This is a genomic window from Faecalibacterium sp. An122 (genome assembly GCF_002160895.1).
Classification (GTDB): domain Bacteria; phylum Bacillota; class Clostridia; order Oscillospirales; family Ruminococcaceae; genus Faecalibacterium.
This window is the reverse complement of record NZ_NFLL01000024.1, coordinates 1-43,412: the sequence shown is the minus strand read 5'-3', so window position 1 is coordinate 43,412 and position 43,412 is coordinate 1. Positions and strand designations below refer to the sequence as shown.

The window sequence follows — 43,412 nt, the reverse complement described above, 5'->3', positions numbered from 1 at the left end:
TATTGTCCTGTGAGCTTCCCAACGCTGGCTTTTGACCAGTGCAGGTCACAGTAGGGTTACTCCAAATGGATAGAGCAGCGTTTACACGCAATACATTACGCGACTTCGTGTCGCACCTCGGCCTCCGGGTCGCAGATAATGACATCATCCGAAGTCAGCAGGAAGCAGTTGGCGATCTCGCGCTTGGCCGAAAAGCTCTTGCCGGAACCGGGCGTACCCAGAATCAGGCCGTTGGGGTTTTTCAGCAGCTTGCGGTCCACCATGATGAGGTTATTGGACAGGGCGTTGATGCCGTAGTACAGCGCCTCTTTTCCGTTCTGAAAAAGCTCTTGGGTGGTGAACGGCACGAAGATGGCGGTAGAGCTGGTAGTCAGCCCCCGCTGAATTTCCACCTGGTTCAGCCCCAGCGGCAGAGAGGACATCAAGCCTTCCTCCTGCTGGAAGTCCAGCCGGGTCAGCTGGCAGTTGTACTTCTGTGCGATGGAACTGGCCTGGAAGATGTTGTTGCCCAGCTGGCGGGGATTGTCGGCGGTGTTCAGCACCAGGAACGTCACCAGGAACATCCGCTCGTTGCGGCTTTGCAGGTCCTGCAACAGCTTCTTGGCCTCGGCCCCGTAGGTGGCAAGGTCGGACGGGATGATGTCCATGTCATACCCGGCGCGGACGGCCTTTTTCTGGTGGAGTAGGGAGACACCGCCTTACCATCTTGCGATAGCAGGTTTGCATCACCCTCTCCGGGAACCGCACGTACCCCTCTCGGAGTATACGGCTCTGTCATTGTTTGTTCAGCGTAAACTCATTGGTTGTGAATCAGATGGTGGCACCGTTCACAAACCACAAGCGTCTTCCGGCGTTTGGCCAACATTGCGATTTCCCACGGTTCCTTCCCTTTGAGGTTTTTCAGCTTATTGATATGGTGGATTTCGTAATGTTCGCTTTCCGTCGTGCCGCATAGTTCACAGACCCTTGCTTTCAAGCGTTTCTCAAGTGTTGTCACCGACTGACCATAAATAATGGCTGCATTGCTGATCTGGTCTGTTGGATTTTTTGCATTTTTACAGTCCATATAATTGGCGAAATAACGGCGTTTGGATTTCTTTTTTGTTTCGTATGGGATGCCCCATTCGCCGGTTCCGTCCTTATACATGGCGACAACTTTTGAGATTTTGCTTTTATGCTTTGCTGCCAGTGTTTTCAAGCAACTGTATTCCATGAGGTAAGACAGATACTTCAATTTACAGAAGTTGCTGGCTATCCCATAGTAGTTGCAAATGCCCCGCAGCTCGTCATTGTAAACTGTGACAATCTCAAGATCTGTGGCTCGCAGCAAAGAATTCCTGTGAACGGGAAACAGTTTCCCGTCCTTTTTCTGTATCGCTATCTTTTTCGAGAAAATAAAATCGTGGATTTTATCGTCGAATGGGACGAGAAGTTCCACATGGTTATTGAGCGTCCGCATTTTGGCGCCTTTCTTGTTGCGCTTCACCTTCTCACATCTTCTGACACGGACATCAAAACCCAGAAACCTGGCACATTGGCTGCTGTGGGTGATAAGCGTTTTTTCTTCACTGAGTTCCATTTTCAGTGTTTGTCCAATGAACTCGGCGAGTTTGCTCTTAATCCACTGGCAATCCTCTTTACTGCCCTTTACACCGATGATAAAATCATCTGCATAGCGGATATATTTGAGCTTTTTATCCGTCTGCGCCGTACAGGGAGTTTTCAGGAGTTGTTTGCGGAGCACTTTGCACTCAGCTATCATACGCTCCTTTTCCACCCCCTGTTTTCGGTCAATGTGGTAGCAAAGATTTTTGATTTTGTTGTGCAGTGCACGATATTCCGGGGTAATTTGCCCTTTTTCCGGTGTCTCAAATTCATCCTTTAATTTCATGACGAATTGATCCAGCTCGTTCAGATAGATGTTTGCCAGCAGCGGCGAGAGAATCCCGCCCTGCGGAGTGCCGCTGTAGGTTTTGTGGTAAACCCAGTCCTCCAAATATCCTGCCTTCAGGAACTTGTAGACCAGCTTCACAATACGCGCATCTTTGATTTTGTTGCCGATGAATCCCACCAGTGCCTCGTGGTTGATATTGTCAAAGCACCCTTTGATATCTCCTTCGACAAACCAGCGCACACCGCCGAATTGGTACTTTAATTTTTCCAAGGCCGTGTGACAGCTTCGCTTCGGTCGAAATCCATGGGAGCAATCCAGAAAAAGCGGCTCATAAATCGCCTCCAGTATCATGCGGAGCGCTTCCTGAACCAACTTATCCGTGAAGGTTGGAATCCCCAGTGGACGCTTCTTTTTCGGATTGTTTTTCTTTGCAATATAAGTCCGCCTTACTGGCGTAGGCTGATAAGTTTCGTCCGCCAAAGATTGAATGATTTTTTCAATTTTGGCTTCGCTGAAACCGTCTGCCGTATCCTGGTTGGCACCTTTTGTGGATGCGCCCTTATTCGTATACAGGCGCTGATACGCCTGATAGTAAATGTCGGGACGCAGCAAATAGCGATACAGTCTTGTAAAGACTTCTTCCTTATGGGTCAATGAGTTTTTGCTGATTCTTTCTAAAATTTCAGTTGTTGGCTGCAATGAGGTTTTCCTCCCTAATCAACGTTCCATTTTAGTACACAATAACTGCGCTCCTTCGCCATGTGGACGGCATTACCGCCTCAAACTACTACGAGCGCTCCGTACCCTTGCAGGATTTTCAGGCTCTACAGCCATAGCCCTTTCAGGCATTCCTGTGTAGGGTATCCCCAGTTAACATTGTGTGTAGGGAAATGCGGATTGTCGGTATGCGCTTTCGTTTCCTTGCCATAGGTTCTCCTACAGATTTCATGAACATTGAGATAACCAATGGATGGAAGAACATCATCCATTGCGTTCATGACAGAGGTTTCAGACATTTTCCTCCGCCTGAAGATAACAGAAATTAGAAACTTGCGTATCAGTAAACCCAACTTCATCCTCGTATCCGCTTAACATGGCGGTTCAGTCGCACCATACTGTCTTTCGGTGACTTACCGCTTTCCTGCCGTGCTCTGTTCCCGTTTCAGCTTTCGCCTTTCGGTTAGGCAGGTTGTTTCCCGCGTTATCTTACGGGGTAGTCCCTTACGCTACACTACACAATGCCCTATCTGGGCGCACTTCCTCGATCTTGCTGCGGTCCAGGTCGGTGATTTTCCGCTTTACCGTCTTGATGGCCTTCACCTGATCCACCGACTGGATGTGCAGATTCACAATGAGGGAACTTTCCATATCGAGAAAGTCCGCCAGCATACGGTCATTCAGCTCCGGGGCCAGAATCTGCACGAAGCTGACGGCCCCGTACTTCTTTCCCATGCGGAACTGCTTGCCGGTACGGAACTCGAAGCCGGACGGCGCGATAAAGTCCTTGGTGGAAAGGCCGCTGGGAGCCAGCCAGTCCCACTCGAACTGGAAGGGCGCCTGCTCGTCCATGTGGAAGATGGCGTGAAGCTGGGCCAGCCGGGCTTTGCCGTCCAGAACCTCGGCGGCCACGCCCAACCGCTTAAAGTTGTTCAGCACATCGGTCTCGATGCGCTCCAGACGGGGCTTGGCGGAGCGGATGCTGTCGGCCTCGATGGAAAAGGTCAGGTACTTGGTCTTGATAAGGCCGTTGTTGCCCCGCGCCAGCTGGTTTTGCAGCATCTGCGTGTACTCCACCCGGATGGGGTCAAAGTCATCCCCCTGGGCCGGGATGGTAATGCTGTTGGCGAAGGTCTCCTGGGACGCCGCCAGGTTCAAAAAGGACAACTGGAAACGGATGGAGCTGTCGAAGTAGTTGAGGAAATCGCACCAGCCTTCAAAGATGGCGGTCTTGTCCTCGTTCTGGCTGAGCTGGTAGTTGATGTCCTGGAACTGAATGGTCTTGGTGTAGCGGCCATCCGCCACCTTGCAGATGCCGTCCGGCCACATCCGCTCATAGGGGATGCTGTCCTGGGCGGACCGCTCCTTTTTGCCCGTGCGGTTGGCGCGGGCAATCGCTGCCTCGATTTGTTTGCGTTCGGCGCGGGTCAGCTTACGCCGGGGTTTGGTCTGCGGCTCTGCCGGTTCGGCCTGCCGCTTTGTCTTTGCCGCGAACAATGTCATACACCTCCTTGTCGAGATTTGCCTGCCGCTCCAACACGGCATAGAAGTTGTTGGTGCGGTAGGGGCGCTGCTTGGGCCGGATGACGGCCACCTTGAGGATGTTGCCGATGATCTTTTCCAGGGGCTGGCCGTGTTTTTCATACATCGCCAGCATGAAAAAGGGCAGCATGACGAGCATCATGCACATGGCCGCCACGCTGTTGCCAGCAGGCCCCCGGAGCAAAAAGAAAAGCGGCACGCCGATGAGCGCCCCGCAGCCGAAGCAGACAAGCTGCCTCTTGGTTAAGTTGAACGCGACCTTGGTTTTGACTTTCGTCAGGTCTTTGGGTACGGGTACATAAGCCATTGGTAAATTCCCTCCCTCCGGGTCAATGTGCGTTGAATACGGCTTTGGACAGGCTGCCGGTCTTGAACAGCGTAAAGCAAAGCAGCACGGTGTAGCCCACGCAGCTCCAGATTGCCATGATGATGTCCTCCTCGGTGGCGATGTTCTGCACCAGCACGGCGTAGATCGCCACGCAGACGATAATCAAAAACGCCTGGAAGCCCAGGGCCAGCAGGCTGCGCAGGTAGTTCTGGCCCATGCCGCCCCATTCCTTGCCCATCATGGTCGCCATCGGGATGGGGGCCACCGACGTGACAAGGTAAATTTCGATCGTACGGCCATAAATCACGATGAAAATGCAGATATACAGCGCCCACATGGTAATGCCGATAAAGAGCGACTGGAACCACAGGCCGAACAGCGGCCCCAGGTCCATATCCATCAGCCGGGACTCCATATCGGTCATAACAGCGGAGATGTCGATGGAAGCGTCCGAGCCGATGATGCCGGACGCCTGGGCCACCACGCTTTGGGCCATATCGAACACGGCCATGACGAGGTTCCAGGTGTTGGTGACGAGCAAAATCGCGGCGGCGGACTTGAACACCCATTTGAAGATCATCCAGGTGTCCACATCATGCAGGTTGTTGCGGTCGGTAATCATCTGGATCAGCTCCAGCGTCATCACGATGGCCAGGATCACGCCAGCAATCGGCACCATGATGGAGTTGGAAAGGTTCTGGATCATACTGAAAATGCTGCCGTTCCACCCCTGCGGGGTCTGGCCCACCTGCGTGGCGATGTCCGCGACCTGCTGGTTCACACTGTCGAACATCCCCGTTAAGTTTCCCATGATGCCGCCCACCAGCATCTCTTTCAGCCAGTTGGTCAGGGCATCCAATAAGAAATCCATACGGTGTCAAACCTCCTTTCAGCCCCTCCCGCTGTGCGCGGGAGGGGACGAGGATTTCAGCGGGGTACGATCAGACGGTGAACAGGCCGGACAGCAGCGGTACGAGGACCATGCCAACGATGGCGACGCCCGCGCCGGCCATCAGCTGTTTCATGCCCTGGCTTTTCGCACCGGGGTTGTCGTTGCCGTAACCTTCCAGCAGGTTGATGACACCCCAGATGCCGAGACCAGCGCCCAGAGCGATAACGAGGGTCTGAAGAACGGTGATAGCCTGATTGAAAAATGCCATAAATTATAGTTAGCCGGAATCATTTGAAAAGTTTGATTTAGTCATTCATAGGCATACAAAAGCCGGAACAATCGGCACCCGGTTTCCGGGGCCTGATTCCGGCTGTCCTCCTTTTTTCATTATTTTTTGGTGATTGTCCGCTTTGTACGCCGATGGCCCCATCCGGGGCGGTTGAGGCGGGTAGATAAGATCACTCCTTTCACAGCGGAACAGATTTACACGCCCTCTGCGTCTACTTCATACACATCGTAGACCTCGTTGGGCTTGAGCTTGAGCCGGGTGGACAGGAACGCCTCGATGTCAAAGGCGTTCTTGGGGTCCGCGTCGGCGGTGTACGGGTAATTGGGGTGCTTGGTGATGTCGTACTTGTCCGAGAGGAAAGGCCGCACACCGCGCAGCTGGAGGATACACTTGCCGCCGTCCATGACGGCCAGTTCATCCTGGCTCATAAGCTCTTTACCACAATGTCAAGTGATGAATTCAAAAAAGGGCAAAAAAAAACCCTCCTCATTTAGAGAAGGGGGAAATACATAGAATATTTATTGAAAAATCGCCACAAATAAAGGTGCTTTAAATAATTAAGGAAAAATTTTTCTACCTAAGGCTTTTTGAGCAAGCCTCTTTCTCGTAACTCTAAAGCCAATGTTTCTTTCATATTTTTTTCAATCGGTATTTTTTCGGCCGAAAAGTACGCAGTATATATCTTTTCCTCCTTTGAAAAGTCAATAACACTTATGCTGGGATTATTTTGAAAAGCAGGGATAACAAATTTAGAACATTGTGTTTCTCTATCAGAAACAATAGGAATGAGGATGGAAAAATTAAAAAAGTCCAATCTAAAAAGTAATTTTGTATACTCGCAGGGAGCTTTTTCATTCCTTTGATACAAAAATGCAGACACTCCGTTCAGGGGGTTAATTCCCGGAAATTGTGCTAGTATTCCTTTATTTGGCAAACCGTTTATATATTTTTCTGATTCAGTATTATTGTCAAACGGATGTTCATTTCTTACATATAATCCCAAAGATGTAATACCTATCACATATTCATCCCACAAATCAATAGGAAGCAAACTGTATCCCATTTTTAGCAATGCAGCATACACCAAGCGTGGATTATATCTGTTCCTCGGAATCTCAATTGCAAATCCTTCTTCTGTTTCTCGGAAAATTCCTCTTCCACTTTTTTCAATAATATAGTCCTGTGGGAAGTAATTTTTATCCGAATCACTACCACTTCCTCTTTCTAGTCGATAAGTTTTATACGATAACTCTTTATCTTCTGGCATGTCTTTAATAGTAATAGTCCCATTTTTCCCCTTTATCTGAGAAACGAACTTGAATGGAGCAATATATTTACCAAATGCGTCCTCTAATTTTTGTCCAAATGCAGAATTACATTTATCACACTCGAAATGATTAAATAATGTTTTATTACCTATAGATTCCGAAACTGCATGAGCAATTTTGGAAAATTTAACATCTGGATATGATTGAGCACAAAACATGCAGGTTCGTTCATTCTTAGCTATCTGCAATCCATGACATTCACGCCGTACACCCGTGACATCAATTTTTTCAAATTTTATTAGTGGATCATATATTTCATTGAAAATCACTTTGTTCACCAGCCTAACCTGAATCTTAGCACCATTTTTGACCATTACTCTAACGTGATGTTAAATGAAACTTTAGCAATTAAAAAATTTCTCCAATAAAGTTGTAAATGATCCTGACCTCTTGAACTTTCTGACCATCAACCTTCTTGACTTCACCCACCAGAATACGGTTAATCAGGCGGTTCAGTACGGTTTCATCCAGCTCCTGAATGGTGGCATACCGCCGAATTTCCCGGATAAAGGTACAGACTTCACTTTCCTGAGCATCAGACTGCTGAAGCATTCGCATCAGTTCCTGCAACCGGCTCTGATTTTCTTCCTGCTCCTGCTCCATAGCGGTGGTCAACTTCATAAACCGCTGCTCAGAGAGCACACCCTTGGCCTTGTCCGTGTAAAGACTCAGGAACATATCGTCAATTTCCCGGTTTCTGGCTTCCAGGCGTTCACGCTCTTTCTGCATCTCGGAAGCATCCGCCATATACCGGCGCTCCATCCGGCTGCTCAACCGCTGATAAAAGGCATCTGCATCTTTGAACGCCATCGCTGCCAGTTCCTGAATGTCCTTCAGGACAAGATTATACAAATCCCTGGCTTCGATCTTGTGACTGGTGCAGGCGTTTTTACCCAGCCGGTTGTAGGTCTGGCAGATATAATACGCCTTGTCAATCGGTTCCCGCATCTCGCCGGTAAAGCGGTTTTTTCCAGTTCTGCCGACCTTTTCATACCGTACCTGCATGGATTTCCCACAGGTGGCGCAGTAGATAATGCCGTGGAACAAGTTGTAGAAGGGGCAGGCATTGCCTTTCATAATAGGGGGCCTGCGATCCACGATTGCCTGCACCTGTTCCCATTCCTCCGGTGTCACAATCGCCTCATGACAGTCCTCAATGATTTCCCAGTCCTCACGGGGAATAATGTCATAGGTGTTGGAGCGAATCCCTTTCTGGTGTGTCCGGCAAACCAGATGAGCGCCTTTATAAAAGGGGTTACGCAGGATATGGCTGATTCTTGCGCCGCCCCACGCATAGTAGTTAACATCGCAGGCGGTATTTCCTTTTACTCTGGTGATGGGAACCTTGTCCTCCATCAGCTGCTTGGCAATCCGCATACAGCCCCAGCCATCCAGTGCCAGGTCATAGATTTTGCGAATCACCGGCGCAGTTTCCGGGTCAAGGATCAAATGCCCCCGATCCTCCGGGTCACGCATTAGCCCCAAGGGAGGCTGTCCACCACAGAACTTTCCCTGTCGGGAACGGGTCATACGCCCCGCCAGCACCTTCTTGGAAATATCCCGGCTATACATATCGTTCAGGATATTCTTGAAGGGCGTGATGTCCATTTCCTGACGGGTCAAACTATCCACGCCATCCGTAATGGCGATATAGCGGACATTGTGTTTAGGGAAGAAGATTTCAATATAGCTGCCGGCTTCTATATAATTTCTTCCCAGTCTGGACAGGTCTTTGGTAATGACACAACCGATTTTACCGGCCTCAATATCGGCAATCATACGCTGAAAAGCTGGGCGATTAAAATTACGGCCTGTGTAACCATCGTCCACATAATACTCATACTGGAACATCCCGTTTTTTTCGGCAAAGTCCCGGAGCATAAGTTTCTGGTTGCTGATACTCATACTCTCGTTATCGCCGCCATCGTCCAGAGAAATACGGCAATAGAGAGCTGTGATTTTCTGATTGACTTGTTTTTTCCTGCTCATAGCAATCTCCTTCTATGAACAGGGACACGATATACATATTATACCATGCCCCTGTTTTTTCTTCAACAAATACCCTCAGCTTGCCTTGCGTTCCAGCCATTCTTCAAAGTGTTCGCAGGTTTGCCGTTCAATGAGCTGTTCGAAGGCTTCCTGCATGGTTTTCTCACCGGAAAACTCCCGCACCACGATAAACTTTACTTTTTTGCTCTGCTTGTTTTCTTGTTTTTGGGTTTTCTCCATAGGCTACCTCCATAGATCAGAAAAGCCAGACAAAGGGCATCCGGCAACGAAGTCCGGCAACGGACTCCGAAAAACCTGCAACCTATCGTCTGGCCATCGTTTCTTACTTTTCAAATTTTCTTGTGAAATCTCGTTGCTTTCGTTGTCAGAGAACAGATACCCACCAAAAAGCCTTGCTTAATGGGCATTTATCGTGTCCATACCCCCATTTTTACGGCAACAAAGTCAGCAACCAACCGACAACCAACCGGGCAACAAGCCCTGTAAATCAGGCAATCCACTCCTTTGGCAGTTCCAGCTGATGGACTTCTTCCTCACTCAGCTCCACAAATCCACTTTCGTTGTCGGGCAGTTCGTTGTCGGAAATCTCCCGTTCCCAGCCACGCTGCCGCCCATAGCCCGGAAACATCCTGGGATTGGAGAAAGGCTTCCAGCCCGTCACCACCGTGTTCATGATCTCATTGATGTTATGCAGCTGCCAACGCTTCGGCTCCTCAAAGGCGTGTCCCAACGCTTCCTTGAACAGCTGCTTGGAGCAGACCACATTGCCGGTGTAGTGTTCCAGAAAGCCCTGAATCTGCCCGGCCTCGGTGTCCTCTGGCATGAAATCCTTTTGAACTTCCACCAGCTGCTTCTGAATCTCCTTTGAAAACTTCATGGAATACTCTCCGCTGCGGTAAATGGTCATAGCCTCCGCCCACACCTGCAACAGATATTTTCTGGAAGCGGCTTCGTCCTCCAAAATGTGAACTTCCGCTTTCTCCGGGTAAATCATCACTGGCAGGAACCGGCGATTTCCGGCCCGGTCAAGGGGGAGGAAGTCCAGCGTGTTGGATGAACCACCAAACACACACTGCCTCAGCCGGTCTTTGGGCTGAGTCTCATAGGGGGTGCGGTAGGTTTCCTTTTGGCGGCTGATAAAGGAGCGAATTTCCTCGATGCTCTTGGCGTTGCTGGTGGCCAGCATCTCCGACATCTCGATGATCCAGTGGCCTTGCAGCTTGGCAAACACCTTGTCATCATCCAGCTTTTTTAGGTCATCAGAGAACCACTCATCCTGTATAGCCAGGAATCGAAAGAAGGTGGACTTTCCAGCTCCCTGGCCGCCCACCAGACAGAGCAGCTCCTCATACTTGGAACCTGGATGGAACACCCGGCGGATACCTCCCAACAGAAAGTGTTTGAGCATTTCTTCCACATAGTCGCTCTCGTCTGCCCCCAGAAAGTGATGCAGGCAGGAGCGTATCCAGGGCTTTCCGTCCCACACCAGACTGTTCAGCACATCCTGAATGGGGTGATAGCAGTTTTCGTTTGCCACAATGGAGAGAGCCGCCATCAGCTTCTTTTCACTGGTCAAACCGTAGTTCTGCTCAAAATAAAGAAGCAGATATTTGACATCGGTATCGGTTAAGGCACTGGTGCTTCTGCGCCAGCCCAGATTCCGTACAATGTCTACACGGTCGGTCAGCAGATTTAGCCGGATTGCGCCCCGCAAAAGCGGATCTTGGCAAAACACCGTGCGGCAATTCCCAATGGTGTTGGCCGGTTGTCCTTTTTCTGTTGTGGAAAGGCTTTCCCGCACTTCATCAACGGTCAATTCCTCACTTTCGGCCTGCTGGGTTGCAGGCACTAAACTCTGCGATTCGCTGTTCAATGTTTCTCACCTCCTCAAGAGAAAAGCATCTGATTTATTCGCAAAATCAGATGCCTTAAAGCTCCATATCCTGTTTTTCCTGCTGCTTTTTCCGGTTGGATTCTCTCTGTGCGCTATCCTGCTTGGCTTTTTTCAGGAAAGCAAGAATGGATTCCTTGGCCTTTTCCTGAATCTGCTGTTTACCAGCCTGCTTGACCTCCGGCTGCATCAGCTTCTTCTGGATTTTTGACAGGGCTGACTGCATGGCGTTTTTGATTTTTGAAATCACCCCATCCAACCGGGCGGCGGCATACTCACGCTCTTTTTGCGGCGCTTTCCGTTCTGGCGAGAGTACCCAGTTTTTCGTTTCCTCCACCAGTCGGAGATCCTCCTTGTGGGTTTCCAGTCGGACAGTATCGGTGACAACCTCCACCGCCTTGTCATAGGCAATATCCGAAACCTCCTCCACCAGTGTTTCCACATCTTCGATTTTCAGGGTCAGCTCCTCCAGCTTCTGTTCCTGGGCAGCCAACTGCTCCTTTTGCTTCATCAGAATGTAGTCCTGCTTCTCCAGATACGCCCGCCCACCATAGGACGGCTCCTGCTCCAGATGCACCCCATGTTTGCGGCTGATGTCAAAGAGCAGCGTCCGGCATACTGCATCAAAGGTCTGCTTGCGGTTGTTGTGTTTGCCCTTGGGCTTACTCGGATCAGGCAATTCAAAGCCCAGTTCCTCCAGCGCCTTTTCCTGCTGGGGACACAACTCCCCATACCGGTTTTTGCAGTCAAACACATGGCGCTCGTGGATGTGAGGCGTACCCTCATCCAGATGCAGCGCCCAGTCCAGAATGTGGATATGGGAACCAAAGCACCGTTCAAACTCCTCGTAAAATTCGCTGACAATGAGTGCCAGAGTACCCGGTGGAATGGATTCTTCCATGGTGCCAATCTGGTAGATGCTTTCCTCCGGGCAGGTCTTATTGTTTTTCAGCAAGTCCTCCACGGTGCGGTTGCGCTCGGTGTGTCGTGTTTTCTCGTTTCGGGCATTCTGGGCATCCACATGGTCGGAATAATGCTCGTAGTAATACATCCGCTCAATTTCTTCAAAGCTGAAATCTGGCTGTTCCGAGCTCTCCCGAAGTTCTGAGGTAGTAAAACCACGGTAGCAGTCCCAATACACATTTTTCTTAGCTCGCTGGGCATCAATGTGTTCGCTGTTTTCCACATCAAACCGGCGGTCATTGTGCCGGGGATTATAGGTGCCATGCTTGCCAGAGCGTCCGTTATGCCGAGTCAGTTTCAATTTTCATCCCTCCAATCTCTGCTGATTTTTCTCGAAGGGGAGCAGCGGCGAAGCCGCCAAACCTGCGGATTTCTGCGTCAGGTAATACCCAGTACGAGTTGACGCAAGGCATCAACTCTCCCTGGGCAAGGCGTTTCACCCTTGACCCGATGGGGCGGCTGCCCTCAACCCGCCAATGGGCCTTGCCCCTTGACCCCAACAGGGCGCTGCGCCCCTGTACCCAGCACAAAGGGATTGCATCCCTCTGTACTCCTGCCCGGAGAAGCTGACTTCCACCGCTTGTGCGGTTTCTGTCAGCTCCTCCGGCTCTGAATGCTCCTTTTGTCGCTTTTCCCGGCGGGGAGGATACCGGGGTATCACAATACCAATTCACCGCAAAAATACCGGGTGCAGACCCGCTGTTTTCCCGTGAATTGACCTGATTTCAGGCGCTCTCCTTGTCCGTCCGCAAGACCTGAAATCCGTGCTGTTTGGCGTATTCTCTGGCAGCGGCCAGCCGCTCCTCACTGTACGGCGGCACCAGACGGATGGACAGCCGGGACTTGTCCATCACATAGGTCACGCTGCCCTCCGGGGTGCTGCGCTCCAACCGGCACAGCTGGGGATACTTCCGGCTGAACTCGGCCAGTCTGCGCTTCAGATCGGCGTTGAAGGTGTAGATACTGGCGGTATCCTCCGCCTCGTTCCAATTGATAATGGTTTCTTTCTCATACTTAGACAGCTTCGTCATACAGATCCTCCTCATACTCGTTGTTTTCCTTTACCAAACGCAGGCGGCGTTTGGCACGGTAATACTCGTCCATCTCTACACGGAGTTGATGATAAAAGCCGGTGTACCAGCTTTCTTCCATCTCCGTTTCCATCTTCCGGGCCAGTTCCAGCATCCGGTGCTTGGCCTGCGGATCAACGGTCAGGGCGGTCAGCCATTTCAGCCGTGTCACCGTGTTGTGGTGGTTGGGACAGGCAAAGTCGTACAGTACTTTCTTTTCTCGGATACTCAACTTCATAAAAATCAACCTCCTAAAAAGAATGATGTTTATTTGTGTTAGTTGCCGGGCTATTCTGGTGTCGTTCCTCTGCCGAATCTCACAGCAGCGTATTGTTCCCGTTGGTACGCTCGTTCCGGTCAGTTGCCGGAAGTCTTGGCGCTACATCCCCAGGGAGCATATCCCACGCAGACCGGTCATTCAATTTTCAAAGTTCTGTGTCTCCTGACAAAACTCATTTTACCGAAAAAACAGGCCCCCTCCCGTATGTCCAAAACGATGGAAAATGGCTTGAAAGCAGCATATTTCCACGCTTATGGAATTCATGGTATAATGGTCATAAACGGCAGGATTTTCCTGATGAGAGGGGGAGTTTAGATGCGCACAAAATTGTCTATCCCGGAACGATTAAAGGATTTGCGGGTGGTGGATAAGCACCTGACGCTGGAGCAGCTGGCCGAGCAGACCGGGCTTTCCAAATCTGCTCTCAGCAAATACGAAAGCGACGATTATAAGGACATCAGCCCCTTTGCCATCGCTACGCTGGCGGAATTTTATGGGGTGTCAACCGATTACCTGATGGGGTTATCGGAAAATAAGAATCACCCAAACACAGAGCTTCAGGCCCTGCATTTGAGTGATGATATGGTTACATTATTGAGCAGTGGAAAAATCAACAACCGGCTGCTGTGTGAGATTGCCACACATGAGAATTTTCAGCGGCTGATGACGGATATTGAGATTTTCGTTGACCGGATCGCCGATATGCGGATTGCCCAGATGAATCTGGTGCTGGAGGCCACCCGGCAGGAAGTAATCCGCAGCCATGCGCCAGGGGATAACGACCTTTATGTCCGCACGCTGGAGCTGGGACAGGTGCAGGAGAGTGACTTTTTCAGCCACACGATCCATGATGATCTGGACAGTATCGTTCAGGATATTCGTCAGGCCCATGTCACCGACCGCACTACCGCTGATCCGCAGCCAACTTTCACGGAGGTCAAGGAAAAATTTGACCGTGCCATGCAGCTGGGCAGTAATGAGGAACGGGTAATCCACGAGTTCTGTGACCAGATGCAGATTCCCTTTGACAAGATTGCGTCCGAGGATTTCTCGGCGTTTATGCGGATACTGAGCCTGTCCAGGCTGCTGAAAAATCCCAACAACATGAGGGGGAAAGCCCGACTACAATCACCCCATCGAATAAAAAGCAAAAAGAGAAAATAACTTCGTTTTTACAACAAAACCGACTGCCATAAAGATAGCAGTCGGTTTTGTTGTAAAAGATGGCAGCATATCGAATATGCTTATTAGTTTTCCAATCACACGGGCGTGCAAACATGAACAAGAGTTTTCTCTTCAGGCAGAATCGTCAATGGAAATTTATCTGGAAACGATGTTAGTTCGCAAGAACTTACAGTTTGTGCCGTGCGATAAAAATTTTTCATGACAAACGAAATAAATTGATATGGGGATATAGCTGATGAAACGGGTATCCGGCAGTTTTCGTATTGACCAAGAGTCAAATGTGACATGGGATGCTCTACCGGTACAAATGCATCACCAGAGTCAAAATCAAACCTTAATGGCACTGTAACTATTCTTTTGTCCAGAAATTCAAGATATAGCTCATCTTGCATATAAAGCTCAGGTTCATTCTGAAACACTTCCAGATTGGGGGCAGGGAAAAATGATAAACGGTGTGCAATCAAATTTTCATTTTGAAAGCGGTATAGCAATGTAATTAATGCACCATCTATCATTTTCAGATTGTAGTGTTTCCTACTTAAAAGCTCTGCGTACATTTCAGCATACGAAATATTTTTTAAAAATATAGAATTTTCGGCTGAGCTAATTCCGATTTCAGTAATTCCGCCTGTACTCTGCGTTGAGGAAGGAAAATTTTGTGCATCACAAAGTCCAGACTCAATCATGTCAATAGTTAGCTGCTGAATTTGCTTGAGAACATCCTTTGCGTTTAGCACCCACTATTCCTCCTTGCCTTTAAGGAGGGCAAGAAGACGCTCAACTTTATCTTCGCCCAAATCCTCAAGAAAAACACTGCCACTTTCCAGTTCTTCAATTAGACTGGCAATATTCCCTTTGCTCTTTTTAATTTTAACTTTTTCGGCATCACTCATATCGCGGTTAACAATATTCATATGATCCCGCTGTGGTTTAGTCGGATAAATAAAGTCCAAGGTGAAATTATGCTGTTTTACTTGTTGATACTCAGCAATAAGTCCATCCATCTGAGGTCCAACACCTAATACTCTGACCCATGCTTTGCTTCGAGTAATAGCTGTAAAAAGCTGATTACGCAGTTTTGCTAAATCGAAATATGAATCAAAGCACGATTGCGCATTTACAATATAAACCATAGCAGCCTCATTGCCTTTGGCTCTATATATGCCTGTAAATGCTACTGAATCATTATTTTCAGAAAAGAAAACATCGGGGGCAGTATCTACTCCAGCAGTATGTGATTGTATTCCTTGCTGAAACAAAAGTGAGCGAATAGGTGCAACCACTCGTTTAGTTGTTAACGGATCTGGATTTATTACAATAATATCATCGGGCCGCAACTCGTCTTCGTTGATGTTTTTCTTAATCTCCATAGCAACCCAAGCATCTTGTTCTTCTTGTGTTTTAAAACTTTTGAACACAATCAAATCATCAATGTCAGAATGATTTTCCAAAAAAGCTGGGCTACTTTGGTTCGTTCTCCTTAAAACGACTCTTTCTCCATCCTCAAGAGCTCCGTCAGCTACCTCATATCCTATATCATGCCACAAACTGCTTTGATCAAACATTTGTACTATCCCGGATTCTTTTGGCGCAGGTGGGTTACGATATATACCAAATCCTAAAGCATGTGCTGTGACCAACGCCGGTCGAGAATTTCTATAACATTTCTCTAAAATGATATCTTGCTGAGGCTGTCCTTCTTCAAATGGTTTGAATCTTACTTTGGGCGTTCCGTCTTCGGCCAAACCAAAAATTTCTTCAGGCGACGGCAACGATTGAGACCGGAGATTTTGAAGTTCATCATAAGCATACACTAATCGCTTAGGTGGCTGAAGCATCTCGTAACAAAGCCTTAAAAAAGAAGGTGAAAAATCCTGAGCTTCATCTACAAGAATAGCATCGTATTGTGGCAAAAACTTTTGTGCATCAGATAACGCTTTATTACAAGCCTCTCCAAAAGGATCGCTTGAGCCAAACTTGTTTCTTGCGGCCATAAAATCATAGTATTCAACATTGTTTATCCCACAAAACATATAATACATACCATTTCTTTCACCGCCACCAGGTGCGCCCCAAGCATGTATTATATTAATATTTTCCCAATCAGGTTCCTCACTTGTTTGCTCAATATAAAATGTGTTTATTAACTGCCGCAACTGTCCCTTTAAAGAACGAGTATTAAATGTAACGGCAATTTTCCAATCTGGATGTTGAGCATGTAGATATGCTGCTTTTAGAGCCAATACAATTGTCTTTCCAGATCCGGCTAAACCACGAATTCGTTGTACGCCATCTACAGTTTCAATAACGGCTCGACTTTGCTGATTGTCCAGATTTGCTATCGAGTCTTCTAAATTCCTTAACTTTGCACCTCTGGACTCTGGATTTGTAGTTTCTCTGCGTTTTTTTCCTTTTCGTATACTAGAGATTGCTTGCAGAACAGAAACCAATTTTTCGTAATAGCTATCATTTTCCCATGTTAGGGTGTCAATATATTCTTCAAGCTCTTTATCGTTTATACATAGCGGATAGAATTCATCTTCTGTGTCGTTTTTCCTCAAGGCAGGGGCATAGGTAACAACATTGGGAACAACACACAATGTTCTTTTTTGCATTAATTGCCTATAGCCTTTAAGTTTGGCTTCGATTTTATTAGCACAGTCATCCTGCTCATCTTGGTAATTTTCAACATCTTTGCCTTCGATTAAATTGAAGACTACGAGACCTTTATTAGGAGAAATCCATAACCCATCAATTGGATAAGCTCCATCTACTGTGCCGATAATCGGATATCCTATATAAAGATAGCCTTCAAGTTCTGTATGAACTTGAAAAAAGGATTTCAATGACTCACTAGCTATTGGCTTTTTTGTTGTGCCGGTAATGATTGTTACCATAAGCTGTCCTCCTCTTTACGATATGATTCCTTAGGAAACTAGGAGTTTCAAGTTTTCAGAAATTATAGGTTTGTGTTCGATAATCACTATATAATTTTACCGCCCTTTTAATTTGGGAACGCACCGACACAGATAAGGCCTTGTACTCAGCTTTTCTCTCCAAATAGAACAAATATATATCATCATCCTGCCAAGCAAGAATTCCATCTGCACGCTTAATTCGTGATACTGTGTCACTAATAACAGCATTTGAATAGCTGGTATTTTCTTTCAACCAACATTTGAATTGATCTATTTCAATCACGACTGTCTTCCTCCACAGCCAACTTTACCGTTTCAGCAACAAAACTCGCCAAATTAACAGGCACAGCATTTCCGATCATTTGTTCAACATCAGTTTTGCTGCCAATCCAAATATAATCTTTGGGGAAGGTCTGAATCCACGCCCTCTCTTGTGTAGAAAGCACATGAAGCGATTCATTTACAGGACAAGCATCATTCGGATGTCCTGGATAACCTTTAGGAACAGGTCGGTTTACTCCTCGCATTGTTGGTGCGGGTTCATCAATTGAAAAAACTGCTCGCCTATTATAATTTCGTGGATGCCTATAATAAAATTCAAATCCCAAAGTATTGCCGAAATAATCTCGCAACGTCATCGGCTTTTGTGAAATCCTCTTGTCAAAAAGGGTTTGTGCAAATCCATCAGGCTGGTTTTGCATACCAAAACAGATGAATCGTTTCCGCTTTTGAGGAGTACCACACCGACTTGCATCAAGCACAATTTCTGTAAGGCCATAACCTGCATTTTTAAAAATATTTCGAGCACTAGAATAGGCATTGCTATTTCTTGCACGATCTACATTTTCCATAACAAAGCATTTAGGCCTAATCACAGACACTATTTCAGCGAAGCTATCTGTTAAACTTGCCCTACCTGCTTCAATTCTTTTTCCTGCATGAGAAAAATCCTGACATGGCGGCCCGCCAATAATTATGTCTGGGGCAAAAGGTTTTATTGCTTCAACGGCTTTTGATACATCAGATAAGTCAATTTGGAAAACTGGGTGTGAAAAATTTGCCTCATAGCATTTTACTGCTGCATCCCACCATTCAAAAGCAGCTAATATATCAAATCCTTGCTTTTGAAACCCGAGCGACAATCCACCACATCCGGAAAATAAATCTACTGTTCTCATGGTGACCCCTTTCGTTTACAGCCGAATTATGGTATAATTAAAAATTAATAATACCGAGATGTCGACTATTCTTTTATTATAATTAAATTACATCTTGACGTCAAGTATTTGACGTCTTTTTACAAAAAGTCAGGAGGGAAAATATGGCATCTGGACTATTTGGAATTGAACATTCAAATCGTACTGTTGACGATCACTGGGGGAAAAACTGTTTTAATTCAAGCTATCCAACCGCAACAGCTTGTTATATGCTGGCCAATAACATTCCGGCTATTTATATTCGATTAGATTATATTAACGGAAGATTATGTGTTGTTGCGGATGAAATACCTATTCAACAAGTATTTAACTGTGGCAACAAGAACCCTGGCGATTTGCACTTCAATTTTGAATCTGTTTTCGAGCCTTACCAGCAATACTCCTTTGATGCTATTGATGGGATTGATTTGGTTGTGAAGGACACTAACGGAAATTATTTATCTCCGTTAGAAGTAAAACTTACCGTCTTACCAACAGATCAAACCAGTCGTCAACCAGAAGAAAAGTGGGGATGTGAACTTGTCATTCGTTCTGCCACCACATCTTATTGTGCATTAGGTATGTTTGACTCTGTTAAAGAGCATGCCTACCACATAAGGGAAATTTTCGAAGAATCCTGCTCCTCAATACAAATGTGGGATAATGATTATGAAATGACTCACAAAATGCCAATGCTGTGTCGTAGTATCGATGCGTTTCAAAAAGAGTATTATCATCATCAAAAACCACTACTTATGCAAACCATCTGGAAAACACAAGGAAAGTCTCCGCTCTTAGCCGATCAAGCGTTTGATATTGTTGTATGGAGTGACTATGCTTTTTCACGCTTGTTCATTGATGGTTCTGGGGCTGAAGCAACTACGATGAGTCGACCAATGCGTGCAACTGCACGTTTGGCAAGATGCATTTGGGAACTCAGTAAATCTGGAAAAATCCGTGTAGTAGATATTTATCGTCAAATGGCTTTTGGAAATCAAACGGATAAAGAGTTTGCAATTGGCGGTTCAAAATGGCGCCAGTACGTAACATCGGATAGAATTGTTCGTCCAATTTTGCCTAAAAATGTTGTTAATGAAATTATTGAACCAGGCTACATACAGCGTCTTAGCCCCGAAAGAAGATTTGACCAAACTTTATATTTTACTGTCCTAAATTAATTTAAGAAAAGGAAAAGGAACAACTATATTGTTACTTTTCCTTTTTCTTTTATAGTGAAATTCTGTGAACTAATCGTTCATATGATCCAATATATTCAACAACCTCCACTCTTTTATAAAGCCCAGAATCATCATTATTGAATAATCTTGTGTGATATAAAGCGTCTTCTTCCTGTAAATAATAGTACAATTCATCGATCGACTCATCGTTTCTGACAAATCTAACAAGATACATTAAACGCCTCCATTTTCTAAAGTCTAATTTTTTCGGGGATACTCATCCAACAGTGTATGTACTTCTTTCATAAGCATCATTCCCAAAGAGAACCCATACTGAAAGTGTGCTTCTAACTCCATACAGTGAACATCAATCACATGAGTGTGAAACTGGTTGACCAGCTCCATCTGCTCTTCAGAAAGTTTTTCCTCTAACTCGGTAAGCAGCTCTCCGGTGTACCTATGTAGCTTGCGGTATTTTTTTTCATGGGGAACTACCTGTTCTGCGGGGGAGATATTACCACAATATAAGTCATCTAACACCATCTCACAGCCCCTCCTTTGCATCATAGATCAGTTCGTGACGAACAATTTCCTCTGCACGGCTGCGGATACTGTTCATGGCTCTGACCCATGCAATCTGATCTTGGGCTTTCAATTCCTCTGTGATTCCCTCAGCTTCTTTCATCTGGGCAATGATACAATCCAGCCGGTTCTGTGCCTGCTCGTTCAAATCGCTCAAATATCTCCAGAGTTTGCCGGTCAAGATCAGGTCATTATACCGGACTGGATAGCACTGCTCCAGATAAGCCTTGTGCATACGCCCCCAAATCCCAATGGGGCGGCTTTCCTCCGGCAACTGTAAGTCGGGAATATAATAGTCACCGACAAGCGTATAGCCGATGCCGTTTTGACAGGTTTTCTTCGGCAATTGTTTCATAAGCGACCTCCTGTATTCGATTTTTCTCCAAATCCAGCTGATCGTGTCCCTGTTCATGTAAAATTCAAGGCAGCTGAACTCTTCACCAACAAGTATGGCATATCTTTGCCGAGCTTTTGGTAGTTAAGAGAATGGGATGTCTCGCGGCCCCGGCTCTCGCCGGTGTTGTAGGTGTCGATGGTCTCCTTGCCCAGCACGGCGGCCAGCTCCTTGAGGGTTGTCGGCTCTTTGCCGCCCAGGAAGATGGAGGTATCCATGTTGCCGATGATGGTATCGGCGTTGTCCTTGTAGATAGCTTTGAGCTGGGACTGTGCTTGCAGCACCAGGCAGGCGGAAATCTCACGGCTTCGGATGGTGGCAACCAGCTTTTCCAGCCGAGGGATCTGTCCAATATTGGCGGCCTCGTCAATGAGGCACCGCACATGGACCGGCAGCCGCCCGCCGTACACATCGTCCGCTTTTTCGCAGAGCAGATTGAACAGCTGGGTGTAGCACATGGAGATCAGGAAGTTAAAGCTATCGTCCGTGTCGCTCATAATCAAGAACAAGGCGGTTTTCCGGTCTCCCAGGGTATCCAGCTCCAGCTCGTCGTAGGCCGTGACCTCCCGCAGCTCCGCGATGTCGAACACGGCAAGGCGCGCACCGCAGGAAATCAGGATGGATTTTGCGGTTTTGCCAGTAACTGAATGTCAACAGTAATTTAATACTTTCTACGAATCAAACAGAAATTTCAGCATTTTGCACATCAGCACGTAACATTCTTTTGACTTTTTCCTGTGCGCTTTCACGGCACCCGTCCTGAAAATGAATGAGCACCGTAAATTCCTGGCCGTTGATGGTACGTTTAATGAATGGGACATTCTGGTTGTTGGATCGGTTTAAATTTTCCATTTGATCGCTCCTTTTATAATTTTATTTTGTATTGAGGCATTCGCTTAATGGATTAGCACCATATTTTCCCTGTATACGTTTTATCAAGAATTCTTGCTAGCTCAGAAATGATTTTCCCCTTTTCTATTTTATATAATCAAGTAAAAAGGCACCTGATTTGTTTTCAAATCAGGTGCCTTTCTTTTGACTTGCTTAGAGTAAAAAACTGGTACTATTAACGAGAAAAACATTTCCTTGAACACATCTTTTCAATTCGTTATAATGGAATAAATTCTCAGCATAAAACAAAAACAGCACTGGAATCCAGTGCTGTCGTATTTTCCAAACGGTGGATTATTAGGGATACCACCATACCCTGCGGCGTAAAGCCTTATCTTAGAACTTCTGATGGATATTGATAAACCGATACGGTATCAATGCTGTTTACTCTGATGGATATTGATAAGCTGATACAAACGAAATGCTTTCGACGTGGAGCAAGGAGTTTTGGTTCTCTGATGGATATTGATAAGCTGATACAATGATGGAGTACAAGTCCGAACTGCCGTCGTTTTGGTTCTCTGATGGATATTGATAAGCTGATACCCAAACAGGCCACCGTTGCGACAAAAGATGTTTTGGTTCTCTGATGGATATTGATAAGCTGATACGAGGTGATGGGAAGTGATTATCACGCTCAAGTTTTGGTTCTCTGATGGATATTGATAAGCTGATACTGGCTGTAATATGTGTAGGTGTACACCATGTTTTGGTTCTCTGATGGATATTGATAAACCGACCCACTCTATTTTTAAAGAAAGAAATCCCGTTTACGCGCCAGAATGGTTGGCAGTATAAACGGGATTTTTTATTTTGTTCTCTCCTTCTGTTTCGGATCGTTCTGTTTTTCTTTTGTGCGCCCTTTTGTTTCTTCCCTGCTCTCATAAATTTTACCGATCACCGATTGTTTTGACCGCAGCTCAGCTTCTTTTTTCACCCCAACAACCTGACCGACCCAGTAGCGGACCTCGTTCAGCGGTTTCAGCTCCGCCTGCACCTGTTCCAGCTGCCGGGCAAAGACTGCGTGATCTGCTTGCAGCTTGCTGTACTCCGCTTCCAGGGCATCCAAATTCACGTTCAGGTCAACGTGCTGCGCCTTCAAGTAGCGATAGGCTTTGTTATAGGCTTTCAGTTCCTCCTGGTGACTCTCGGCATAGGCAGCCTGCCGCTTCTTCCAGCCGATCTTCAGGTACTTGTCATGGACGGTTTTGTGCTCCTGGCAAACCGCAACGGCATTCTGAATCCCGGCAATATCCTTCATCCGCTTCTCGGCCTTTCTCATGCCGGTACTGGCCTGGCTGGCTTTTTGTTTCACATCTGAGAGAGCGGCGTTCAGCTGTTCCAGCGTGGAAATCTTATTCTTTTGCAAATAGAATACTGCCTGCGATACGCTCTTTAAGTCCCTGACTGCGCCCTTCTGCTGCCCTGACCAAGACCACTCGCTCCGTTCCGCCTTTCGCTTATCAAGGTAATCGTTAAGAAGCGAAGCAAGGTCTGTGGAAGCAGCTTCTTTCAGCAGCTCTTTTTCTGACTGAACCAGTTCTTCAATCCAGTCCAGCAACCCCCGAATGGTTTTACGGATCGCGGACAGCATCTGATTGGCTGCTTTAATATCTCGGTTCAGATTGCCGATGTTGGTCTGGATGCCACGCCGCTCCATCTTGGTCACCGCAGGCCCCATGTGAACGGTGGGAATCACATCCAGGCCCTGCCGCCCATAAGAGCGTAGGTCGAGTCGTTCCTCTCGGCCTGCTGCTTCCAGGTAGCGGTTGACCGTGTCGGCCCATCCCTGCCGCCAGATCTCCGCATACTTCTGGTCGTTCCAGTCTACAGTATCCTCCTTGTGGCTTTTCCAGTTGCCAGACGGCAAACGGATGCGTTCACCGTTCTCATCCAAGTCGTAAACCTTCCGAGTTTTGGGGAGCCACTTCCCATGCTCGTCCATAGCTCTGAGGGTCAGCATCACATGGCAGTGAACATTGTGTCCGGGCGGGGCTGGGTCATGGATGGCAAAGTCAGCAATCATCCCCTTGGAAACAAACTGCTTTTCGCAGTAGTCCCGAACCATCTGCGGGTACTGTTCCGGCGGGACTTCTTTGGGCAGGGCCAGTACAAAGCGCCGGGCCAGCTGGGCGTTCCATTGCTTCTCGGCGGCCTCCACCGAGTTCCAGAGGGTTTCCCGGTTTGCGTACTCCGGCGGAGCGTGAGACGGCAGCATGATTCCCGTGTACAAGATACCGCGTTTGCCGGAGTAGTTTTTGGTTTTCTGGTCGTACTCCGAAAACAACTTCTCTCCGCTCTGGTAGGCGGCACCTGCCACCGCCGACTGTCCCTTGCTGCGCTGGGTGATGGTGATGTCAAAGTGAGGATTGGGCAGAGTATTCACCTCCTTCTGGACAAAAAGAAAAGCAGGAAACCATTTCTGATTTCCTGCTCGGTTATGCCGCAGATGGCGGCTTGGATTTAGTTGTTCAGTGTTTGACCGCTAAACTCAAAAATGAAAGCGGGCATCTTCCTTGAAGCTGCGATGTCTAGGATTTCCCTCGCTGCGATAAATCTTATGTTGTTTTAAATCATAAACAACGGACCATACCGTATCCTTACCGGTGTTTCTGTCATATTGACAAAGAAAACCATAATCGCCAGACAACAGCTTTTTTGCAAATGTCAGGTCGAGATTTTTAGCGTTTTGCAGTGCAGAAAGCAACGTCTGAAACCTTGACTCTGCGAACCAATTGTCCACACCCACGCTATTATATTCCGCCATCCTCGCAAGATGGAAGGCATTGGTAGCACAAACAAATGAATGAGTCTCGCTCCAGGACGATATAACTTCTACACATTCCGAATCGCATTCCACAAGGGCCAGTTTTCCTGACATATCTGCCAATATCAGCGTTTGGGCAGAGGCAACCGGCAATTGGTGTAAACAAGAAACCGCTTCCGATACAGTTTTGCATTTTTCCAACAGATATCTGAGAAGCAATCCCGCATTAAAACCCGGTTTGCGCTCAAGGGGGTAAACAGAGGTCAACCCAACAGCCAAACCATATTCGTTGACCCCATCCTCGACCTCTACAAACGCAGTGGTATTCCCGTTAAAGGAATACGCTCCATCGGTTAACCTATAAATTACATTTAGATTTAGCTTTTCAATTTCTGTCAAAAAATCGCTATTCCGTCCCAGAAGAATTTCCTCCCCGGCAGCGAACGCAAAGCAGGAACAGTTACAAGTTGGCGGCATAGCGTACATACTGAACAGTACTGCCTGTAAGACACGAACATCACACCGTTGTCCATCCGCAAGCCCCTGAATTTCTTCTATAATTTCAGGATAATATTTTTTATAAATCGGGAGACAAGACAGTGCATAGTCGATTCGTTCCTGGGTAATTTCAAACGGAATGTTTTTCAAAATTATATTTTGGTGTTTTAATAGTAAGGAACCCCACCGAAAACCAGCTTCATAGTGTGTTCCCCTAAAATGTGCATGATACATTTTTACACGCTCCTTATTGACTCAATAAAGAGCTACCGGTAACTCTTATCTAAGAGTAACGGAATAAAAATTTTATGTCAAGTTCTGTTTTCTTGAGGCCGAAAGGTATCAAAGGGGGTAGCTGGCATCAGCCAGCGCAGGGGAAGCAACGCTCCCCCTGGATGAACAGAGCAAATTATTTGCAACGGTCATCTGCTCCCTGCAAGGGGCTTCGCAAAACGCAACGCACCGGGCTACCGGTGTATAGTTGCGCCCTTGTTCATCACAAGGGATTTTTGTTGGTGTTTCTGAAAATTCTGTTTGTCTTTTTTCAATTAAAGAGTTCAACTTCTTCTGAGCTGTTTCAGTTTGAAAAACAAACGCCAGCAGTTCCAGCACATCTTCATCTCGCAGCCAGCTAGGTTCTCTTAAAAACTTTTCTAGCATTCCTCCTCGGACACAAAGACGGTGTGTACGTTCTCTTCTTGTCAAACTCTTTACTTCATGTTCCAGATATTTTTCTTTGTATTGGGCAGCAAGCAGTTGCTTCTCTGCTTTCACTTTTTGGTTTATTAACTGGTTGAGTTTTTTACTCATAGTTGTTCTTTTACCTCCCAATGAAAATAAAAATTGCCATTCCAAAACAGAACGATACAATTTTTAACAAAATCTTCTACCTGTGTGATTTATCAAGTTCACACCCACCGCCTTCACTCTTTGTGTCTATAACAAGTTATGTCGTCCCAGCTGGTTCTTACAGTTTCTGGCAATGACTGTGTACCGGTCAAGAAAATGTTTCTCATAGGTAGTAAACTGAATCTTCGAGTGTTATTAAATGATGTGGTAGTAGTTATGACCATCCACGAATACGCGGTTCCAGACGATCAGCGAGTTGGTGACCATCCCTTCATATTATTTTCCAGTTGTTTCAGCTTTTTCTCACGAAGCGGAGAGATCTCACCTTGAAGTTCAGGGTCAATGGTTAGATGCTGCAACATATTGGTTATCTTAGTGATTATATAATCGCAAGAGGGCACAGCAGGTTCTAAACCAACTGCGCCCTCTTGCTCATGAAGGAGAATATGAAGGAAAATGTCTTTTGCAAGCCGCAAAACCGGGCATATAAGCTTATTTACCTTTGTTGCGGCAATTGAAAAACTAATTATCAGAGAAACCTGAGTTTATGGTTGTTTAAAGGTTGATACAAATATCAATCAAAAGAAACAAGAATGAAAGCAAAATACAACTAATCCCATTTCTTCGATCTGTAAATGCCCCCAGAGCCGTCTGTTTGTTTTTAGTTGATTTTTGCAAAAGCCTAATTCCCAGTAGGCCACTTAATGTGGAAAAAAGCACGAGAAGAACTCCAAATAAAATTAACATATGTGATTCTCCAAATACAAACAATTCAAATATCTACACCAAGCGCTCTAAGATCTTTTTTCAAAGCATCCACATCCCCATGGAATACGATTCCCGCCATATTTTCATAGAGTGCGCCCTCTACATTTACCGGTGTATCATCAACAAAAACGCACTCTTCCGGACTAAGATTAAACTTTCGCAGAAAGATCTGGTAAATCCGCGGATCTGGTTTCAATAGCTTAACATCCGCCGAAATCATAGTCCCATCCATCAAGATACTGACCGCTGCTTTTGACCAATAGTCATGTTGGCGTGCAGCTGCGTTGGAGAGTAAATACAGTCGGTATCCCTGCTGTTTCAGGCTAGTGAGAAGCTCAATCATCCCTTTGATCGGAATCAATGGCTCATTCCACTGTTCAATCAACTCACAGGCAATTTTCCGCAAAGGAATCGGAAGCCGCGGCAGAATATTTTTTTCGACAGTCGATTCGTCCAACACCCCCCGGTCCAGCATAACCCATTCTGCAGAGTGAAACACAGCACGGCGTAAAAGGATCTTTTCCTCCTCAGACAGCGAATATCGACTCATAAAAAGTTCTGGGTCAAAACGAATCAGCACATTTCCCATATCGAACACAATATTCTTAATCATAGACGACAGCTCCTCTTCCTGCAATGTTCAGCGCAGCTCTTCGATGTGATAGATATAATCCAGCGAGCTGAGTGCCTCGATAATTTCGCGATGAGTCTTATATTTTTTGAGTTCTGCACTGAAAATAGTAAATGTGATGGTAAAAACACTCAACCCGGAACCCACATAGGCCTGGTTGGCTTCGATATCATCAATGCGCAGACCCAGCTGACGGCTCACCGTCACAAAATCCCTCAGATAATTGCTGTTTTTCAGTTCCAGGTGAATTTCAAAGTGATTGGACCGGTTATTCAAATAAACCTCCATAGCTGGGAACCAGGTCAGGATACAGAGGAATAGCAGATAAACAATTAGGGTCAGGGTATACTGTCCCGCCCCCACCACAAATCCCAGGAAAGAACAGAACCAAAGCGCTGCCGAAGTGGTCAATCCCTTGATCTGACTCCGGGAGCTGAAAATGATAGAATTTCCAGAAATCATTGCCGTTGCCACAATCGTCGCACTGGACAACAGTGGAAAACCAATCCGATATTCCTGCATTAGATATAGATCCAGAATCATCGCAACCGACGATGTAAAGGAAATCAGAACAAATGTTCTCAAACCAGCGGAATGCCGTTTGCTGGAGCGTTCAAAGCCGATGATGGACGTCAACAAAATCACCATAACCAGCCGCAGCAGGATAGAATATGTCGTAAGCTCCACCGACCAGCTGCCCAACAATTTCGCAATCGGATCAGACAGTGCAAACAATGAAAGTTGTTTCATAACTGCACCCTCCCTCTTCTTCTGCCAATCTTTGTCGTAGGAAAAGCCATCATGGCGTAGTGTTCTTCTGCCGCTTCTGAAAAGGCTTTTTCATCCTCATAGAAAGGGTCATCGTGCTTGGGAAGCTCTTTTTGGATAGCTTGGATTCGTTCGATCAGAAGTTCCACTTCTGTTTTGGGTTCGCCGGTATTTTCCGCCTGTTCCACTTCAGGGACAAGATCTTCCAGCTTATTGGAATAGGACTTGGACAGATACAAGGACAATTTTGCACAGGCCGGTCCAATCAACTCATACAGAACGCTGGAAGCCAAGATAACTGTTTCCAGGATATCTCCTGTCTCTCCGCCCAGAGTACGCGCGCCCATGGCTGCCAGACCAATCGCGACACCTGCCTGGGGGATGAGCGCCAGACCCAGATAATTGCGGACCAGATGATCTTTTCCAGTCATTGCGCAGCCAAAAAAAGCTCCTAAATACTTGCCCAGGATTCGCACCAGGAAATACACTACGCCGATTTGCAGCAGCGAGACCGAGCCGATACTCTCCGATGTATTCACCAAGGCTCCAAGGTCAAAATTGACTCCCGACCGAACAAAGAACAACAGAAGAATCGGCGGATTGAAATAGTTCAGCTGCTTAAACAAACGCTCGTCATCCGTCAAGTTGATATAAACCATGCTCATCGACATGCACCCCAGCAGCGGAGACACATCAAAGACAGCACAAATGCCGCAGAACGCGAACAGCAGCGCCACCGACACAATCAGTCGATTGTCCGTAGAGCGCTTGTGCAGCAGCAGTTTCAGGAAGAATCCGAACAGACCACCCAGCGCAAACACCAGGACATTCAGAACAATGGGCTGGATAATATTTCCGGCCTGAAAATTACCGGTCATGGATGCAAGCGCCACCGAGATGGCGATGCTATACGCCAACAGGCCTACAACGTCATCCAGTGCAACCACCTGTAAAAGGGTTTCCACAAAGTCGCCTTTGGCATGGGTTTGCCGGATGGTCATTACCGTTGAGGCCGGGGCCGTCGCCGAAGCCAGCGCCGCCAGGACGATGGAGAAATTCAGCTCCAAGCCCAAGCCAAAATAGACCACAACAAATACCAGCGCCGAAGCCAGGCAGGCCTCCATAATGGTAATGACCAAAACCTTTGTACCACTCTTTTTCAGCGTCGAAAACTTGAAAAATTCGCCGGTGCTGAATGCGATGAAAGCTAGGGCGATATCGGCAATAAAGCTCATTCCATCCACGATCCCGGCAGGAATCAGGTTGAAGCAGTACGGTCCCAGCAGGATTCCCGCAACAATATATGCCGTGACATTCGGCAGACGCAGACGTTTGGTGACCCGTGTCATGATAAAGCCCGAAATCAGCATTAGCGCAATCGAAACCACGATCACAGATACATTCGAAGTAATATGCAGCACATCGTAAATGGGCGTTGACAACAAGATCCATCTCCTTTCCTTGAACTATTGACAATGTTTATCCTCTCTCAGGCAGGATCAAACGTAGAATAATCACTTTTCGTAAACAGGCCCGCAGCCCGCGCAGCATTGACGTATGCATATGCAACTTCGCCGTCGTCCAAAACAGCGGTTTCTCCGCCGCCTGCCGAATCAATGGCAAGGTCATATCCAATATGCTGGGCATAAATTACAGTTGTTGTTACTGCGCGAGGCAAATGCAAAAGAGTCCCCACGATTATGACACTGTGAGCATCCATATCCTCAAGAATACCCAGTGTTCCAATGGCATTCCCGTAGGTATCCCGCGCTTTTTCATCAAGGATCAGACGATCTTCTGAAACGCCTTGGTCCAAAAGCCACTGTTTCATAACGGACGCTTCTGTATATTCTGTGCGAACATCGCCACCGCTTAAAATAATCTTGGCGTCTGGGAACTTTTTAGCCATCTCGAGACCGCGCTCCAATCTGCTGAGCATACCGGCAGAAGGGGTTCCGTTGCTTTTGGGTGTTTGACCATAAATCGCAATGGCATCCGGAATCACATCCGTTTGGGACTGTCCGCTATAATCTGCATGGATAAGTTGATCTGCCTGAGCGAGCATTTGGCTTACGGCAGCTGCGGCCTCCGGTTGTACTTGTTTTAAAGCATTGAGGCGTTCGCTTTCGCCCTGCTCGTCGTTCATAATATGCATGATAATGGTTGTCACGCCCAGCGCATGAACATCCATCGGCTCCCTTTCCAGAATACGGTCAAGCTGTGACAAAGCAGCGCGATAATCCTGGTTAATAAGATAAACTTCTGCCTGCAATCGGTAAGCGTCGAGATAATCTGGATCTTCCTCCACGATTTGGTCCAATCCCGAATAAACCTTGTTCCATTCCCACCGGCGAAATGCAACGACCATATCTTTTAGCCGCGTATCGCTCATATATTCCTCTGCATACATCGGGACAAGCTGCTCGATAGGTTCTCCTCTTCCCTGCTCTTTGGGAATAGGCATCGGTTGTTCTTCTGTTAAGGCAATGGATGCGGTCAGCGTCTCATTTGATGGATCTACCGGAAAATATCCGGAACATGCCGACATCAAGATGGCAGTTGAGAGCGCCAGGCTCAAAACTCTAATCCTAAAGCAAATATTATATTTCATCGTTTCGTTCCTTTATGAAAAAAGCAGAGACCAGCGCGGTCTCTGCCGTCTATGGTTACACGCCCAGTTTGCGATTCCGGTAATTTGCAAGCTGCGAAGGCCAGTCGGTCTGGATCACGTTGTATCCCCGCTCCATCAGCACGCCCCACGCGGCATCGCCGCCTTCCCGCAGAGCCTTGTCATCGTCAAAGGTTCCGCTCAGGACATGATGGTCACTCAGGGTGATGCTGTTAACCCAGACATAAAGCCCCTGTTCCCGAATCCACTTCAGATTTTCCTCTTCAAACATTTCGGAATCAGCTGAGCCGGCAATTGCCTCTACACCAACCACGTTGATCTGGTCGTAGCTCAGCACCTTGCGCAACTCATCCATATTGTAAACAATGGGCATATACATGTACTTAACCGGGCAGTTCTGGAAAAAGGAGAGATACTCCTCTTTGACCGGTGTTTTAATGATTGCCTGTTTGAGCACATGGGGATACTTTCGCATTGCTTCGTCGGTTTCCGCCAAAATAGGCCACGCACGGTCCACGTTAAACAGTTCGCCCTGGGTGAAATGGGCCAGGACTTCTTCAAACCGTTCCACATGTTTGCCGCTTGCGTCTCCGATGCTGTTCTGGAACACCAGGGAGTCGATCTGCTCCGAAGACATTGTCTTGATGTTCTCTTTCTGGTTCAGCAGACGTTGCTCGTACCCATCATGGAAACAGAACAATTCTCCATCTGCGGATTTGGAAAGATCGCATTCAAACATATCTGCCCCCATCCCCAATGCCAGTTCAAAAGAAGGAATGGTGTTTTCAATCACATTCCCGCCCCAGGCCCCGCGATGTACTGCAATCAGAACTTTCTTCTCTTCCAGACGTGCATTCAAAAGTTCGTTCGTCTGGGCATATTCTTTTTTACCAATCATATCAAAACCTCATTTAAATTGATTTTCCCGTAAGCTTAGTCCTTACTTTTATCGATCTTGTTGCCGCGGCCATAGACCAGGTACATCACAATTGCCGAAATAATCATCATCAGAACTGCATACACAAAGGTCAGGGCTGCGTTATCGGCATTTGTTTCCGAGTCTGTTAAGGATTTAATATAAACGCCCAGAGGTTTGTTCAGCGGATGGTACATAAAGACCGACATGTCGTAATCGCCCAGCAATCCGTTGAAGTTCAGGGCGAAAATCGCCAGGACAGTAGGCAAAATGATCGGCAACTGAACCCGCATAAAGGTATAGAACGGCTTTGCCCCCATATTGCGCGCTGCATCCTCCAGCGAATCATCCAGAGAGAAGAACGCAGCTTTGGTCATACGCAGGGTAAAGGGAATCTTAATAATTACATACCCGATCAGCATAATGATGGATGTTCCGGTAAGAACCTTGTTGAGCATCCAGGGCCGGGGCGTATTGTAAGTGGTAATCAACCCAAGGGCCATCAGAGTGGTCGGCAAAAGCCAGGGAATCAGCAAGCCATATTCCATCGCTCCGCTCAGCCGGTCCTTGCGCTTCTGGAGAATCCGGCAGGCAACCAAAACGATCACGGCTGCAATCGAAGCGGCAATTGCCGAATAGCAAATACTGACCATAAACGGTTTATAGGAAGAGGCTTTCTGAAAAATGGCAATGTAGTTTTGAAGGGTGAAGCTGGAAAGGGTCAACTTTTTGCTGGCGATGGTTGCAGAATCTGTAAAGGAGAAAAGGACAACCAGGCTGACAGGAACCACATAGATTAAGAAGAGGAAATATGCATAGACATGCGCCAACACATTCAGGACCGGATTACGGATTTTTTGTTTGACGATGGTGGTTTTAACCTTCGAGATGGACATATAGTGGCCGCGCTTTTCGATCTGGATCATGATCGTCAGCAGAAGAATGGTCGCCACCCCCAGAAACAGTGCCAGCAGCGCCGCCAGAGGACGGGAACTTATGTTGTTGGCAAAGGTCAGGATCATCGGTGTAATGGTTTGGAAATCCCGGCCGCCCACCAGCAGAGGTGCAGAAGTCGCCGACAGACCTGTAATAAAGGTCAGGATGGTCACCGCCATCAGGGAGGGAGTCAACACGGGAAATACCACTCGGGTCAGAATACGGAATTGAGATGCCCCCATATTCTGGGCCGCTTCGACGGTCTGAAAGTCTACTGAGCGCATGGCGTTGCGCAGAAAGATCATATGGTTGGAGGTACAGGCAAAGGTCATAACAAACAGCACGGCCCAGTAGCCCTCGAACCAATCGATCGGGAAATTCGGAAAGATCTTGACAAACAGCGAGGTTAGGATGCCGGTTTTTCCGTAGATGAACTTGTAACCGGACACCAGGATAATGCCGCCGTAAATCAGAGTCGTCATGTAGCCAAGCCGCAGGATATTTGCGCCTTTGATGTCAAAATACTCTGTGATTAACACCAGGCTGATGCCCACAAAGCCGACGGTTAAAGACAGCGATGGCGCTAGAATTAGACTGTTGCGCAGGCTTCGCATGGCTTTTTCAGAGTTGATCAGCTTAGTAAATACCTCTGTGGTAAAGTGGCCGTCCTGGTAAAACACGCTCACAATCGTGTTCAGATTCGGGAACAGCAAAAAAGAAAAGATGAACCACGCAAAGAAGGCAAAGACCGCAATGCTCCAAAGCTTTTCAGGTGTAAAAGAGATTTTCTTTTCTTTCATCGGAATCACCCCTCATACTGCATAATGTCAGCAGGGTTGTAACTCAGCGTTACCGTGTCTCCCTTCTGGTACAAGGGCTTGCCGCTGTTCTTTTCGACAACTTTGACAGTCTGCCCCAGTGCCCGGACCGTGTACTTGATGTATAGGCCATAGAACTCATAGTCTTCAACAACGGCCTCTGTCTTCAGCGTATCATTCGCCATGTGCTCATTGACGTGCATCCGTTCCAAGCGGATATAGCAGTGTTTGCTGGTATCAACCCCAGCTTTATCTGCGCCGGTCCCCACCAGGAACGCCTCGCCCAGCCGGTTGATGTCACCGATGAAGTTGCAGACAAACTCTGTGGCCGAGTGGCTGTAAATCTCATCAGGGCGGCCAATCTGCTCGATGACGCCTTTGTTGAAAACTGCAATCCGATCCGAAAGGGTCAGCGCTTCTTCCTGGTCGTGGGTAACATAAACTGTGGTAATGCCGAAACGTTTCTGCAAATCCTTCAGCTCGTTGCGCAGCTGAACCCGCAGCTTAGCATCCAGATTGGACAGCGGCTCATCCAGGCAGATGATCTCTGGGTTGGTCGCCAGTGCGCGGGCGATAGCCACACGCTGCTGCTGACCGCCGGACAGCTCCGAGACTTTCTTTTTCAGCTGATCCTCGCTCAGATCGACCTTTCTGCCCATCTCGATGACCTTTTTGCGGATTTCTTCCTTATTCATCTTTTTGACCTGGAGGCCAAAAGCGATATTTTCATACACCGTCATGGTCGGGAACAGCGCATAGCTCTGGAAAACCATCCCGATATTCCGTTTTTCAATCGGAGTGTTGGTAATATCTTTCCCGCGAACGCTGACTGTACCATTGCTGGGAGAAATAAATCCAGTGATCGTGCGCAGAGTCGTGGTTTTGCCGCAACCAGAGGGACCCAGGAAGGTAAAAAATTCGCCTTCCTGAATATCAATGTTAATATCCTGCAACGCCTTAAAAGTGCCAAAAGTCACTTCGATATGCTCAAGCTTAATCATGCTTCCACCTCAAAGCCGATCTGTTACAAAAAAGCCGGCTCGCGATAATATATTTGCAAACCGGCCTTTCCAATTTATTCAGTGTGAACAAGCGAACTTTCTGTCAGGAGAATTACGGCATATACTCCAGCATGATCTTCTCACACCATGCGTCGATATTCTTAGCCACCAGTGCCCAGTCAATCTGCTGTGCAGGCAATTTGGAAATCTCCTGGTTGAACTCATTGGCCATGCTCACCGCATTGGTATTTGCGGGTAACGTCGAAAAAGCCTTCGCCCACTCGCCCTGGATCTGGGCGCTGCCAAACCAGTTGACGAAACGCTTCGCCTCGTCTACGTTCTTGGTACCGTTGACGATTGCAACGCCTTCAACCGCATAAGGCACACCAACATCCGGAACCGCATAACCAGTCTTTGTCCCGTACTGCTCGTCGCGGGTCTCAATACCAGAAGACCACATCTGACCGCAGACTACCGTGCTGGTGTCGCTGACGATCTGCCCATACAGATCTACGCCGCTCTCATTGGGAACACCATGTTTGTAGTATTCTGCAATGGCATCCCAGCCCTCCTGAGAAATCCCCAGGTCTCCATTGGGGTCTGCGTAGCGGACCAGAATGCCTGCGAGCACGTTGCGCACGGTGCCGCCGCCTAGGCCGGTCAGGTACTCGTACTTCTGGTCGAATTCGGGCTTGGTCCACAGATCCGGCCAATCTTTCGGAGCTTCTTCAGGCGACATCTGGTTCAAATCGTACACCAGCAGAATCGCCTGTTTGACAATTGCGTGATAGTAGCCATCAGGATCGTTCAATCCCGCAGGAATTTCATCGGCCCACTCCGGAACGTAGGGCAGAAGAATATCTTCCGCTTTCAGTGACTCCCAGATAATTGCATTAAGACCGAACACAACATCCGCAATCGGAGCGCTCTTTTCTGCCAGCAGACGGTTCTGCGTGTCAGCAGCACCCGCGCCCACAACCTGTACGCTGAAGCCATCCTGTGCCGCACGTTCAATCAGCCATGCGTCTCGGCCATCCGTCTCCGAATTGGTATAGATATTCAGCGTCACACCGGTTCCTTTATTGGAGGGCATATCGCTTGTGCTGGAAACAGCAGCCTGCGCGCTGGAAGAGGACGCGCCGCAGGCTGTCAGCGCGGAAGTTGCGGCCGCAAGAGCAGCAGCCTGGATGAAACAACGGCGAGAAATCTTTTTCATAGCAATACTCCTTTTTATAAATCTTGAGGTTGTCTTTTTCTTCGTCAGTGTGATAAGTTCCATTCATTTGCCTTGTGTTGTAATCATCATAGCACGCAAATTGGAACGAGTCAATAAATCCCAACACATTTTTTGTTAAAAAGCGCCGTTTTCTCCTATATCAACAAATATCGTTAACGTTTTATGTGCAATATACCTTGTTTTTGCCGTTTTTTCTCCGCAATATCGCATTTTCTCTTGCGTCAAAAAATGACTCGTTCCAATATTTGTTCATTTCTTCAAAGTTTTGTCTTGTAATTCTGTCTAAATTAAGTTATCATCATTATAGAAACTAGTGACAAAGGAGGGTCTTTTCGTGCCCACCATCAACGATATCGCAAAAGAAGCGGGAGTTTCGCACGGTACAGTTTCAAATGTCCTCAACAAAACCGGAAAGGTAAGCATCGAGAAAATTCGATTGGTCGAGGAAGCTATCAAAAAGCTGGGATATGTGCCCAATGTTCAGGCCCAGCGGCTTCGGCAAGGAGCCCCAAGCACGATTGCTGTTCTCTTGCCGTCCCTGAAAGAAACGAAATATATTGATTTTTTCACGGCGATCCAGCTGAATTTTCCGAAGAGCCAAAATAGTTTGTTAGTATACCAAACAGAGGATATTCCAGCGGAAGAAGAGGCCATTTTAGACAATTTGCGAGTTTCGGGCCTGGTTGCACTCATTACAGTTTCCTGCCTAAGCAAAGAATGTCTTGAAAAATACCGGAGTCTCCCCTGCCCTGTGATCTATATTGACCGCAAGCCCTGTGATCTACGCTCCAACGAATGGTTCATTGCATTTGACACGTCCCAGATCGGCGAGGACATTGCTGTTTATTGTTCCAGTCAAGCATGGCAACGCATGGCTTATTTCGGTGCCAGTCGGCACGGTGAATCAGAAGATCTCCTACTGAAGAACCTAAAGGCAAGTTTTTCTTCTCATAACCTTTCCCTCCACCCCGTTTCCGCCAACTACAAACTAGCCCTAAATCAAGCATTTGATTTTGCCCACATCTGTGCACAATATGACGCGATCCTACTACAGAGTTCTATTTGCATGGATGCGTTGTTCTCTGCGTTTCAACTCCTGCACATCGAGAAAATTCCAGCTATAGTGATCATTGGAGCCTATTCTGCACCGGCAAGAGAACAATGGAAATCTTATCAGCTGGACTATGGGTTTCTCGGTATTCGGACAGTTAAAATGCTATCGAAGCTCTCAGAACTCAGCGAAAACAGCTCCCAAGAAGCACTCTTCCGGCCCAAAGGCTTCGCCGACCATCTGTCTTCTCTCAAGCGGATGCCCGGCGGAGAATTAACCATGCTCACCCTGGAAAATCCTTCCACCCAGGCTCTTAAGAATCTTCTCCCGGAATTTGAGTATTACAGCGGAATCAAAGTCCGACTGATCAGTGTTCCCTACGATGACTTGCTTGCCCAGCTCAACCTGATTGGTCCCCAATTCACTTACGATATGATCCGAATTGATGTGGCACAATTTGACGATGTAGGCAAGAAAATATATCTTCCCTTTGACGAGATCCCCATTTCGTCTGACGAGCTTCCTCCTCGCCTAATCCAAAGTGGTTACAACAATTATTCGCTTTTGGAAAATCGTATCTATGCCCTTCCGCTTGACCCCAGCGTACAGATATTTTTATATCGGGCAGATCTATTTAATGATGCAAAGCTATGCAGGGCCTACTATGAACACTTTCATGAGAACCTGGCGGTTCCCACCACTTATGACCAGTATCTCCATGTTGCCGAATTCTTTTCCCAAGAACATAATCCCGACTCTCCCACCGAATATGGAACCACTTTGACCTGTGGTTCTGCCGCGGTGGCAGCAAGCGATTTTCTCCCATTTTATCTTTCCAAAACTGACAGTCTGTGCGATGCCGATGGGCGAATTCGGCTCGATACGCCAGCAATGGAAGAAGCCGTCCGCCAATACCAGACTTTAGAGAAATTCGCCTGCAAACAGAATTGGTGGGGCGATAGCATCCGGCAGTTTTCCGAAGGAAGAACAGCCATGACCATCGTCTACTCCAACTATGCGGCCGCTTTGATCAACTCCAAAAATTCAACCGTGGTTGGCAAAGTTGGTGCCGCGGTTATCCCCGGTAGAAAACCCCTGCTGGGTGGCGGTGTGGTCGGCATCTCCCGATACAGTACAAAAGTGGATGCCTGCAAACAGTTTTTCAATTGGTATTATTCCACCGAAATTGCATCCCTTTTAGTTCGGCTAGGCGGCACCTCTCCTATTATAGACGCTTATGAAGACTTCCAAAACTATAGCATCTTCCCTTGGATGAATACCTCCAAAAAAAGTTTTGGATTAGGTCAACGTGGCATAAAGGATGGATCTCATGAAAATTTCTCTATCCAAAAATATGAATTTGCCATCGGCACCACGATCCGAAATGTCCTCCAAGGTATGATGTCTGTAGAGGGAGCAGGCAAAATGGCTCAGGCGCTTTATGACGCATCCGATTCACTGCAGTAAGCTATTCCATTGAACAGCCTTTTCCACTTTCACTTCATCGATAACATTGCCCCTAACTGCGGTCAAAATCACAGGCTCTGCGCTGCAGCGTATGGAATATGAACAAAGCCCCGGTTGAACACAAGCGTGTTCGAGCCGGGGCTTATATCATTCTCGAACTCTTCTTCGTTGGACGTATAGAAAAAATGGTGGCAGTGGTCAACTCCCAATGTCTCTGAGCGATCTATTTTTCACTTCCAGATAATACTTTTTGCAGTCTGGAATAGCTCCTCCTGTTTTAGTTCATGTCAACGATATCTACCCCTGTAATCAAGTTGCTTTCTCTATATCGCCCTGCTTCAAAAGAAATATCTTTGGGTGCTTGTTCCATTAGCAATGGAATCTGCTGTAGATCTATCACTTCGCAGAATTGTCCATCCGTAAAAACAACATAGGATATCCACGCTTTATACGCATCCAGAAAATGCAGCATGGCTACATCCTCCTGTAGCTGGTAGAAATGGACAAACTCTCCCTCACGCATGGTTTTGAAAAGCGGCCCAACGTATTCCACCAAAAAAATACCAATATTTTTCGCCCCTGTATATTTTTTCAACGAGCAGATATGATGTCCCCAATTTTCACGAAAAGACGATTGGAACATCTTATAGCTATACTCTGGCGGGATCATTTCATATGATGTAGTACTTATGGTGTTTTTCATTGGAAGCGGCATCTGTTCCAGCTCCTGACGCAATTTGTCTTGGATACCGTCCATTTCCCGATGAAACTCTGCTTGCTTTTGTTTATGACAGGAGCCCTTTTTATTCTCTTTCGATGCTGTGATCTGAAAATGTTCGATGAAACCATCCCTAAACACAAAATCCGGAAATTTGCTCGCCTCTAAATTCGGTTTTGCACGCTCAAGTATCGATGCAACCATTCGCCAATCACGGCAGAAAAAGCGGATTTTATCCCCATATAAATGCTCTCTTACCCGGTCAAGGCAGCGGCTTTCCTGTTCGCCTCTCATCCCTCGATCTCCCTAACAATCTTGTCAATCTCATCCCGCAGCACCTGATGATCATCACCAAGACATTACGTCTTTGGCCATTATCTTCATGTTGCTTTGCTTCTTATTATAATGTATCCTGATACACGTTACAAACCTTATTATGTAATATCAGCAAACCCAAACCGCTGTATGAAAACCATACAGCGGCATAACGCGCAAGCTCATCATAATGACCAAACACTAAAGGCGACAGAAATATTATTCAAAATTCTTTTACCTTTTTAATATTAAAGCATGGACTCAACTTGTTTCATTACCTCCTGCTGGACCAATAGTCCTACTGAAACTCCAACCTTGAAGTGGCACTCGTTCTCCTCGCTCTGGGCGATGGAAGCCTGATCCTGGAGTTCTTCCACTAGGTCGTAATCGTCCTTGCTCAGCTTTTCAGCCAGCCGATCCATAATCTTCTCTCAGGCTTTCAGTGCGTTCCGGTATTTTTCAGACTTCGGTACAACCGTTTCACTGGGATAAAAGTCGCCGCTATAGATTGCTTCCAGAATCATCGTTCTGCCCTCCTCATACATAAATCATCTCAGCCTGGATGATCTCCTCGGCCCGGCTACGGATGGAGTTCATGGCCTGTACCCATCGCACCGGATCAGTTGCTTTCATCTCCTCGGTGATGCCTTCAGCCTGAACCATCTGCTGGACAATCAGACGGCACCGTTCGGCAGCCTGTTCATCCAGGTCGGACAAGATGGTGTGCAGCCTGCCGGATAGAAGCAGTGATTGATAAAGGAGAGGACGGTAGGTTTTCAGGTATTCCTTATGTAGTCGGCCCCAGCGGCCGATGGGGCGGTTATCTTCCGGCAGTTTCAGTGCCGGAAGATAATAATTGTCCGTCAGGACATAATCCAGACCGTTCCTGTTGTCGTGGATATGATGCTGCAGCTTGTTCATGCAGATTCTCCTTTCGGCCCTGTGTCCAGGCATTTCTGATTGGGAAGATAATACACACCCTTTGCTCGATCTTCGGCTCGGATTGCTTCTTTCTTGGCGTCCATGGCGGCTTTCTTAGCTGCCTTGGTTTTCTGGTAGTAGGCGTCCTGCCAGCCGTTCGCTTTCCGGCGGAGATAGGCTTCGTGCCGTTTCTGGCGCAGCCGTTCCGTTTCTTCCAGGGCGGCCCGTTCTTCCTCGGATGGCGGATTGATCTCCTGCATCCCGAACTTGCCAACAAAATTAAAGTAGATCTCAATGGTCTGCGGGGAATTCGCCACGCCCTTGTAATCCCGTTCATGCACAAAGATTTTGTAGATGAACTGGTTCAGCATGACGGCATCCAGTTCTTCAAAGTTCTGGTACTTTTTCACCAGTGCAATAAACTTGTCCGCTGACTTCTGTTCCTGTTCATATTCATCCACTTTCTTTTGCAGAGCTGCGGCTTCTATTTCAAGGGTTTCCTGTTCTTTGGTGTACTGTGCCTCCAGAGTCCGATACCGCTTATCCGTGAGCTTTCCCAGAGTGTTGTCCTCATAGATTTTACAGAGCAGGGTTTCCAGCTCATCCAGTCGCTTTTGGCAGGCAGTGAGCCGAGTCTTCTGACCCTTCATTTCGCTGGACTGCCGGTTTTCGATCTCAGACTTTACGATACAGGCAAATTCTTCTTCATCCTCTTTTGAGAACCGAACGATTTCCCGCAGTGTTTCCTGGAGTAGTTTCATTATCGAATCAGCATTGACCCAGTGTCCGCTGGCGCATTTGCTGCCAACGGGGATTTTGCCATAACCAGAACAGGAAAAGTTTGCTGTGCGGTTGCCATTTCCGGTACGGTGAATGTACATCGGACTGCCACAGTCTGCACAATATAGCAGACCTGCCAGGGGATGAGCTTCTCCCCATCCGTCCGGGTAGCGCCGGACGCTAACACGCATCCGCTGCACCGTATCGTAGGTTTCCTGGTCGATGATTGGCTCATGGGTGTCCTTGATGATGGTCCATTGGTCCTGGTCAACATAGTGGCTTTTCTTGTCCTTGAAGTGCTTTCGTGTTTTGAAATTGCAGGTGTGCCCCAGGTAAGAGGGATTGGTCAGGATGTGGACGATGGTGGAACTACCCCACCGGTAGGGGGACTTGATTTCTCGAGTCTTCCACAGGCCGATCCCCAGCTTCTGGTGATAGTAAGCCGGAATTTCAATGTGTTCGTTTGAGAGAATGGCTGCGATCTGGTAAGGACCTTTGCCTTCCATGGTCATACGGTAGATCCGCTGGACAATCGGAGCCGCTACCGGGTCGATCACCCATTGGTTTTTATCCCGTTCTGATTTCAGATACCCATAGGGCACGGAACTGCTGGTGTGCTTTCCTGCAAGATTCTTCGCCTGAAAAGCAGAACGAATTTTTTTGCTTGTATCACGAGCGTACCATTCGTTCATAATATTTCTGAATGGAGTAAACTCATCATCGCCTTTGAGGGTGTCCACACTGTCATTCAGGGCAATTAGCCGAGTGTCGTGTTTCCGCAGCACCTCCATATAGGTTCCAACTTGCAGATAGTCACGACCGAAACGACTCATGTCTTTCACAATGACCGCCGAGATTCGGTCGGCTTTGACCTCGTCAATCATTTTTTGAAAGCCGGGCCGGTCAAACCGGGTACCGGAGATGCCATCGTCGGTGAAGTGAACACAGTTGGAAAAACCCTGCTGTTCCGCATAATCCTCCAGGATGCGCTTCTGGTTTGAGATCGAGTTGGATTCGCCTTGCAGCTCATCGTCGTGGCTCAGGCGTTCGTAGAGCGCAGGATAGCGTTCGGATTTCCTTGCCACTAGGATCACGCCCCTTTCATCGTTTAATCGTCAATTTTAACATCTTCCAAACCGGTTTGAATCAAGCGATATTAAAATTCTGTCTGCATTCTATAACACCCGCAGCCAGCTTGTACTTTTTGTACTGACGGACGGCGAAGTGGTTGGGCTTCTCTGCCTCCAGCGCGTCAAACATCAGGTCCACGGGGTTCTTGAACTCCTCGTCATCCTCCCGGACCTCCATCGCGTTGATGAACTCGATGAGGGTGGAGAAATTCTGTTCCTCCACCGGGGCCTCGTAGTGGATATACCCAATGAGGGCGCAGTACAAAAGCGTCTCGGCCTTAACCCAAAAATCGTCCCCGGCCTTGCCCTCGCCCTTGGTGTTGGCGATCAGCGTCGTGACCAGTTTCAAGATGTCCTTTTCGGAGTGGATGTAGGCAAAGGGATTATAGTGCATGGACTTCTTGAAGTTGATGGTATTGAGGACTTTGATCCGATAAGGCTCATAGATGTCCTTGCCGTGCTTATCCTTCATGGGCTTGCCGTCCTTGCCCAGCTTGGGTGTGCCGCGCTGAAGCATTTTGCCGCACTCCACCAGGATGGTGCCTTTCGGGTTTTGTCAATAAGGAACAAGAAAAAAGTATCTTGCTTTTAAGCGGTTTCATCGCCGCTGTCGTTCTTGATAAGGCGCACAACCTTGTCCGTAAAGGTTTCCCGGCTGGTTTCGCTGAAATGGATATGAATGTCAAAGGTCGTGCCGCCGATGTTCTTCACAAGGTCGGGTTTGGCGGTCAGAGGGGAAGCGGCTGCGGGGGCGCTGGTCTTGCTGGTTTCATTGTTCATAGGCTGCTCCTTTCTATGAGAAAAGCCCCATGCGGCAGCACATGGGGCGGTGGTTGAGGGTTGAAGTGGCGAAGTGGCAAAGTGGCAAGGTATCTGGGTTTTGCCACTTGGATTTTGCCACTTCATTTTTTGAGGGCGTGATACCATGCCGCGCCGATGCGCTTTGAGGTAATGCGCCCGTCAAGGTTTTTCTTTGCCGCCCGGACGGTACGGGCAGAAATCCCGGCTTCGGCTGCGGCCTTATCAATGTCCTCGCTGGCAAGCTCTTTTCCGTCTGCAAGTAAATCAAGTATCAGCCGTTCCGCCTGTTCGGTCTTGGTGGCGGTGTTCCCGCCCGCGCCGGACAGCAGCTCGTCGGCGGTAATGTCATACTCGCCTATCCATGAAAAGCCTGTTTCCGGGTCAAGGCAAAAGGCAACGGGCTTGCCCTCCGGCGCAAGGGAAGATTTGTCATGGACGATAACACGCACATTCGGCTCCCGCTTCACGCGCCCGATCAGCAGGACGCTCCTTGCTGCGGCGCGGAAGTCGATAGAACCTAAGCCCCGGTATGCGCTCTGCCCTCCGGCAGCTTTGTTCAAGTGTCCGATAAGGATAACGGCGCACCCGGTACGCTCGGCAACATCGGCAAGGCGGCGGAACATGGGGCGCACTTCGTTTGCCCTGTTCATGTCGGTTTTCTCGCCCATGTACGCCTGTATGGGGTCAAGGATAATCAACCGCGCCTCGTTCTGCGTGATTGCCTTTTCTATGCGCTCGTCGGAGAGGGTAAGCTCCCGCTTGGCTTCATCAATCACAAGCACGCGGTCAAGGTCGGCTTCGGCTTCTATCAAGCGGGGCTTGACGGTATCGCCCAGCCCGTCCTCGGCGGTCTGGTAAATCAC

Annotated in this window: 38 protein-coding genes, 5 pseudogenes and 1 CRISPR repeat array; of the genes and pseudogenes, 3 read left to right on the top strand and 40 right to left on the bottom strand. The window is 47.6% G+C overall.

Annotation, left to right across the window (positions count from 1 at the left end):
- Positions 1 to 116: 116 nt before the first annotated feature.
- From B5E67_RS12210 to B5E67_RS12145, 14 genes and pseudogenes are all read right to left on the bottom strand, one after another.
- Positions 117 to 677 (bottom strand): annotated as a pseudogene (locus B5E67_RS12210) (conjugal transfer protein TraE); the annotation flags it as partial.
- A gap of 119 nt (positions 678 to 796) precedes the next feature.
- Positions 797 to 2,593: a reverse transcriptase domain-containing protein gene (locus B5E67_RS12205; RefSeq protein ID WP_087385514.1), complete on the bottom strand. Its 1,797-nt coding sequence runs from the start codon at positions 2,591 to 2,593 to the stop codon at positions 797 to 799.
- A 558-nt stretch (positions 2,594 to 3,151) separates the two neighbouring features.
- A pseudogene (locus tag B5E67_RS12195) lies at positions 3,152 to 4,114 on the bottom strand (conjugal transfer protein TraE); the annotation flags it as partial.
- A complete protein-coding gene (locus B5E67_RS12190; RefSeq protein ID WP_007045884.1) occupies positions 4,044 to 4,460 on the bottom strand; it encodes a PrgI family protein in 417 nt (138 codons plus the stop codon). The pseudogene B5E67_RS12195 and the gene B5E67_RS12190, both read right to left, overlap by 71 nt.
- A 22-nt stretch (positions 4,461 to 4,482) precedes the next feature.
- Positions 4,483 to 5,352 (bottom strand): CD0415/CD1112 family protein, encoded by an 870-nt coding sequence (locus B5E67_RS12185; RefSeq protein WP_002576349.1) that lies wholly within the window; start codon positions 5,350 to 5,352, stop codon positions 4,483 to 4,485.
- 70 nt (positions 5,353 to 5,422) lie between these two features.
- A complete protein-coding gene (locus B5E67_RS12180; RefSeq protein WP_002576350.1) occupies positions 5,423 to 5,641 on the bottom strand; it encodes a Maff2 family protein in 219 nt (72 codons plus the stop codon).
- A gap of 215 nt (positions 5,642 to 5,856) precedes the next feature.
- Positions 5,857 to 6,102 (bottom strand): annotated as a pseudogene (locus tag B5E67_RS12175) (conjugal transfer protein TraG); the annotation flags it as partial.
- Positions 6,103 to 6,239: 137 nt separating this feature from the next.
- Complete coding sequence (locus B5E67_RS12170) at positions 6,240 to 7,268, bottom strand: HNH endonuclease (protein ID WP_158098898.1); 1,029 nt, start codon at positions 7,266 to 7,268, stop codon at positions 6,240 to 6,242.
- A gap of 70 nt (positions 7,269 to 7,338) precedes the next feature.
- Positions 7,339 to 8,979 (bottom strand): recombinase family protein, encoded by a 1,641-nt coding sequence (locus tag B5E67_RS12165; protein ID WP_087385512.1) that lies wholly within the window; start codon positions 8,977 to 8,979, stop codon positions 7,339 to 7,341.
- 75 nt (positions 8,980 to 9,054) lie between these two features.
- Positions 9,055 to 9,219, bottom strand: coding sequence for a hypothetical protein (locus B5E67_RS15740; protein WP_164488372.1), 165 nt, complete (start codon positions 9,217 to 9,219; stop codon positions 9,055 to 9,057).
- A gap of 268 nt (positions 9,220 to 9,487) precedes the next feature.
- Entirely contained in the window at positions 9,488 to 10,849 is a 1,362-nt protein-coding gene (locus B5E67_RS12160; RefSeq protein WP_343286526.1) for a virulence-associated E family protein, read from the bottom strand.
- 79 nt (positions 10,850 to 10,928) lie between these two features.
- Entirely contained in the window at positions 10,929 to 12,155 is a 1,227-nt protein-coding gene (locus B5E67_RS12155; protein ID WP_087385510.1) for a serine/arginine repetitive matrix protein 2, read from the bottom strand.
- Between the two features lie 424 nt (positions 12,156 to 12,579).
- Entirely contained in the window at positions 12,580 to 12,885 is a 306-nt protein-coding gene (locus B5E67_RS12150; protein ID WP_087385509.1) for a molecular chaperone, read from the bottom strand.
- On the bottom strand, positions 12,869 to 13,162 hold the full coding sequence (locus B5E67_RS12145; RefSeq protein WP_087385508.1) for a hypothetical protein: 294 nt from the start codon (positions 13,160 to 13,162) through the stop codon (positions 12,869 to 12,871). The genes B5E67_RS12150 and B5E67_RS12145 overlap by 17 nt, the downstream gene beginning before the upstream one ends.
- Before the next feature lie 357 nt (positions 13,163 to 13,519).
- Between B5E67_RS12145 and B5E67_RS12140 the strand changes: the two genes are divergently transcribed.
- A complete protein-coding gene (locus B5E67_RS12140) occupies positions 13,520 to 14,368 on the top strand; it encodes a helix-turn-helix transcriptional regulator (protein ID WP_087385507.1) in 849 nt (282 codons plus the stop codon).
- Positions 14,369 to 14,463: 95 nt separating this feature from the next.
- On the opposite strand, the gene B5E67_RS12135 is transcribed toward B5E67_RS12140, so the two are convergent.
- The 4 genes from B5E67_RS12135 to B5E67_RS12125 are packed head-to-tail and all read right to left on the bottom strand — an operon-like array spanning position 14,464 to position 18,485.
- Positions 14,464 to 15,126, bottom strand: a complete 663-nt coding sequence (locus B5E67_RS12135) for a DUF2290 domain-containing protein (protein WP_164488722.1) — start codon at positions 15,124 to 15,126, stop codon at positions 14,464 to 14,466.
- Between the two features lie 3 nt (positions 15,127 to 15,129).
- Positions 15,130 to 17,286: an ATP-binding domain-containing protein gene (locus tag B5E67_RS12130; RefSeq protein ID WP_087385506.1), complete on the bottom strand. Its 2,157-nt coding sequence runs from the start codon at positions 17,284 to 17,286 to the stop codon at positions 15,130 to 15,132.
- 55 nt (positions 17,287 to 17,341) lie between these two features.
- Positions 17,342 to 17,590: a hypothetical protein gene (locus tag B5E67_RS15950; protein WP_242956977.1), complete on the bottom strand. Its 249-nt coding sequence runs from the start codon at positions 17,588 to 17,590 to the stop codon at positions 17,342 to 17,344.
- Entirely contained in the window at positions 17,583 to 18,485 is a 903-nt protein-coding gene (locus B5E67_RS12125) for a DNA cytosine methyltransferase (protein WP_242956976.1), read from the bottom strand. Before B5E67_RS12125 ends, B5E67_RS15950 begins: the two co-directional genes overlap by 8 nt.
- Before the next feature lie 143 nt (positions 18,486 to 18,628).
- Here B5E67_RS12125 and B5E67_RS12120 point away from each other — a divergent pair, with 143 nt between their 5' ends.
- Complete coding sequence (locus B5E67_RS12120) at positions 18,629 to 19,681, top strand: HindVP family restriction endonuclease (protein WP_087257635.1); 1,053 nt, start codon at positions 18,629 to 18,631, stop codon at positions 19,679 to 19,681.
- Positions 19,682 to 19,939: 258 nt separating this feature from the next.
- Here the strand turns inward: B5E67_RS12120 and B5E67_RS12115 are convergent, their stop codons facing one another.
- The 15 genes and pseudogenes from B5E67_RS12115 to B5E67_RS12045 form a co-directional block, all read right to left on the bottom strand.
- Positions 19,940 to 20,224 carry a DUF6809 family protein gene (locus B5E67_RS12115; RefSeq protein ID WP_087385505.1) on the bottom strand — a complete coding sequence of 95 codons (285 nt, stop codon included), beginning with the start codon at positions 20,222 to 20,224 and terminating at the stop codon, positions 19,940 to 19,942.
- A gap of 1 nt (position 20,225) precedes the next feature.
- On the bottom strand, positions 20,226 to 20,618 hold the full coding sequence (locus B5E67_RS12110; RefSeq protein ID WP_087385504.1) for a TnpV protein: 393 nt from the start codon (positions 20,616 to 20,618) through the stop codon (positions 20,226 to 20,228).
- 101 nt (positions 20,619 to 20,719) lie between these two features.
- Positions 20,720 to 21,295, bottom strand: a pseudogene (locus tag B5E67_RS12105) (TraG/TraD/VirD4 family protein); the annotation flags it as partial.
- Between the two features lie 40 nt (positions 21,296 to 21,335).
- Positions 21,336 to 21,509, bottom strand: coding sequence for a transposon-encoded TnpW family protein (locus tag B5E67_RS12100; protein WP_087385503.1), 174 nt, complete (start codon positions 21,507 to 21,509; stop codon positions 21,336 to 21,338).
- A 382-nt stretch (positions 21,510 to 21,891) separates the two neighbouring features.
- Positions 21,892 to 22,290: a CRISPR direct-repeat array (repeat unit 19 nt; unit sequence CTCTGATGGATATTGATAA).
- Between the two features lie 66 nt (positions 22,291 to 22,356).
- Complete coding sequence (gene mobQ / locus B5E67_RS12095) at positions 22,357 to 23,934, bottom strand: MobQ family relaxase (RefSeq protein ID WP_275539318.1); 1,578 nt, start codon at positions 23,932 to 23,934, stop codon at positions 22,357 to 22,359.
- A 105-nt stretch (positions 23,935 to 24,039) separates the two neighbouring features.
- Entirely contained in the window at positions 24,040 to 25,047 is a 1,008-nt protein-coding gene (locus B5E67_RS12090) for a C45 family peptidase (RefSeq protein WP_087385502.1), read from the bottom strand.
- Between the two features lie 108 nt (positions 25,048 to 25,155).
- A complete protein-coding gene (locus B5E67_RS12085) occupies positions 25,156 to 25,623 on the bottom strand; it encodes a DUF3847 domain-containing protein (RefSeq protein ID WP_087385501.1) in 468 nt (155 codons plus the stop codon).
- 811 nt (positions 25,624 to 26,434) lie between these two features.
- Complete coding sequence (locus B5E67_RS12080; RefSeq protein WP_087385500.1) at positions 26,435 to 27,043, bottom strand: HAD family phosphatase; 609 nt, start codon at positions 27,041 to 27,043, stop codon at positions 26,435 to 26,437.
- A 27-nt stretch (positions 27,044 to 27,070) separates the two neighbouring features.
- Entirely contained in the window at positions 27,071 to 27,811 is a 741-nt protein-coding gene (locus B5E67_RS12075) for an MgtC/SapB family protein (protein ID WP_087385499.1), read from the bottom strand.
- On the bottom strand, positions 27,808 to 29,271 hold the full coding sequence (locus tag B5E67_RS12070; protein ID WP_242956972.1) for a cation:proton antiporter: 1,464 nt from the start codon (positions 29,269 to 29,271) through the stop codon (positions 27,808 to 27,810). Before B5E67_RS12070 ends, B5E67_RS12075 begins: the two co-directional genes overlap by 4 nt.
- A 47-nt stretch (positions 29,272 to 29,318) precedes the next feature.
- Complete coding sequence (locus tag B5E67_RS12065; protein WP_087385498.1) at positions 29,319 to 30,440, bottom strand: YdcF family protein; 1,122 nt, start codon at positions 30,438 to 30,440, stop codon at positions 29,319 to 29,321.
- Positions 30,441 to 30,495: 55 nt separating this feature from the next.
- A complete protein-coding gene (locus B5E67_RS12060) occupies positions 30,496 to 31,356 on the bottom strand; it encodes a glycerophosphodiester phosphodiesterase family protein (RefSeq protein ID WP_087385497.1) in 861 nt (286 codons plus the stop codon).
- 35 nt (positions 31,357 to 31,391) lie between these two features.
- Positions 31,392 to 33,110 carry an iron ABC transporter permease gene (locus tag B5E67_RS12055; protein ID WP_087385496.1) on the bottom strand — a complete coding sequence of 573 codons (1,719 nt, stop codon included), beginning with the start codon at positions 33,108 to 33,110 and terminating at the stop codon, positions 31,392 to 31,394.
- Positions 33,111 to 33,115: 5 nt separating this feature from the next.
- Positions 33,116 to 34,129, bottom strand: coding sequence for an ABC transporter ATP-binding protein (locus B5E67_RS12050; RefSeq protein ID WP_087385495.1), 1,014 nt, complete (start codon positions 34,127 to 34,129; stop codon positions 33,116 to 33,118).
- A 112-nt stretch (positions 34,130 to 34,241) separates the two neighbouring features.
- Positions 34,242 to 35,345, bottom strand: coding sequence for an extracellular solute-binding protein (locus B5E67_RS12045; RefSeq protein ID WP_158098897.1), 1,104 nt, complete (start codon positions 35,343 to 35,345; stop codon positions 34,242 to 34,244).
- A 355-nt stretch (positions 35,346 to 35,700) separates the two neighbouring features.
- On the opposite strand from B5E67_RS12045, the gene B5E67_RS12040 reads away from it, so the two are divergent.
- Entirely contained in the window at positions 35,701 to 37,884 is a 2,184-nt protein-coding gene (locus tag B5E67_RS12040) for an extracellular solute-binding protein (RefSeq protein ID WP_158098896.1), read from the top strand.
- A gap of 277 nt (positions 37,885 to 38,161) precedes the next feature.
- On the opposite strand, the gene B5E67_RS12035 is transcribed toward B5E67_RS12040, so the two are convergent.
- From B5E67_RS12035 to B5E67_RS12005, 7 genes and pseudogenes are all read right to left on the bottom strand, one after another.
- Complete coding sequence (locus tag B5E67_RS12035) at positions 38,162 to 38,896, bottom strand: hypothetical protein (RefSeq protein WP_087385492.1); 735 nt, start codon at positions 38,894 to 38,896, stop codon at positions 38,162 to 38,164.
- A gap of 269 nt (positions 38,897 to 39,165) precedes the next feature.
- On the bottom strand, positions 39,166 to 39,339 hold the full coding sequence (locus tag B5E67_RS16105; protein ID WP_343286525.1) for a hypothetical protein: 174 nt from the start codon (positions 39,337 to 39,339) through the stop codon (positions 39,166 to 39,168).
- A gap of 115 nt (positions 39,340 to 39,454) precedes the next feature.
- On the bottom strand, positions 39,455 to 39,838 hold the full coding sequence (locus B5E67_RS12025) for a TnpV protein (RefSeq protein ID WP_087385491.1): 384 nt from the start codon (positions 39,836 to 39,838) through the stop codon (positions 39,455 to 39,457).
- Positions 39,835 to 41,703, bottom strand: coding sequence for a recombinase family protein (locus B5E67_RS12020; protein ID WP_087385515.1), 1,869 nt, complete (start codon positions 41,701 to 41,703; stop codon positions 39,835 to 39,837). The genes B5E67_RS12025 and B5E67_RS12020 overlap by 4 nt, the downstream gene beginning before the upstream one ends.
- A 97-nt stretch (positions 41,704 to 41,800) precedes the next feature.
- Positions 41,801 to 42,301, bottom strand: a pseudogene (locus tag B5E67_RS16100) (type IV secretory system conjugative DNA transfer family protein); the annotation flags it as partial.
- A gap of 35 nt (positions 42,302 to 42,336) precedes the next feature.
- Positions 42,337 to 42,528, bottom strand: coding sequence for a transposon-encoded TnpW family protein (locus tag B5E67_RS12010; protein WP_087385489.1), 192 nt, complete (start codon positions 42,526 to 42,528; stop codon positions 42,337 to 42,339).
- Positions 42,529 to 42,650: 122 nt separating this feature from the next.
- Positions 42,651 to 43,412: AAA family ATPase (locus B5E67_RS12005; RefSeq protein WP_158098895.1), on the bottom strand; the 762-nt coding region annotated here is incomplete at its 5' end.

Coding starts and splice junctions, on each gene's coding strand:
- B5E67_RS12025 (WP_087385491.1), bottom strand. CDS start 39,838: ATGAACAAGCTGCAGCATCATATCCACGACAACAGGAACGGTCTGGAT.
- B5E67_RS12075 (WP_087385499.1), bottom strand. CDS start 27,811: ATGAAACAACTTTCATTGTTTGCACTGTCTGATCCGATTGCGAAATTG.
- B5E67_RS12180 (WP_002576350.1), bottom strand. CDS start 5,641: ATGGCATTTTTCAATCAGGCTATCACCGTTCTTCAGACCCTCGTTATC.
- B5E67_RS12145 (WP_087385508.1), bottom strand. CDS start 13,162: ATGAAGTTGAGTATCCGAGAAAAGAAAGTACTGTACGACTTTGCCTGT.
- B5E67_RS12120 (WP_087257635.1), top strand. CDS start 18,629: ATGGCATCTGGACTATTTGGAATTGAACATTCAAATCGTACTGTTGAC.
- B5E67_RS12185 (WP_002576349.1), bottom strand. CDS start 5,352: ATGGATTTCTTATTGGATGCCCTGACCAACTGGCTGAAAGAGATGCTG.
- B5E67_RS12060 (WP_087385497.1), bottom strand. CDS start 31,356: ATGATTGGTAAAAAAGAATATGCCCAGACGAACGAACTTTTGAATGCA.
- B5E67_RS15740 (WP_164488372.1), bottom strand. CDS start 9,219: ATGGAGAAAACCCAAAAACAAGAAAACAAGCAGAGCAAAAAAGTAAAG.
- B5E67_RS12165 (WP_087385512.1), bottom strand. CDS start 8,979: ATGAGCAGGAAAAAACAAGTCAATCAGAAAATCACAGCTCTCTATTGC.
- B5E67_RS12190 (WP_007045884.1), bottom strand. CDS start 4,460: ATGGCTTATGTACCCGTACCCAAAGACCTGACGAAAGTCAAAACCAAG.
- B5E67_RS12110 (WP_087385504.1), bottom strand. CDS start 20,618: ATGAAACAATTGCCGAAGAAAACCTGTCAAAACGGCATCGGCTATACG.
- B5E67_RS12150 (WP_087385509.1), bottom strand. CDS start 12,885: ATGACGAAGCTGTCTAAGTATGAGAAAGAAACCATTATCAATTGGAAC.
- B5E67_RS12100 (WP_087385503.1), bottom strand. CDS start 21,509: ATGGAAAATTTAAACCGATCCAACAACCAGAATGTCCCATTCATTAAA.
- B5E67_RS12130 (WP_087385506.1), bottom strand. CDS start 17,286: ATGGTAACAATCATTACCGGCACAACAAAAAAGCCAATAGCTAGTGAG.
- B5E67_RS12125 (WP_242956976.1), bottom strand. CDS start 18,485: ATGAGAACAGTAGATTTATTTTCCGGATGTGGTGGATTGTCGCTCGGG.
- B5E67_RS12115 (WP_087385505.1), bottom strand. CDS start 20,224: ATGGTGTTAGATGACTTATATTGTGGTAATATCTCCCCCGCAGAACAG.
- B5E67_RS12085 (WP_087385501.1), bottom strand. CDS start 25,623: ATGAGTAAAAAACTCAACCAGTTAATAAACCAAAAAGTGAAAGCAGAG.
- B5E67_RS12050 (WP_087385495.1), bottom strand. CDS start 34,129: ATGATTAAGCTTGAGCATATCGAAGTGACTTTTGGCACTTTTAAGGCG.
- B5E67_RS12065 (WP_087385498.1), bottom strand. CDS start 30,440: ATGAAATATAATATTTGCTTTAGGATTAGAGTTTTGAGCCTGGCGCTC.
- B5E67_RS12055 (WP_087385496.1), bottom strand. CDS start 33,110: ATGAAAGAAAAGAAAATCTCTTTTACACCTGAAAAGCTTTGGAGCATT.
- B5E67_RS12140 (WP_087385507.1), top strand. CDS start 13,520: ATGCGCACAAAATTGTCTATCCCGGAACGATTAAAGGATTTGCGGGTG.
- B5E67_RS16105 (WP_343286525.1), bottom strand. CDS start 39,339: ATGGATCGGCTGGCTGAAAAGCTGAGCAAGGACGATTACGACCTAGTG.
- B5E67_RS12010 (WP_087385489.1), bottom strand. CDS start 42,528: ATGAACAATGAAACCAGCAAGACCAGCGCCCCCGCAGCCGCTTCCCCT.
- B5E67_RS12090 (WP_087385502.1), bottom strand. CDS start 25,047: ATGTATCATGCACATTTTAGGGGAACACACTATGAAGCTGGTTTTCGG.
- B5E67_RS12080 (WP_087385500.1), bottom strand. CDS start 27,043: ATGATTAAGAATATTGTGTTCGATATGGGAAATGTGCTGATTCGTTTT.
- B5E67_RS12045 (WP_158098897.1), bottom strand. CDS start 35,345: ATGAAAAAGATTTCTCGCCGTTGTTTCATCCAGGCTGCTGCTCTTGCG.
- B5E67_RS12035 (WP_087385492.1), bottom strand. CDS start 38,896: ATGAGAGGCGAACAGGAAAGCCGCTGCCTTGACCGGGTAAGAGAGCAT.